General features: G+C 41.9%; 50 protein-coding genes and 5 pseudogenes (2 of these 55 cut by a window edge). 29 read left to right on the top strand and 26 right to left on the bottom strand.

From position 1 onward, the window contains the following. Both ANSO36C_RS24630 and ANSO36C_RS24625 read left to right on the top strand, forming a co-directional pair. A protein-coding gene (locus tag ANSO36C_RS24630) for a hypothetical protein (protein ID WP_251956656.1) crosses the window boundary here: on the top strand, positions 1-634 show its 3' portion. 230 nt of this gene lie to the left of the window's left edge; the window shows 634 of its 864 coding nt (coding positions 231-864); its start codon lies beyond the left edge, outside the window; its stop codon occupies positions 632-634. A 4-nt stretch (positions 635-638) separates the two neighbouring features. Then, positions 639-812 carry a hypothetical protein gene (locus tag ANSO36C_RS24625; protein WP_251956655.1) on the top strand — a complete coding sequence of 58 codons (174 nt, stop codon included), beginning with the start codon at positions 639-641 and terminating at the stop codon, positions 810-812. A gap of 43 nt (positions 813-855) precedes the next feature. Here ANSO36C_RS24625 and ANSO36C_RS24620 read toward each other — a convergent pair. Then, positions 856-1,656 (bottom strand): annotated as a pseudogene (locus ANSO36C_RS24620) (sulfite exporter TauE/SafE family protein). A 111-nt stretch (positions 1,657-1,767) separates the two neighbouring features. Between ANSO36C_RS24620 and ANSO36C_RS33965 the strand changes: the two are divergent. The 4 genes from ANSO36C_RS33965 to ANSO36C_RS24605 all read left to right on the top strand — a co-directional run bounded on the left by ANSO36C_RS33965 (position 1,768) and on the right by ANSO36C_RS24605 (position 3,795). Continuing rightward, positions 1,768-1,896, top strand: coding sequence for a hypothetical protein (locus ANSO36C_RS33965; RefSeq protein ID WP_267145333.1), 129 nt, complete (start codon positions 1,768-1,770; stop codon positions 1,894-1,896). Between the two features lie 358 nt (positions 1,897-2,254). Beyond that, the gene (locus ANSO36C_RS24615; protein ID WP_251956654.1) at positions 2,255-2,842 is read left to right on the top strand and encodes a TetR/AcrR family transcriptional regulator; all 588 of its coding nucleotides are present in this window, start codon (positions 2,255-2,257) and stop codon (positions 2,840-2,842) included. Positions 2,843-2,846: 4 nt separating this feature from the next. Further along, complete coding sequence (locus tag ANSO36C_RS24610; protein WP_251956653.1) at positions 2,847-3,236, top strand: tautomerase family protein; 390 nt, start codon at positions 2,847-2,849, stop codon at positions 3,234-3,236. A 115-nt stretch (positions 3,237-3,351) separates the two neighbouring features. Further along, positions 3,352-3,795, top strand: a complete 444-nt coding sequence (locus ANSO36C_RS24605) for an acyl-CoA thioesterase (protein ID WP_251956652.1) — start codon at positions 3,352-3,354, stop codon at positions 3,793-3,795. Positions 3,796-3,884: 89 nt separating this feature from the next. On the opposite strand, the pseudogene ANSO36C_RS24600 reads toward ANSO36C_RS24605, so the two are convergent. Then, a pseudogene (locus tag ANSO36C_RS24600) lies at positions 3,885-4,653 on the bottom strand (DsbA family protein). 70 nt (positions 4,654-4,723) lie between these two features. Then, a pseudogene (locus ANSO36C_RS24595) lies at positions 4,724-5,586 on the bottom strand (4-hydroxybenzoate solanesyltransferase). 399 nt (positions 5,587-5,985) lie between these two features. On the opposite strand from ANSO36C_RS24595, the gene ANSO36C_RS24590 reads away from it, so the two are divergent. From ANSO36C_RS24590 to ANSO36C_RS24575, 4 genes are all read left to right on the top strand, one after another. After that, positions 5,986-7,641: a Ppx/GppA phosphatase family protein gene (locus tag ANSO36C_RS24590; RefSeq protein WP_251956651.1), complete on the top strand. Its 1,656-nt coding sequence runs from the start codon at positions 5,986-5,988 to the stop codon at positions 7,639-7,641. Positions 7,642-8,521: 880 nt separating this feature from the next. Beyond that, on the top strand, positions 8,522-9,589 hold the full coding sequence (locus ANSO36C_RS24585; RefSeq protein ID WP_251956650.1) for a DMT family transporter: 1,068 nt from the start codon (positions 8,522-8,524) through the stop codon (positions 9,587-9,589). Between the two features lie 635 nt (positions 9,590-10,224). After that, positions 10,225-11,451 (top strand): RNA-guided endonuclease InsQ/TnpB family protein, encoded by a 1,227-nt coding sequence (locus ANSO36C_RS24580; protein WP_251956649.1) that lies wholly within the window; start codon positions 10,225-10,227, stop codon positions 11,449-11,451. 62 nt (positions 11,452-11,513) lie between these two features. Then, positions 11,514-12,656, top strand: a complete 1,143-nt coding sequence (locus tag ANSO36C_RS24575) for a peptidoglycan-binding protein (protein WP_251956648.1) — start codon at positions 11,514-11,516, stop codon at positions 12,654-12,656. A gap of 116 nt (positions 12,657-12,772) precedes the next feature. Here ANSO36C_RS24575 and ANSO36C_RS24570 read toward each other — a convergent pair whose 3' ends face one another. The 3 genes from ANSO36C_RS24570 to ANSO36C_RS24560 form a co-directional block, all read right to left on the bottom strand. Further along, complete coding sequence (locus ANSO36C_RS24570) at positions 12,773-13,228, bottom strand: DUF2141 domain-containing protein (protein WP_251956647.1); 456 nt, start codon at positions 13,226-13,228, stop codon at positions 12,773-12,775. A gap of 380 nt (positions 13,229-13,608) precedes the next feature. Further along, positions 13,609-15,162, bottom strand: coding sequence for an ammonium transporter (locus ANSO36C_RS24565; RefSeq protein ID WP_251956646.1), 1,554 nt, complete (start codon positions 15,160-15,162; stop codon positions 13,609-13,611). Positions 15,163-15,545: 383 nt separating this feature from the next. Beyond that, positions 15,546-17,027 carry an ammonium transporter gene (locus tag ANSO36C_RS24560; protein WP_251956645.1) on the bottom strand — a complete coding sequence of 494 codons (1,482 nt, stop codon included), beginning with the start codon at positions 17,025-17,027 and terminating at the stop codon, positions 15,546-15,548. An 889-nt stretch (positions 17,028-17,916) separates the two neighbouring features. Between ANSO36C_RS24560 and ANSO36C_RS24555 the strand changes: the two genes are divergently transcribed. The 8 genes and pseudogenes from ANSO36C_RS24555 to ANSO36C_RS24520 all read left to right on the top strand — a co-directional run bounded on the left by ANSO36C_RS24555 (position 17,917) and on the right by ANSO36C_RS24520 (position 25,733). Further along, complete coding sequence (locus tag ANSO36C_RS24555) at positions 17,917-18,402, top strand: glutathione peroxidase (RefSeq protein WP_251956644.1); 486 nt, start codon at positions 17,917-17,919, stop codon at positions 18,400-18,402. 132 nt (positions 18,403-18,534) lie between these two features. Beyond that, a complete protein-coding gene (locus tag ANSO36C_RS24550; RefSeq protein ID WP_251956643.1) occupies positions 18,535-19,359 on the top strand; it encodes an SDR family oxidoreductase in 825 nt (274 codons plus the stop codon). A 22-nt stretch (positions 19,360-19,381) separates the two neighbouring features. After that, positions 19,382-20,311, top strand: a pseudogene (locus ANSO36C_RS24545) (alpha/beta fold hydrolase). A gap of 78 nt (positions 20,312-20,389) precedes the next feature. Beyond that, positions 20,390-21,124, top strand: coding sequence for a glutathione peroxidase (locus ANSO36C_RS24540; RefSeq protein WP_251956642.1), 735 nt, complete (start codon positions 20,390-20,392; stop codon positions 21,122-21,124). Between the two features lie 344 nt (positions 21,125-21,468). Continuing rightward, positions 21,469-22,710 (top strand): hypothetical protein, encoded by a 1,242-nt coding sequence (locus tag ANSO36C_RS24535; RefSeq protein WP_251956641.1) that lies wholly within the window; start codon positions 21,469-21,471, stop codon positions 22,708-22,710. Between the two features lie 37 nt (positions 22,711-22,747). Beyond that, on the top strand, positions 22,748-23,515 hold the full coding sequence (locus ANSO36C_RS24530; protein ID WP_251956640.1) for a phosphatase PAP2 family protein: 768 nt from the start codon (positions 22,748-22,750) through the stop codon (positions 23,513-23,515). A gap of 825 nt (positions 23,516-24,340) precedes the next feature. After that, entirely contained in the window at positions 24,341-25,177 is an 837-nt protein-coding gene (locus tag ANSO36C_RS24525) for a sulfite exporter TauE/SafE family protein (protein WP_251956639.1), read from the top strand. 1 nt (position 25,178) lies between these two features. Then, entirely contained in the window at positions 25,179-25,733 is a 555-nt protein-coding gene (locus ANSO36C_RS24520; RefSeq protein WP_251956638.1) for a DUF1634 domain-containing protein, read from the top strand. 540 nt (positions 25,734-26,273) lie between these two features. On the opposite strand, the gene ANSO36C_RS24515 is transcribed toward ANSO36C_RS24520, so the two are convergent. The 4 genes from ANSO36C_RS24515 to ANSO36C_RS24500 form a co-directional block, all read right to left on the bottom strand. Then, entirely contained in the window at positions 26,274-27,884 is a 1,611-nt protein-coding gene (locus ANSO36C_RS24515; RefSeq protein ID WP_251956637.1) for a vanadium-dependent haloperoxidase, read from the bottom strand. 119 nt (positions 27,885-28,003) lie between these two features. After that, positions 28,004-29,077, bottom strand: coding sequence for a WD40 repeat domain-containing protein (locus tag ANSO36C_RS24510; RefSeq protein ID WP_251956636.1), 1,074 nt, complete (start codon positions 29,075-29,077; stop codon positions 28,004-28,006). Between the two features lie 126 nt (positions 29,078-29,203). Next, positions 29,204-29,398 carry a hypothetical protein gene (locus ANSO36C_RS24505; protein ID WP_251956635.1) on the bottom strand — a complete coding sequence of 65 codons (195 nt, stop codon included), beginning with the start codon at positions 29,396-29,398 and terminating at the stop codon, positions 29,204-29,206. Between the two features lie 104 nt (positions 29,399-29,502). Then, positions 29,503-29,769, bottom strand: a complete 267-nt coding sequence (locus ANSO36C_RS24500; protein ID WP_251956634.1) for a hypothetical protein — start codon at positions 29,767-29,769, stop codon at positions 29,503-29,505. Between the two features lie 687 nt (positions 29,770-30,456). Between ANSO36C_RS24500 and ANSO36C_RS24495 the strand changes: the two genes are divergently transcribed. Beyond that, positions 30,457-31,179 (top strand): TerC family protein, encoded by a 723-nt coding sequence (locus ANSO36C_RS24495; protein ID WP_251956633.1) that lies wholly within the window; start codon positions 30,457-30,459, stop codon positions 31,177-31,179. Between the two features lie 154 nt (positions 31,180-31,333). Here ANSO36C_RS24495 and ndk read toward each other — a convergent pair whose 3' ends face one another. Continuing rightward, positions 31,334-31,783, bottom strand: a complete 450-nt coding sequence (gene ndk / locus ANSO36C_RS24490; RefSeq protein WP_190939602.1) for a nucleoside-diphosphate kinase — start codon at positions 31,781-31,783, stop codon at positions 31,334-31,336. A 248-nt stretch (positions 31,784-32,031) separates the two neighbouring features. Between ndk and speA the strand changes: the two genes are divergently transcribed. Further along, complete coding sequence (speA, locus tag ANSO36C_RS24485) at positions 32,032-34,044, top strand: biosynthetic arginine decarboxylase (RefSeq protein ID WP_251956632.1); 2,013 nt, start codon at positions 32,032-32,034, stop codon at positions 34,042-34,044. 119 nt (positions 34,045-34,163) lie between these two features. On the opposite strand, the gene ANSO36C_RS24480 is transcribed toward speA, so the two are convergent. The 3 genes from ANSO36C_RS24480 to ANSO36C_RS24470 all read right to left on the bottom strand — a co-directional run bounded on the left by ANSO36C_RS24480 (position 34,164) and on the right by ANSO36C_RS24470 (position 37,763). Next, complete coding sequence (locus ANSO36C_RS24480) at positions 34,164-35,333, bottom strand: sugar phosphate nucleotidyltransferase (protein WP_251956631.1); 1,170 nt, start codon at positions 35,331-35,333, stop codon at positions 34,164-34,166. A 231-nt stretch (positions 35,334-35,564) separates the two neighbouring features. Beyond that, entirely contained in the window at positions 35,565-36,392 is an 828-nt protein-coding gene (locus ANSO36C_RS24475; protein ID WP_251956630.1) for a segregation/condensation protein A, read from the bottom strand. Between the two features lie 285 nt (positions 36,393-36,677). Beyond that, a complete protein-coding gene (locus ANSO36C_RS24470; protein ID WP_251956629.1) occupies positions 36,678-37,763 on the bottom strand; it encodes an AI-2E family transporter in 1,086 nt (361 codons plus the stop codon). Between the two features lie 139 nt (positions 37,764-37,902). Between ANSO36C_RS24470 and pdxH the strand changes: the two genes are divergently transcribed. After that, positions 37,903-38,547 carry a pyridoxamine 5'-phosphate oxidase gene (pdxH, locus tag ANSO36C_RS24465; RefSeq protein ID WP_251956628.1) on the top strand — a complete coding sequence of 215 codons (645 nt, stop codon included), beginning with the start codon at positions 37,903-37,905 and terminating at the stop codon, positions 38,545-38,547. A gap of 129 nt (positions 38,548-38,676) precedes the next feature. Here pdxH and ANSO36C_RS24460 read toward each other — a convergent pair whose 3' ends face one another. The 3 genes from ANSO36C_RS24460 to ANSO36C_RS24450 form a co-directional block, all read right to left on the bottom strand. Continuing rightward, positions 38,677-39,297 carry an FMN-dependent NADH-azoreductase gene (locus ANSO36C_RS24460; RefSeq protein WP_251956627.1) on the bottom strand — a complete coding sequence of 207 codons (621 nt, stop codon included), beginning with the start codon at positions 39,295-39,297 and terminating at the stop codon, positions 38,677-38,679. A gap of 472 nt (positions 39,298-39,769) precedes the next feature. Continuing rightward, positions 39,770-40,678, bottom strand: coding sequence for a DUF3153 domain-containing protein (locus ANSO36C_RS24455; RefSeq protein ID WP_251956626.1), 909 nt, complete (start codon positions 40,676-40,678; stop codon positions 39,770-39,772). 359 nt (positions 40,679-41,037) lie between these two features. Then, complete coding sequence (locus ANSO36C_RS24450; RefSeq protein WP_251956625.1) at positions 41,038-41,580, bottom strand: tetratricopeptide repeat protein; 543 nt, start codon at positions 41,578-41,580, stop codon at positions 41,038-41,040. A gap of 286 nt (positions 41,581-41,866) precedes the next feature. Here ANSO36C_RS24450 and ANSO36C_RS24445 point away from each other — a divergent pair, with 286 nt between their 5' ends. Further along, positions 41,867-42,280: a hypothetical protein gene (locus ANSO36C_RS24445; RefSeq protein ID WP_251956624.1), complete on the top strand. Its 414-nt coding sequence runs from the start codon at positions 41,867-41,869 to the stop codon at positions 42,278-42,280. 49 nt (positions 42,281-42,329) lie between these two features. Here ANSO36C_RS24445 and argB read toward each other — a convergent pair whose 3' ends face one another. Then, positions 42,330-43,223, bottom strand: a complete 894-nt coding sequence (gene argB, locus ANSO36C_RS24440; RefSeq protein WP_251956623.1) for an acetylglutamate kinase — start codon at positions 43,221-43,223, stop codon at positions 42,330-42,332. 247 nt (positions 43,224-43,470) lie between these two features. Between argB and ANSO36C_RS35040 the strand changes: the two are divergent. Both ANSO36C_RS35040 and ANSO36C_RS24425 read left to right on the top strand, forming a co-directional pair. Further along, positions 43,471-44,684, top strand: a pseudogene (locus ANSO36C_RS35040) (ISAzo13 family transposase). Between the two features lie 96 nt (positions 44,685-44,780). Continuing rightward, positions 44,781-45,383: a Uma2 family endonuclease gene (locus ANSO36C_RS24425; protein ID WP_251956622.1), complete on the top strand. Its 603-nt coding sequence runs from the start codon at positions 44,781-44,783 to the stop codon at positions 45,381-45,383. Positions 45,384-45,394: 11 nt separating this feature from the next. Here ANSO36C_RS24425 and ANSO36C_RS24420 read toward each other — a convergent pair whose 3' ends face one another. Continuing rightward, positions 45,395-45,940: a shikimate kinase gene (locus ANSO36C_RS24420; protein WP_251956621.1), complete on the bottom strand. Its 546-nt coding sequence runs from the start codon at positions 45,938-45,940 to the stop codon at positions 45,395-45,397. 66 nt (positions 45,941-46,006) lie between these two features. Here ANSO36C_RS24420 and ANSO36C_RS24415 point away from each other — a divergent pair, with 66 nt between their 5' ends. After that, entirely contained in the window at positions 46,007-46,156 is a 150-nt protein-coding gene (locus ANSO36C_RS24415; RefSeq protein WP_251956620.1) for a hypothetical protein, read from the top strand. Positions 46,157-46,538: 382 nt separating this feature from the next. Here ANSO36C_RS24415 and ANSO36C_RS24410 read toward each other — a convergent pair whose 3' ends face one another. Beyond that, the gene (locus tag ANSO36C_RS24410) at positions 46,539-46,691 is read right to left on the bottom strand and encodes a hypothetical protein (protein ID WP_251956619.1); all 153 of its coding nucleotides are present in this window, start codon (positions 46,689-46,691) and stop codon (positions 46,539-46,541) included. Here ANSO36C_RS24410 and ANSO36C_RS24405 point away from each other — a divergent pair. Continuing rightward, entirely contained in the window at positions 46,690-46,884 is a 195-nt protein-coding gene (locus ANSO36C_RS24405; RefSeq protein WP_190939620.1) for a hypothetical protein, read from the top strand. The genes ANSO36C_RS24410 and ANSO36C_RS24405 overlap by 2 nt on opposite strands. Positions 46,885-46,903: 19 nt before the next feature. On the opposite strand, the gene ANSO36C_RS24400 is transcribed toward ANSO36C_RS24405, so the two are convergent. From ANSO36C_RS24400 to ANSO36C_RS24390, 3 genes are all read right to left on the bottom strand, one after another. After that, complete coding sequence (locus ANSO36C_RS24400; protein WP_251956618.1) at positions 46,904-47,608, bottom strand: LapA family protein; 705 nt, start codon at positions 47,606-47,608, stop codon at positions 46,904-46,906. Between the two features lie 268 nt (positions 47,609-47,876). Further along, the gene (locus ANSO36C_RS24395) at positions 47,877-48,497 is read right to left on the bottom strand and encodes a flavin prenyltransferase UbiX (protein WP_251956617.1); all 621 of its coding nucleotides are present in this window, start codon (positions 48,495-48,497) and stop codon (positions 47,877-47,879) included. Between the two features lie 17 nt (positions 48,498-48,514). Further along, complete coding sequence (locus ANSO36C_RS24390) at positions 48,515-50,869, bottom strand: ribonuclease R family protein (protein WP_251956616.1); 2,355 nt, start codon at positions 50,867-50,869, stop codon at positions 48,515-48,517. Positions 50,870-51,944: 1,075 nt separating this feature from the next. On the opposite strand from ANSO36C_RS24390, the gene ANSO36C_RS24385 reads away from it, so the two are divergent. Further along, entirely contained in the window at positions 51,945-52,832 is an 888-nt protein-coding gene (locus ANSO36C_RS24385; protein ID WP_251956615.1) for a hypothetical protein, read from the top strand. A 60-nt stretch (positions 52,833-52,892) separates the two neighbouring features. Here the strand turns inward: ANSO36C_RS24385 and ANSO36C_RS24380 are convergent, their stop codons facing one another. Together ANSO36C_RS24380 and clpP are read right to left on the bottom strand one after the other, a co-directional pair. After that, positions 52,893-53,390, bottom strand: coding sequence for a hypothetical protein (locus tag ANSO36C_RS24380; RefSeq protein WP_251956614.1), 498 nt, complete (start codon positions 53,388-53,390; stop codon positions 52,893-52,895). Between the two features lie 87 nt (positions 53,391-53,477). Further along, the gene (gene clpP / locus ANSO36C_RS24375) at positions 53,478-54,089 is read right to left on the bottom strand and encodes an ATP-dependent Clp endopeptidase proteolytic subunit ClpP (protein ID WP_104908489.1); all 612 of its coding nucleotides are present in this window, start codon (positions 54,087-54,089) and stop codon (positions 53,478-53,480) included. A gap of 742 nt (positions 54,090-54,831) precedes the next feature. Here clpP and ANSO36C_RS24370 point away from each other — a divergent pair. Together ANSO36C_RS24370 and ANSO36C_RS24365 are read left to right on the top strand one after the other, a co-directional pair. After that, positions 54,832-54,987 (top strand): hypothetical protein, encoded by a 156-nt coding sequence (locus tag ANSO36C_RS24370; protein ID WP_251956613.1) that lies wholly within the window; start codon positions 54,832-54,834, stop codon positions 54,985-54,987. A 294-nt stretch (positions 54,988-55,281) separates the two neighbouring features. Next, a complete protein-coding gene (locus ANSO36C_RS24365) occupies positions 55,282-57,339 on the top strand; it encodes a thioredoxin domain-containing protein (protein ID WP_251956612.1) in 2,058 nt (685 codons plus the stop codon). A 53-nt stretch (positions 57,340-57,392) separates the two neighbouring features. On the opposite strand, the gene ANSO36C_RS24360 is transcribed toward ANSO36C_RS24365, so the two are convergent. Continuing rightward, on the bottom strand, positions 57,393-57,671 hold the 3' portion of the coding sequence (locus tag ANSO36C_RS24360; RefSeq protein WP_251956611.1) for a type II toxin-antitoxin system VapC family toxin. It continues 144 nt past the right edge of the window; 279 of the gene's 423 nt are visible here — the last part of the coding sequence; the start codon falls outside the window, past its right edge; the stop codon is at positions 57,393-57,395.

Raw genomic sequence — 57,671 nt, 5'->3', positions numbered from 1 at the left:
TACTCTCAATTTCGGGGGGCAAATTCAATCAATTACAGGATTGACAACCACAGGAGGAAGCACAACATTTAGATCCATCCCTGCTTTTGTGCAGATTCGTCGTAACCCCTCCACAGATGACAGAAAGCTAGCTTACTACCAGGGCAGTTTTGATTCTTCCTCTAATACTTTTAACTTTCTTAGTTTGGGCCCACTTCCAGAGAAAACGTTATTTAGTATCAACAATATATTAGCAGGCCCAGATAACGTTTTTACTAACACAGGTGCAAATTTAGGCGGCACACCTTACAACGGTAACGCTAGCATCGAGCGGCTTGACTTTGTGCTTGTTAAACCTGTGAAGGCAAGTAATAAAATTCGCTTTACAGTCTTTGAGCGTGGATTACCTACTGGACACGATGGTTTCGGTATTGCGGCGATTACAAGTGTGGATAAACACGGAAATCCCACTTCTTATGGCCCCATTTACGTGATAGCAGCTTCCACCTGGGGTAAAACACCGTTACAAGACCCCATTCCCCAATATTATTTCCTGAATAATGCTGCTAAAAATAATTCTGGAATTCCCATAAACCCTGCCACTAACTATTCCACCCAACCAAGTTTTAGGAGGTATTCTGATTCGCACCGATGAACTCGTGTCACAGGGAAAAAAGGTTTATGGTTACTCTCTATTTGCCCCTGATGTTACTTGCACTCCAAAAACATTGCTGAATGTCACTAACTCTTGTTTTCCTACAAACACTGGAACGAACGGAGGGATAGATTTAGCCGCACCTAATCTGGGTGCTGTCTTTTTGGAGAGTGAGTAAGCAGCGAAAAACTTTTACAACCAAACTCTGTTACTTAGTTATTTCAAACCTGATGAACTAATTTCCAACTTACCCATCATCAAGATGGCGTAAATAATAAACCTTAGTGGCCGTTGGGGAGCGACTTGGCAGATTTTAGCACCTAGTAACACCCCAGGTACAGAACCTAACCATATAGGCAATACTAAACTCCAATCAACTGTTCCCAGGCTGAGATGACCAAGGGCTGTAAACAGTAGTAAAATTGCCTGCGTGTGAAATGTCTGTACCCACTAACTTCCGGGCAGCAAGGCGGAAAAACCCAATCAGCATTAGGGCAAATATTGAACCTGAAGAGACGCTAGTTAAACCAACGAAGCAGCCTAAAACTGCTCCTAAAGTGATTGTTAGCAAACGGCCAAAGTTAGTTTGTAAGTCTAACTTTGGCAATTCAGGTAAATTAAATTTTGGGAAAAAAGTCAATAACAACAATTGCACTAGTGCTAACACTGTCACTAGCAAAATCATCCCACCAAGCAAACGGAGCAAGATGTTATCTAGGTTATACTCACCTGTACGTTTAATGAAGTGCAAAATCCCCACGCCGAACAGTGAGCCGGGAACACTCCCAAATGCTAACCATTTAACAACTTCTGTATCAAAGTGTTTTCTGTTCCCAATGTTTGACGCTACCAACAATTTTCATTAATGTGGCAGCCACAACATCAGAACTCACAGCAATAGAAGGCGGAACCTGAAAAATAAAAATCAACATTGGTGTAATCAGAGAAGCTCCGCCAATTCCGGTTAAACCAACGATGATGCCAACAAAAAAGCTTAAGAACGGTAGTAATAAATAATGCATACTCCCAAGGGTTTCAAGTACAATCAGATTGAACTGAAAGTCAGCTAAAGCTTCACTACTAAATAGCAGCAACTCAGCCGAACCATAGCCCAGTAATAAACAGAGCTAGTCATGGCAAGTTATTGTGTTTCACAAGGAATGAGTTACACAAAAGTTATCCAGTTAAAATTAGGGCAAAGAATTCCTGGAGAACTCAAAACCTATCTAGAAGTTTTTGGAAGCATCACGACTGGTATTTAGCTAAAACAGGCTTTTATAGCTGTTTATAGGTCAGTTGCTTTGTTCAACTCAACTTATAACTGATTTTTTGCGGTTTTATATATAAAACCCGGTAATGCGATGCACTTACCGTATTTTAATAGTAAACATGATTAAACGTCCAGCGTATTAGTGCTGTATCTCGCTCGAATGTCTGGATGATACACTTGGGGGCTGGGGATTAGGGATTAGGGAAGTTTTTCTGATGCCCCATACTCGATTCATTACTCAATGCTAAAAACACTTGACTTTTAAGCAATTATCGTGAATTAATTAAATCAGACTAATCGGTCGGTAAATTTTATTAAATACACCAATCCCTACTTTAAAAATCGCTGTAATGTCCAAAGGCGAAGAAACAAAAAGCAGAATTCTTTACCAAGCAGCCGAACTGTTTAACCAACAGGGTTATGCAGGTTCGTCTATGTCAGATATTATGCGTGTCACTGGATTGCAGAAAGGAGGAATTTACAATCACTTCCAAAGTAAAGATGATCTTGCACTACAGGCTTTTGATTTTGCGATCGCTCACATTAAGCAGCATACTAGATTAGCATTGCGAAGCAAACGCCACGCAGTAGAACGCTTGCAAGCAATCATTGGGGTATTTAGTAGCTTTGCAGAAAATCCACCTTTCAAGGGGGGTTGTCCACTGCTAAATACTGCTGTAGAGAGTGATGATGCTCATCCGGCGTTGCGAGAACGCGCTCAACAGGCAATGAACTCTTGGCTGCATCTGATTCGCCGGATTATTGAAACAGGAATTGAAAAGGGGGAAATTCGTTCTGAAGTGAGTGCTGATGAAATCGCTACCATCATAATTGCAACGCTGGAAGGAGCGATTATGATGAGCAAGCTTTATGGAGATTCAGTTCACATGCATAGGGTAATTAATTATCTGAATCAATATTTAGAAACTAACCTTTAAGTGTATGGTACAAATCAAAGTATATGCTTTAGCAGACAAATTAAATCCTATTAAAATGGAGCTATCTAATATAATCCATACCTCACTTATAGAAGTTTTACAGCTTACTCCTGAAAAAAGATTTCATCGTTTTTTCCCACTGGATAAATCAGATTTTTACTATCCATCTGATAGAACAGATAATTATCTGATTATCGAGATTAGTATGTTTGATGGGCGCTCAATCGAAACGATAAAAGAGTTGATTCGCCTCTTAATTAAGAATATTAATAGAAAGTTTAATATTCCTGCGGATGATATTGAAATCACAATTTTTGAAACCCCTAAATCCAACTGGGGTATTAGAGGTTTACCTGGCGACGAGTTAATCTTAAACTACAAAGTAGAAGTTTGAAGTTTTGTGGATAATGGATTATTAGGCAATTAATAATTATCCATACTTGCTTGAAAAAAGTAAAATTTTTTATAATTTTACAGACCGATTGGTTTTAAAATTACAAAGAGGAATAATGTTAATAAACAACAACTCACACAGAGCCTTAGAAGTAGTATTGACAATTCCTGTAAGAACATACGACATTGATTTTATGGGAATTGTGAGTAATATTGTCTATATCAGATGGCTAGAGGATTTACGTTTAAAGTTTTTAGATGAACATTGGCAACTCAATCAACAAATTGAGCAAGGATATACACCAATTCTCGCTGGAACAGAAATTGAATATAAACGCCCAATAAAGATTATCGATCAAGTAATTGGACGTCTATGGCTGAGTAATTTAGGACGCTTGAAGTGGACTATACAAGCGGAAATTTTATCTAATAATGAGTTAGCAGCAGTAGCTACCCAGAAGGGGGGTTTTGTCAGTTTGCAAAATAATCGCCTTATCCCCATTCCAGAGGAATTACAGAAGAAATATTTACAGCATCAACAAGGAATCCAGGAAAACTAGCAAGTCCGCGTAATCCTGTGGAGAATCAAGCTACGTGCAGCTTCTTGGAAAGAGCATCTTGATTCGGAATTCTGTCTTCTGGCTCTTTCTCATTTAGCATCAGCCAATATGCTTTTGATGTCTGCTAGCTGAACCACTCCTGAAAAAGTTGGACTATTAATTACAAAGAAAGGTGTGCCAGCAACAGCTAATTTTTCAGCTAGTTGAATATCTTTTGTAATTGCGGGAGTAGCAAGAGTAAGATCGCCTTTAAATTTACCCAAATCCAAATTCAGCTTTTTAGCAATATCTGAATATAACGCTTCACCTAGTTGTTTTTGATTAGTAAATAGGGCATCATGATATTGCCAAAATTTTCCCTGTTGATGTGCAGCCCAAGCCGCTTTTGCAGATGGCAATGCTTCAACATGAATTGAACTCAGGGGTAAATTCTTATAAACCAATCTTAGTTTATCCAGGATAATTCGCTAACAGTTCTTTCAAGGTTTTATGCGCCTCAGCACAATAGGGACATTGAAAATCTGAAAATTCTATTAGGACAGTTTTCGATGAGTTGAACCTGTAGTAGGAGACTCACCAATGACTATTTGAGGATTCGTTTTTAAATCCTGTAAAAATGCTTGCCGTGCTTGCTTTACTTGCTGTTGTTGTTGCTGTTGATAGGCTTGAACAGATTCAATAATTGCCTCTGGGTGTTCTCGGATAATTTGTAATACTTGCTGTTCTAACTGCGGATCAATAGTGCTGGTAGCTTGTGCCGGAAATGACCAGGTGATAACCAAAAATAGCAGACCTATTGCTACCCAAGATACGCAGATGTTGAAGTAATGGATTAAACCAATCAGAGAATCTAACCATACAAAAAACTCACAAATATTTATTTCTTCAAGGGGATTCTATAGATTACTTGTTAAAAAGAATCCAGCAATCATCCAGCAAGTAAAATAAAACCAATCCACACGTTTTGCCGGAACATTTGACCATATACAGGGTTAGGTAAATCTTGCTTTCTTAATCCTAGAGACTGCCAAATCCAGCCGATAGTAGCAACTGCAAGACTAATCCAGAAGGCTAAGTGCAGATGTATGACTACGCCTAACCAAGCTAATAACAAAATTGTGCCAGCAAAGAAAATTCCTATAGCTACAGGGGCATAATCACCAAAAATAGAGCGCTAGAGTTAACACCAATGCGGCGATCGTCTTCCTTGTCACTCATGGCGTAAACTGTATCAAATCCTAACGTCCACAATACAGTTGCGCCCCAAAGTAACCAAGTGGGTTGGGAGATGTTTTGTGTAACTGCACTCCAGCTAATTAATACCCCAAAGCCCCAAGCGATGGAAAGCACCAGTTGCGGTACAGGAAAAACTCGCTTTGCACCTGGATACAACAGAATTACAGGCACTGCTGCTACGCATAACCAGAAACTCAGGGGGTTAAGATAAAAAGCAAGAACAGCTGCACATAGTAGCGAAACGATCGCAACTACAATACCAACTTTCACAGATAAGGCGCGAGAAGCGAGGGGGCGATCGCGTGTTCTCTCCACTTGTGGATCAATATCTCGATCCCACAAATCATTCACAACACATCCAACGGCACTCGTGGCTAGAGTACCTAATATAATCACACCAACCAGAGGTAAAGGTGGTTTCCCAGAAGCTGCTAAAAACACAGCCCAAAGGGCAGGAATCATTAAAATTAACCGTCCTTCTGGTTTATGCCAGCGCAAAAGCCGGATAATTACAAACAAAACTGGTTCTTGGGGATGTTTTGGCGTTGTTAACATAGGATTGGGCATGGGGCATTGGGCATGGGGCATTGGGAATTAGTTATTTTTCCGCTTTTTTGCTCCTATGCCCTATTCTTTAGTTCACACATCTTTACATCTATAGAATAACGTTATTTGTTATTTGTAAAAAACATAACCCAAAATGGCAACTTTAAAATACCTTTAAATAGTCACTAGGTTAGAAGCAGTAGAGTGAATATACTTAGCTCAGTTGCCCTCGGCTAAACTGAGTTTTAAATATTGAGTATTTTAATTAATTTGATACTCAATACGGGCTAAACGTCCCGCTACCGCTAACAGCGCTCAATCTGAGCAAGTGTGTTGCAATAAATAGCAGTGCCAGCTACCCCGACATACCACCGTTTGCCATCATTTCTTATAAAGAGAGAAAACTAGATGCTGAATTCAGTAGCTTCGGCTAGCTGGGAGAGTGTTCCAACTCAACCACCTAAGCAACATCGGATTATTGCTGCCATTGACTTGGGAACCAATTCTCTACACATGGTAGTAGTGAAGATTGATCCCACACTACCAGCTTTCAGCATTATTGCTAGGGAAAAAGAAACTGTCAGACTTGGCGATCGCAATCTGACTACAGGGGAACTCAAACCAGAGATCATTAAAAAAGCGATCGCAGCTTTAGGACGCTTCCAAGAAGTTGCCAAAACTATCAATGCTGAAACAATCATTGCCGTCGCAACTAGTGCTGTGCGGGAAGCCCCCAATGGTAAAGATTTTTTGCACAAAATAGAAACGGAGTTGGGTTTAAGCGTTGACTTGATTTCTGGTCAAGAAGAAGCGCGACGAATCTATCTTGGCGTGCTATCAGGCATGGAGTTTAATAACCAGCCCCATACTATTATTGATATTGGCGGTGGTTCCACAGAATTGGTTTTGGGTGATAGTCACCAAGCACGTGTTCTCACCAGTACCAAAGTTGGTGCAGTGAGACTGACTAGTGAGTTAATCACTACTGATCCCATCAGCAATACTGAGTTTGAAAAGTTGCAAGCTTATGCAGGCGGGATGTTAGAACGTTCTGTAGAAGAATTGTTAGCAAACCTAGAGGTTGGCGAGTCTCCGCGTTTAGTGGGTACATCTGGCACAATTGAAACCCTGGCAATGATTCATGCACGAGAAAAATCGGGTATGATTCCTTCCACTCTCAATGGCTACCAGCTTAATCTGAAAGACTTAGGAGAGTTGGTAAATCGCTTGCGGAAATTGAGTAATTCAGAAAGGGCTGCCATACCTGGGATGCCAGAGAAGCGCCCTGAAGTTATACTTGCCGGCGCAGTAATATTACAGGAAGCAATGACGCTTTTGGGTAGTGAATCGGTAACAGTTTGTGAGCGTTCTCTGCGGGAAGGCGTAATCGTAGACTGGATGCTAACCCACGGTTTAATTGAAGATAAGCTACGCTACCAAAGTTCAGTTCGGGAGCGGAATGTTCTCAAACTCGCTAATAAATACCATGTCAATTTAGAATATAGCGATCGCATCGCCAAATTTGCTGAGAGTTTATTTGATCAAACTCAAGGTACATTACACCACTGGGGGTCTGACGAGCGGCAGCTACTGTGGGCCGCTGCAATACTACACAATTGCGGTCATTATGTCAGCCACTCATCTCACCACAAACACTCATACTATTTAATTCGCAATGGAGAATTACTCGGTTATACAGAAACCGAGATTGAAATCATTGCTAATTTAGCGCGTTATCATCGCAAATCGCCGCCTAAGAAAAAACATGAAAATTCCCAAATGTTGCTGACTAAGCACCAGCGACAAATGATCAGTCAATTGAGTGCAATTTTAAGATTGGCAGTGGCATTAGATAGACGACAAATTGGTGCGATCGCTCATGTGCAATGTGAGTATTATCCCCAATTTCGGCAGGTAAACCTGCTTATTTTTCCATCTCAGACTAATGATGATTGTGCTTTAGAACTTTGGAGTTTGGATTATAAAAAAGGAGTATTTGAGGAAGAATTTGGAGTAAAATTAGTAGCGACTTTAGAGAAGTCTAGCGCTGCTAAATTATCTTAGAAGGTAGGGTGTGTGAACGTAGGGGACTTCCAGTAAAAAACATCCCATCTTAGGGGGTACAAGCTCTTGCGCCCCCTAAAGAGTTAGACTCAATATAAAAAATTGAGGTAAAAACTACATGAGTTTGTTTAGTCGCTGTTAAATAAAGTATATTTACTTAATAACAAAATTCCCTATTACAAAACAAGGTTTTTTATCTTATATACTTTGTAAATTAGATTAAACCTTTGATCTAATTTTGGCATCCTACTTAAGTACCAATTTATAAGCTGCCTCAAGAAGCATTTAAAAAGAAAAACTAGTAATTAGAATAGAGTTATCAATCTATTTAATATAGGTTATGTTGCTATTGGATATCTAAGCCGGGAAAACTTAGATATCCTTATATAATATTATTTCAATAAAATAGGCTCAGTGTCGCTTTGCTCCAATTAGAAATTAAAAACTATTAATTAAAAATTGCAAGACGCTCTCTACAAGATGCGTTGCGTAGATTGCCTCTCCGTTCGCGCAGCCTCTCTTAGAGAAGGCTCTACGCTACACTATCCACTTTTCCGGTCAGAATATCCGAGTAGTCAGGGCGAAGAGTCACGGAAAGAATTTAATATCACCGCCTTTAAAATCGCTTGCTCTAAACCTCCCTTATACATCCAGTCGCACAGAATCAATTCTGGATTCGGCTTCTGAGTTCTGAATTACTCTTCAGTAACTTTAGCTACATCTAAGTATTAATTCTTTGTCTCCAAGAGACTATGCGGTGGTGCAAAGCACCTGCCAGAGGTGATGACTACGACGGGCTATGCGATCGCAAAACTACATAATTCGGTAAAATTGGGTAAAGCAATTTTTGCGCTTGTTAAACAAAGGCATCAGCAAACCCATGCAACTGAAACTCAGTGCATCTCAACTTCCCTTCGCCCCTCTTTTATTAATTGCCCCCTTTTTCTTATGGGGGACGGCAATGGTAGCCATGAAAGGAGTAATACCTCACACCACACCGCTATTCATGGCGGGGGTGCGTCTGATACCAGCAGGGATGTTAATTCTGATTGCAGCAGCATTCATGGATAAACCCCAACCGAAGGGTTGGGCTGCGTGGCTGTGGATTGCTTTATTTGGCCTAGTAGATGGGACACTATTTCAAGGCTTTTTGGCAGAGGGATTAGTCAGAACCAGTGCGGGGTTAGGGTCTGTGATGATTGACTCGCAACCCTTAGCTGTTGCCTTGTTGTCGTTGTGGCTATTTCAAGAACACATTGGTTTTTGGGGATGGCTGGGGCTAGGCTTGGGAGTCACAGGCATTAGTTTAATTGGCTTACCTGATGAGTGGATTTTACATTTTCTCGACTCAGGCGCAAATATGACAATTGGCAACTGGCAAGATTTGTTTGCTAGCGGCGAGTGGTTGATGCTCTTAGCAGCGCTATCAATGGCAGTGGGAACGGTGTTGATTCGATTTGTGTGTAGGTATGCTGACCCCGTAACTGCTACGGGATGGCACATGATTTTAGGTGGATTGCCACTATGGGGAATTTCATCAGTTGTTGAATCCCAGCAGTGGGAGAATCTGGGAGGCTCTGATTTAATAGCTTTGGGCTATGCTACCGTATTTGGTAGTGCGATCGCTTATGGGTTATTCTTCTACTTTGCTTCTAGTGGCAGTCTCACGAGTCTTAGTTCTCTCACCTTCCTCACACCTGTATTTGCCCTAATATTCGGCAATCTTTTCCTCTCAGAAGTCCTGAGTCCGTTGCAGTGGGTAGGTGTTTTTCTAACTTTAATTAGCATCTATCTCATTAACCAACGTGATACTTTAGCAGGACAAAACGACACAATGACAGTCGGCGAAATAGCTAATATACAGCAACCAGTTTTAGAAGCTTCTGCTAAAAAATTAAACCCCATAACCTTAGCAGTTAGAGAATCTGAACCAGAAATTTTACCCTAACTAGAGGAAGATGAGGGGGACAAAGGGACAACGAGAATAACCATGCTTAATGCCCAACGCTAATAAAAAATCACCAAACACCTCTCGCCGTGGAAGCCCCTGTTTTCAAACATGGGGGCAAGGCGTAGGCGATTTTAAGACGCTCGCGGACTCGCCTTGCGCGTCGCTAACGCTGTCCAAAAATACTTGTGTTGCATGAGATAATAAGAGTATGTTGAAATGGGCGCTTACACTGTGTAAACCCGCAGAAACGGCTTCGCCAGTAGACATAGAGGCTGTCGCGTAGCCTTGATAGGGTAGAAACACACTGCTTGCTAAGTGGCAAACCAATGTGTTTTTGGGGCGTGGGGATGAGTCCATCCTCTGTTTAATCGTAACCGCGCCTAGAGGTTCAGGGGATAGTGTTTCGGAACCTGTGCGCGTTCTAAGCCGCTATTTCTCAGGGCTACTAAAAGCCTCCGGATTCGTCCGTGGGGAATGCGTTACAGTTAACATTTGGTCATATAGAAGTTATGAGTCGTGATGCGTAAAACCCCCGTCATTCATGCGGGGGATATAAGCGAAGGAAGCAAATTTATTTGGTGGTGTTTATGTAAATCATGGTAACATAATATAGTGGTTAATTGGTCGATTCCATGATTGTTTACGAGTTCAAAGTTAAGGGAAAAGATAAGCAGTATAGGGCTATTGATGAAGCTATCCGAACAAGTCAATTCATTCAAAATAAGTGCTTGCGCTATTGGATGGATAATAAAAATGTTGGCAGATACGACCTCAATAAATATTGCGCTGTACTAGCGGACGTTTTTCCCTTTGCGGATGAACTCAACTCAATGGCTAGGCAGTCTGCGGCGGAACGTGCATGGTCTGCGATAGCGCGATTCTACGATAATTGCAAGAAGAAAGTTAAAGGTAAAAAGGGGTTCCCTAAGTTTAAAAAGCATTGCCGCTCAGTTGAATATAAAACTACTGGGTTTAAACTTTCCACCAATCGTAAAGCGATTACTTTCTCTGACAAGAAAGGTATTGGAACTTTGAAACTGAAGGGAACCTACGACCTTAATTTCTACGACATCAAACAAATTAAGCGCGTTCGGTTAGTACGTCGTGCTGATGGGTATTACGCTCAGTTTGCCATTGATGTCGAGATTAAAGTTGAAACTCAACCTACCCTACAGGTAGTCGGTATTGACTTAGGGCTAAAGTATTTCATTGCCGATAGCAAAGGCAATGTTGAACCATCTCCCCAGTTCTACCGTTCGTCCCAGAAGCAGTTAAACCGAGCGAATCGCAAGAAGTCCAAGAAGTTCAGTCCCGCGAAGAAGAAAGCCAAAATTAGACAATCATCCAACTACCATAAAGCTAGAAACAGATATCAAAGGAAGCATCTAAGAGTAAGTAGGCAGCGAAAAGAGTATTGCAAGCGTGTTGCATACTCCGTCATCCAATCTAATGATTTGGTAGCCTATGAAGACTTAAGTGTGAAGAACATGGTAAAAAATCGACATCTAGCTAAATCAATATCTGATGCTGGCTGGTCAACTTTCCGTCAATGGTTAGAATATTTTGGACATAAATATGGGAAAGTGACGGTTGCCGTACCTCCTCATAACACAAGTCAGAATTGTTCTAATTGTGGTGAAAAGGTGAAGAAGTCTCTGTCTACAAGAACCCATGTCTGCCCTCATTGTGGCTATGTGGAAGATAGGGATGTGAATGCCAGCATCAATATTTTGAAATTAGGACTAACTACGGTGGGGCACACCGGAAGCTACGCTTGGGGAGATTTGCCCTCTTGGGCAGTTGGTGCAAGCCTGCTGTCTAACGGCGAGTCACGGAACCAAGAATCCCCGTCACTTTAGTGCGGGGAGTGTCAATGTGGTATCGAATACTTTAAAAGCACGTTTAGGCTGAAACTTTTAATATGAGGCTATGCCGCTCCTCAATTTTAATATTTACCTGTTTTTCTTGCCTGGGTTTTGTCCCAAATCGCGCAAGCACAGCGACACCTAACCTAGCACCGAAAATTTTAGAACTTGCACAAGCTAGTTCGACAGTTACTGCTAGTCCAGCTACTTTGAGATATGGTAGCCGAAACTCAGATGTGAAGAGGCTACAAATCCAATTAAAGCAGTTGGGATATTACAGTGGCGCGGTAAATGGAGAGTACAATGCTACTACAGAAATCGCTGTATCTAAATTCCAGAAAGCAAAAGGTTTAAAAGTAGATGGTATTACCGGTCAGGAGACTAGGGGGAGATTGCAAACAGCTTTGGCTGCTAAAAGTCAGATAGTCACCGCTCCAAAAGTTCCATTTCCTGTCTTTACTTCCATACCAACTGCAAAACCCCAGCCAGCCGAGAGAAGTTTTGTTTGGTGGTTAATATTTGGCATTGGAGTTTTAGGAAGCATCGGCGCGCTTTCTTACGCGCTGAGGTCGTTTCGTCAGGTCAAACGAGTTGAAAAGTCCGAAATGTTAGAGAATAAAATTTTGAGTGAAGCTAACACAGAGCCAATTAAACTACCCTTATCAGAGATAACAACTAATCCACAAACAGATGCACCATCGCTGTCTACACAGTTATTGCTACCAGAAAAAACTTCCCGTCTTGTTAAACTCAATATTGTTGATGAATTAATTCAAGACTTACGTAGTTCTGACCCAACGAAGCGGCGCAAGGCTATTTGGGATTTGGGCCAGCAGGGAGATTCGCGGGCAATTCAGCATCTGGTTGACCTGATGATTGATGCTGACTCTCAAGAAAGTAGTTTAATTTTGGCGGCTTTGGCAGAAATTGGCACCCGCACACTCAAACCGATGAACCGTGCTTTAGCAATTTCAATCCAAGATGAAAGTCCAGAGGTGCGGCAAAATGCTATCCGTGACCTGACGCGTGTTTATGACATGATGGGTCAAATGAGCCAGATGTTGCGTCATGCGCTAGAAGACCCAGATGCCGAAGTGCAAGCAACAGCACGATATGCTTTAACTCAGATGAATCGAATGCGTGGTTTGCCCGAACAAGATAATTTAGCGGAAGATTCGCACAACGATTCAGAGCAATAGATTATAAGTAGTTATTCGATTTTAGATTTTTCCTTCAATTCAAAATTGGCAGAGTCACGAGTAAAATAGGCTTTATATCTAACTTTTAAACCTAGTTTGCGTACTGTAACGCCATTCTAAAAATATTTTAGCTGGATTTGGATATTGGTATCTGGGCCAGCGACCAAGAATGCTGCTTCGCTAAATTTGGGCGCTCTTGCGAGAATTTCTGGGTTGCTGGAAAATCCAAAGCCTTCGCTTGGTACACCAAAAAGATTGCTATTGAGAGTGCTGTCATTATTTTGATCGTGGAAGACAGCAACGGCATAACTGCCTGCTTTCAAGTTCTTAAAGGTAATGGGTAAGGGGGTATCAGTAATTTTGGTACACTGCTTTTGTAAGCCGCGATTGCGATCGCTAGGAAATCCTTCACTGCTAGCAAATATGCTCGCACAGACTTGTCCTTGTTTATTCTTCAAGCCATCAATTTCTACGGTGAGTTTGCCGTTAAAATTCGCCTTGGCACTCAATGACCATGCCAGATTTCCCATAGCTACCAATAGCAGCATACCAACTCTCCATCCTTTAACCATAAATTTTTCACAAGGTAAAATAAGTATTAACTTTGATTCAGATCAGGCAGACTCATGGTGGCATTATTCAGTTAATACTCGCAAGGACATTGATATGTTTAATTTTATACCTTTCTAAGTAAGTCGGCGTTAACGAAGAGACAAGGGGTTAATAATTCAAAATTAAAGACATTTCAGAAGGGGACTTTTACCCCGACTGTAGCAAGCTCCCGCAGGGTAACTGATGCTATATGTAAAGATTTGAAAAAGTAGGGGGTTTTATACCTCCTACTTTTCCCCGCTTCGATAAAGAATTTTGCGGAATCAGTTCAATCTACTAATGGTGTCTTGGTAGCTCATATTAGGAATATGCCAGAGAGTAAACCAAAGAAATATTTACTCTAATATCTGCCAATTGAGCTTTCTTCTCCAGAAAACCCAGTTGCATCACCTTCTTTGAGAAATCCACTGTAGGCTTCCATACCGTGTTCACCGATATCTAAACCTTCTAGTTCCTCTTCTTTAGATACTCTGATACCTAAAGTGGCTTTCAGGGCTAGCCAAAAAATACTACTGAGTAAAACAGTGAAGCCACCTACTGTGGCAACGCCCAGAAACTGAACACCAAACTGCCCAAGACCACCACCTGCAAATAAACCTTTTTCTGGGCCAAGTGCATACCAGGAATAAACACCAGGGCCAACAGACCATAGACCCACTGCTAGAGTCCCCCAGATGCCACAAACTAGGTGAACTGAGGTAGCTCCCACTGGGTCATCAATGCCAAGTTTGTCAAAAAATGTTACAGAGAAAACTACCAGTACCCCAGCAATCAAGCCAATGACTAAAGAAGCAGGAATACCTACGTAAGCACAAGGCGCTGTAATACCAACCAAGCCAGCCAGGATACCGTTGATAATCATTGACAGGTCTGGTTTACCTAAGTACAACCAAGCTGTAATAGTAGCGCCAATTCCACCAGCAGCAGCAGCCATGTTAGTGGTTACAGCAATGTGACTGATTGCACCAGGATCGGCAGCCATTACAGAACCGGGATTGAAACCAAACCAGCCCAACCAGAGGATCAAACAGCCCAATGTAGCAATACTCATGTTGTGGCCGGGCATAGCAACGACTTGCTTATCTTGATATTTACCAAGACGAGGCCCAAGAAATGCTGCTCCCATCAAAGCTGCCCAGCCACCTACAGAGTGAACCACTGTAGAACCGGCAAAATCCCAAAAGCCTCTGTCTGCTAGCCAACCACCACCCCAAATCCAGTGTCCGGTAATGGGATAGGCAATACCTACAAGTAAGAGGCTGAAAATTAGGAAGTCAGCAAACTTAATTCGTTCGGCTACTGCGCCAGAAACGATTGTTGCTGCTGTTCCAGCAAACACTAGCTGGAATAAAAACTTGGCTGCTAAAGGTACACCAGCCCAATTCATAGCACCGAAGATACCTTTATAAGCGTCTCCTGTGGCGGGACTGTTATCTGCTCCCCCTAAGAAAAACCCATTTAATCCAATGAAGTCGTTGCCATCACCGAACATTAAGGCAAAACCGATAGACCAAAAGGCAATGGTAGACAGAGCAAATACAATCAGGTTTTTGGAAAGAACATTGACAGCGTTTTTCTGGCGACAGAAGCCTGTTTCTAACATACAAAAACCAGCGTTCATGAAGAACACTAAAAAAGCTGCGATCGCAACCCATAAGGTGTCAAGAGCAACTTTTAGTTCTGCTGTCGTTGGCCCTGCGGCTGGAGTTTGGGCAACTGCGGCATAACCCCAACCCAACACAATCAGACAAGCTATAGGTAAACAAGCTTGCCAACTGGGAGAGAGCCGCCTAATCAGATTAAATAGCTTGACTTTGGAGTTGAATTGTGAGTTTATCGGAGAATTTTTTGCAGAAAGATGCCTCTTTTTTGTTTTCAATTTTTGTTTGTACATAAATTTCAGTGTCATCCTCCAAACTATCCTTGAACGAGGGAAAAGTAGCGTCAAAAGTTATAACCTGTCGTTTTTGATATTTTTCCTTTAGACCACTTGTTTAAAAACCATAAATTCAAATAACCTTAGTAGGAGTTTAAGAAACTATTGCACATCTGTAAATGTTTTTTGTAGCTCTTCGTAAGAAATTTATGATCTAATTTATAAAATAGTCAAGTCTTCTTCACTTAATCTTTAATCTTTCAAAAATAATTTTCCAAAGGAAAATTTCCCAAAATGAAATGTCAATAAAAAATCCGGTAGTAAGAGGCAAAGAATCAGTGAAATATGTATTATGGCTACCGTAAAATGGCTTTTTTCAGCTAAAAGCGTCATTGTTGGCTCTATTCGCTATCAAGGGTGTCAGTTCCAGAAGTTTTAGGGCGGTTTTTGTCTTCTTCTTGCATAAATTGATCAAATTGATTAATCGAATAAACATCAGGCCATACTGACGCACCGTGTTCGTAAACATCAATACCTATGCAATCACCTTGAGGATCGACACGTAGGTGTCCTAGTGCTTTTAGACCACCGAACATCAAAAAGCTAAAGGCGACAGTGAAAACTGCGATCGCGACTATACCCAAAAGTTGTATACCTAATAAATCAAAGCCCCCACCTAAAAATAATCCTGCTTTTTTGTTAAGGGTCAGCTCTGCTTGACCTAAAAAGCCAACGGATAAAGTACCCATCATGCCATTGATACCGTGTACAGCAAATGCTCCCACCGGGTCATCAATGTGGAGTGACTCAATCAAATCCACTCCCAGAGTAACCAAAATACCACCCGTTAACCCAATGAAAACCGCAGCCCAAGGTACAACGTAGGCGCAAGGAGCTGTAATTGCCACTAACCCTGCGAGTGAACCATTGAGAGAATAAACTAAATCCCACTTACCTCTACGAATATATTGAAAAATTAGCGCCGAAAGTGCCCCGGCTCCGGCAGCCAGTGTGGTGTTAACTGTCACCAAACCAATCAATCCTGTATTACCAGTGCTGAGGGTTGAACCAGGGTTGAACCCGTACCAACCAAACCACAAAATCATTGTTCCCAGAGTTGCTAGCCCTAGATTGTGTGCTGGCGGTAGTGTTCCCCAAGGCGGGCGAGCGGGACGAGGCCCAAGCAAATAGGCACCTACCAGCGCTGTCCAGCCACCAACGGTGTGGACAACAGAACTACCGGCAAAGTCGTGATAGCTCAATTTGGATAACCAGCCGCTGGAGTTCCAAACCCAGTGGACGATGATTGGGTAGCTGATGGCCCCCATAATGGCGCTGTAAATTAAGTCACCAATAAAGTCAGTTCTTCCAGCCATTGAACCAGTAGCAATCGTAGTAGCGGTAGCAGTAAAGGCAAACTGGAAGAAGAACAAGGTATAGGTATTGATGGCAGCTGTAGAACCTGGCGCACCCAATGTATAGCTACCATCAGCACCAGGTAGTTGACTAAGGAAAAAGGTATCTATGCCAACTAACCCACCTACACTTGTACCAAAGGCAATCCCAAAGCCGATTCCCCACCACACTAAGATGGTAACAGCAGCGTTAATAAAGTTTTCTAGTAAAGCGTTAACTACATCTCTTTGGCGGTTCAAACCTGCTTCTAACATAGCAAAGCCGGTTTGCATGAAGAATACTAAAAATCCAGTGATTAGTACCCAGATAGTATCAACGGAAATTTGCAGTTTCGTTGTAGTTTCAGATAAAGATTGAACAGTGGGAGGGTCTGCCGCCTGTACAATTGTGGGGGCAAAAACTGCAAATATCATTGAAGCGATCGCTAGCGCCAGTAAGCGGTGCCAGGGTCTAATATGCTGATTCATTGCTAATTTTTACTGCTCAAAAATTGGTAATTGATGTTGCTGATTCTATTTTTAACATCAATTAATTTAATTAGGCTGACTAAAATAAGTTTTTAGGCAAAATTTTTAGGAAATAAATTTTTAGGAAATAATTATCTCATTCTCTATATCTGTTATTTATTTTCCTGGAAACACACTTTTTTTAACATCAAAAAATCTGATGGTAGAAAAATATAAACACTCCTTCAGAGAAACTATTAGACTACTTCCTGTTTTACTTTTGGTAAATTTATGCCTCAACGAATAAATTTGATTGATTGTCTATTTACTTAAACCAAAAAACTGTATCGCTGAATACAATTTTTGACTTTTGTTATGAAATATAGCTCCTGAGCCAATAGTTCAAGCAACTACATCCTTTATAGCTAAGTATTTTCCGATGCCAGGATAGGATAATTTTGGATATTATTAATTTTTGATATAAAAAGTTAATTGTTTGTTACTTTAGAAATATGTTAATTGATCTCTGCACCAAAATTTGTATCAAAAGCAACGCAGATTTGCAATACTTATCCTGAAACAGCGGATTTATCGGACTATTTATCCAAGATACAGCACTTCCGGCAGCTATAAGGTACATCCTCAAAACTGAAAGCTATGACAGGAGAGGGACAAGGATAAAAACTGTATTGCATAATAGCTGGAAGTGCTGTAAGTGTAGACTCATAGCCTAATTCCTCAAATGCGCCAGTTACAAAGGCAAAGACGCTCCGCCTACTAGCTTGTGGTTACAGATAGCCTAGCCGATTCAACGCCAATCATTAACAAAGCTAATTTCCTGAAAGAAACCGGCTTTAGAGTACCTGTAATATGGGAAACTTGGCAATATTCCCTATAAACTAGATTTAAAATGAGTAACACAATTTCGGATATTGCAGTCAAGACAATCAACGGTGAAGATAAGCAATTAAATGACTACACAGGAAAGGTGCTTTTAATTGTAAATGTGGCTTCCTACTGTGGGTATACTTCTCAATACGAGGGGCTAGAAAAATTGAACCAGAAGTATGGACAAACAGGGTTACGTATTTTAGGGTTCCCTTGTAACGATTTTGGAGCGCAGGAACCAGGAAGCAATGAAGAAATTGTGCAATTCTGCACGAGCAAATATGGTGTTACCTTTGAATTATTTGATAAGATTCATGCTAAAGGCTCACAGCAGCATCCACTTTATGAGCGACTTACCAAAGCTGTTGAGCCAACGGGAACTGTTGCTTGGAACTTTGAAAAATTTTTAGTTAATAAGCAAGGTGAAGTGGTAGCTCGATTTAATAGTAGTGTCCAGCCAACTTCACCAGAGATAATTGCCATAATTGAGAAAGAATTAGCAAAATAGTCATTGGGTAAAATTCTTTGTAATATTAACTATTGACTGTTAGCTCTGGACTGTTAAATTTATTTACGTCCAGTCTCTTAACTGAGAATATTCTCTTAATAAGTAGTTTAATTTATTAGTGTCTAATTTGTCATGAATGTTGCAATCATTGGTTGTGGTTATGTTGGTTATAAGGTCGCTCAATATTGGCAGCAAAAGATGAATTTTGTTGTCAGTGTAACCACAACTTCCCCTGAGCGTGTTCCTGCACTACAATCAGTATCTCAAAGAGTTGTAGTTACCTGTGGTAATGACCTAGATAGTCTAAAATCAGTTTTGCAAAATCAAGATGTTGTACTTTTGAGTGTTGGTGCAAAAGATAGGGAAAGTTATGAAGAAACTTATCTACAAACTGCCCAAAGTTTAGTTTCAACCTTGCAGCAGATTAAGAGTGTTAAGCAATTAATATACACAGGTAGTTATGCCGTGTATGGTGACAGAAATGGTGTATGGGTAGATGAAGAAACACCGCTTGCACCCGCTAATTTAAATGCACAAATTCTCCGAAAAACAGAGGATGTGTTGCTATCAGCATCTAGCGAAAATCTTCGGGTTTGTATCTTTCGCTTAGGAGGAATTTATGGGACTGGCAGGGAACTGTTGAAAATATTTAGTAGATATTCTGGTGCAACCAATCCGGGTAATGGCGAGGATATCACAAATTGGATTCATCTAGATGATATTGTTGGTGCGATAGAATTTGCCCGTGAACATCGTTTGCAAGGGATTTACAATCTAGTCGATGATGCACATCTCACTAGCCGAGACTTGTTAGATAGCTTATTTGAAAAACATAATTTACCCAAAGTTAAATGGGATACTACTGTCAAGAGTACCCGCCCATATAATGCTTGGGTATCGAATGAAAAGCTCAAAGAAGCTGGATATCAATTGATTCATCCACAGATAATTTTTTAGCAAGTACTAACAACTAGGAATTATGCAACCATCTGCTGTAGCTAACACAACCAATTTGACAGCATCTCCTAGCCAGTTTTATAGTTGGCAGAATTATCGTTGCGCTTACGAAGTTCATCAACCAATTAATACAACGTATGAAGACGTTCCCTTGCTGTTAATTCATCCGATTGGCGTGGGATTATCGCGGCAATTTTGGCAACGATTTTGTCGCCAATGGTATGATGCAGGTCAGCGTAATCCAATTTACAACCCTGATTTATTGGGATGTGGTGAAAGTGATATGCCTCATGTCGCTTACACTCCTGATAATTGGGCAGAACAATTACAGTACTTTTTACAAACTGTAGTCCGAAAGCCTGTGATTGTAGTTGTACAAGGTGCTTTATTGCCAGTTGCTATTCAACTAGTTCAAAAGGAATCAAATTTAATTGCCGGACTTGTACTTTCTGGGCCTCCAGCGTGGGGTTTGATGACAAATAAATCACCAGAATGGCGGCAAAAAGTCCTTTGGAATCTGTTTGATTCGCCTTTTGGCAGTGCTTTTTATCGCTATGCACGCACTCCAAAATTTTTACGTTCTTTCTCGACTCGTCAACTTTTTGCTTCTGAGAATGCTGTGGATGCAGAGTAGTTAAATACATTGGTTGCAGGTGCAGCAAATCCTGCTAGCCGCCATGCAGTGTTTTCTTTTTTAGCAGGGTTTTGGCGACAGGATTATACTAGTTATATAGCCTCTATTGGGCAACCAACATTAGCCGTTATGGGAGAAACTGCATCGAGTATTAGCCAAGACAATAGAAAAGAAACACCAGATGAACGCTTGGCTCACTATCTTGCTTGTTTGCCTCAAGGTCAAGGTATAAAAATAAATGGGCGTAATGTTTTACCCTATGAATCAACTGCTGAGTTTGTTGCAGCGATCGCAACCTTTATAAATGAACTTTCTTAGCCAATTGTATAGTTACACTATATCAGTTCTCCCATGATAGGTTATGACTGGAGTTGATTACTAAAGGCAAGCAAAATTATGTTCCCCAATCGCAAAGGACAAAGAGTTCCTAATGTCACTTTTCATACTCGCCTGAACAACCAGTGGGTGGATGTGACAACCGATGAGCTATTTGCTAATAAGACAGTGGTTGTCTTCTCTTTACCAGGTGCTTATACTCCGACTTGTTCATCAACTCATCTCCCTGGCTACAACGAATTAGCCGGGGTTTTCAAACAAAATGGTGTCGATGACATTATCTGTATTTCTGTGAATGATGCCTTTGTGATGAACGAATGGGCAAAGGATCAAGAGGCAGAAAATATCACGTTAATTCCCGATGGTAATGGTGAATTTACTGAAGGTATGGGTATGCTGGTAGATAAATCAGACTTGGGATTTGGGAAGCGATCGTGGCGTTATTCTATGCTGGTAAGAGATGGCGTGATTAACCAGATGTTTATTGAACCAGACGAGCCAGGAGATCCCTTTAAGGTGTCTGATGCTGAGACAATGCTCAGATATATTAACCCCCAAGCAGTGAAGCCTGAACTTGTTTCTCTGTTTGCAAAAGTTGGTTGTCCCTTCTGTGCCCGTGCTAAGACGATGCTCAACGAACATGGCATTAATTACGAAGAAATTACCTTGGGCAAGGATATTACCACACGCTCTTTACGAGCAGTTACAGGTGCGACAACAGTTCCCCAAGTATTTATCGATGGTAAATTAATTGGTGGTTCTGAGGCATTAGAAGCCTACTTCGCTGCTAAATAGGGTTTAGTTGTAGGGGCACACAGCTAGATAACTGTGCGCCCCTACAACGTATTCAAAGATCATTATTGCAGGGATCAAGGGTCAATCACCGCCACTTTTGTGTTTAAAGTTTTAGTAAGGCGATCGCATTCCAAATTATAAATCACTTTCTCTAAATACCATTTATCCGATTAGACTTGGCGCGTTTGCCGCTACTGTGTCAATCTTTTAATTATTTGCTTATATTATATTTAAAGTCAGCAGTTAACAAATCTTCAGATGGGTAGATGTATTTTTGCCCAGTTATTCACTACTGATCAGATAAAATTGATTCGGATTGAATTCCCATTTATTTAAAAGACAATATGTTTGCCAGAATTCGCCGAATTTTAAGTCAATTTTTTAGTAGATCAAGAACAATAAACAACGAACCACTGAACAAAGTGAGTTTGATTGTCATTATTTTAATTGATATTTTTATCTTAATTAATGTTTTTACGGGACTCGATGATATTAGCAGATGGCATCTCAGTCCAACTGAGGCTTATCCATGTTATTCAGAATGGCAAAATTACCGGACAAAAAAAACTAAAGATAAAGACTATGAAATTCTTAGACTTTCATTGTCATCATACACCAGCAATCAACTCAGCTTTCAGCGAAACTACCAGCAAGCCGAAACAGGACATCTGGGTAAGGTTTCTAAAACGTGCTTACAATATGCAGATTACAAAGATAAGATTAACAATCCTGAAAAGCAGCAAATCATTAAAACTATTGAGCAGAAACAAGCAAAAATTAGTAGACTTGAACAATCTAATAACACTATTAAATCACAGTATGACTCAACGCTTTTAGAAAAAATTGCAGGTCAGAGTCGTGGGCAATCAATTAATCAAGTTAGCGCTGAAAAAGCTAAACAAGCATTAGAAGAAAATAATCGCCAAATCTCTACTCTTAAACAAGAAAATTCTACTCTTAAAAATGAACTGCTTGCCAAAGCGGAAAGCGTTAACTTTATCACCTTTCTTAAAGATGAAAATCAATTCAAAGAAGTTGACAAAGGCTATCAACAGGCATCATTTTGGTATCCAAGTATCCAGCTTGCTTTTCAATCTCTCTTTCTTCTACCGCTAATTATCCTTACCTTATCAGTTAATAAATTTGCCCAAGGAAGAGGATATGGACTCATCTCCCTAATTAGCTGGCATTTGCTAGTCATCTTTTTTATCCCACTAATCGTTAAAATATTTGAATTTCTGCAAATAGGCGTAATATTTCAATTTCTCTTTGAGATTATTAAGTCCCTTTTTGGCGGTTTACTTTTCCTGATAAATTATGTTTATATCTTGCTGATTCCAATTGTTGGTTTTGGAATTATCCAGTTTTTTCAGAAAGTTGTCTTTAATGTTAAAGTCCAGGCAGCTAACAGAGTCCAAAAATCACGCTGTGTAAATTGCGCCAAGAAAATTCGACACCTTGATACTTACTGCCCCCACTGTGGTTATTATCAAGATATTGAATGTCAAAACTGTCATAATCTTACTTATAAACATTTGCCGTATTGTAAACATTGTGGAACTTTTCAAGATTCCAGTAATTTGTAATCAGTGAAGTCGTTGATCATTCTTTTTAAGTTTAGATATGGAAGAAGTAAAAACAGTCAATAAAGAAAGTCAGTCACCGCTTTCTTTTCTCAAAAACCTGTTGATTGCTCGTTGGCGATCGCTATTATTCCTCTTAATAGGAGTATATTTACCTTTACAGGTCTTTGAAATCCTGACAGTGAAGTTATGGGAAAATCAAGCTGGCTTACCGTGGGATGTACCTATTCTGTTAGCAATCCATTCTACAGCCAACCCACAATTAGATGTTTTAGCTGTCACCCTAGCTATAGTTGGGTTGCCTTGGACAGCGATACCGATTCTAGGTGCGATCGCACTAATATTATTACTACAAAAACGCTGGCGATCGCTAGCTTATTTACTCACTGCCTCAGTGGGAAGTGTTATCATCAACCGTACAGCCAAGGAATTAATGCATCGAGTGCGTCCACAATTGTGGCAGTCTATTGTACCTGAGTATAGTTTTGCATTTCCCAGTGGTCATGCTATGACGAGTATAACTCTGGTAGCAATTTTGCTATTCTTAACTTGGGCTAGCTCTTGGCGCTGGTTGGTTCTTATGTTCGGCAGCTTATACATAATAGCTATTGCCTGGTGTCGTCTCTATCTGGGAGTTCATTTTCCCAGTGACATTCTCGCAGGTTGGATGGTTGCATTAGGTTGGACAGTTGGTGTCAGTCTAATTATCAAACCATACATAACTCAAGTCAAAACCGTAGATGATGAACGCCCTGAAGATGAAACTACTTTACTCCCTGAAGAAAGAAAGTTGATAGCTGAGGAGTAACATTATGTGTGTAGTAGTTTGTCAAGCTAGTTTTGAGTGTTTGTAAGTTAGAAAACATCTAATTTGCATAATCGAAGAATTAAATATAACTTTTGTGGGGTGGGCATCTTACCCACCCAGCTTATGCAATTTAAGCTTAGTAAGCATTTTAGCCCTTAACACGAGCTTGCTTACTCATCAATTTAAACTTGACAAACCACTATAAATATCCAGAAATTAAATATGCGTTATTCAGAATCCTTGTAGAGACGTAGCACTGCTACGTCTCTACATTATTTTTCACTCCTATGTAAACTAGATTGTCTTTCTCAGAAGTACTGGCGCAATCTTTTGCGGTAATTGCACCTAGCTACTTACCAGCGTCTAATATTGATTTATCTAAACAGAATTCAGGAGTCAGGAGTCAGAATTCAGTATGAATTCTGTACGAGTGGCGGATAGCGCCGGCGGCAAGCGAGTACTCGATAGCGTAGCGTTAGCGAGTATTTTCGAGTCGCGTCTGAATAAACGGGTTTAAAACCCCCATCAAATTGAAAATTTGGTGGTCTTAAAGACGCTCCTGCGTCGCTAACGCTGTGCTATCGAGCGTCTTTATTCTGACTCCTGAATTCTGACTCCTGAATTCTTCTTCAATTGTTCCAATTTCATGAAATTTAATCAAACTTTTAAGTGAGAAGTTAGAATTCCTCCCGGCTTCTTGCTCTTGAATACCCAAGTAAGAAAAGCTATATCTGTAGATAGTAATAAATTTTACAATTAAGTTCTAGAAAATACAAAAAAATTTTTGGCATTTTGATATACATCTAAAAAAAAGAGGAATTAAATTTGACTATTTTAGAATTTTCATTATTAATTTGGATTGGTTCATTTAGCGCTGGCTTGTTAGGGGCGCTGACTGGGCTAGGAGGCGGGGTAGTAATTGTGCCCTTATTAACTTCAATATTTGGCGTTGATATTCGATACGCCGTTGGTGCTTCACTAGTATCTGTAATTGCTACCTCTTTGGGTGCAGCATCTACCTATATAAAAAAAGGCTATACCAATTTGCGATTGGGAATGTTTTTAGAAGTAGCGACAACTATTGGTGCGATCGCAGGAGCAATGATTGCTACTTTTATCTCTGTGAAAGCTCTAACTATCGTACTAGCGATCGTCCTGATTTATTCAGCATACCTTTCACAACGACCTAGAATAGAACATCTTGAAAATGAAGCAGCAAATCCCATCGCAAATTATCTCAAACTGAATAGCAGTTATCCAACTCCAGAGGGGGTGATGTCTTATCAAGTTCATTCAGTACCAATGGGATTTGGTGTGATGTTAATAGCTGGGGTGCTTTCTGGATTACTTGGCATCGGTTCCGGGGGATTTAAGGTATTGGCAATGGATCAAGCCATGCGTCTACCCTTCAAAGTTGCTACCACCACTAGCAATTTCATGATCGGCGTGACAGCAGCAGCATCAGCCGGAGTTTATCTAGCACGAGGCTACATCGATCCAGGACTATCCATGCCAGTAATGCTGGGGGTATTACCTGGTGCTTTCTTGGGCGCACGAATCCTGATAGGCGCTAAAACGCAGGTTTTGAGAATTCTCTTCAGTTTTGTGCTGGTGGTAATGGCTTTGAAAATGGTCTACAACAGTTTAATCGGGGGGCTGTAAAATGTATAAATTTAATAGTAGCTTTCGCTGGGCATTACTGGCACAACCAGATACTGAAGTGGCTACACTAACTTTACCACCGAAAGATCCAGACTCTAATATCGAACAATTAAAACAGCCCACTAGCACAGTCGCACAATTGCCCGATAACTGTGAGATTGATGTTAACAAAAATGTCACCAAAACATCAAATGAACAGCAATTGGAATATTTGCTCAGTAACCTCATGAAATATGGCGTTCTGATAGCTAGTGCTGTCGTTTTGCTAGGGGGTATACTCTACTTAATTCATCACGGTACTGAACCTGCGGAATATCACTTTTTTCGGGCAGAACCATTAGAATTTCGCTCACCAGTTGGTGTCGTGAAAGCAGTTTTATCAGGTAGCAATCGCGGCATTATTCAACTTGGACTGTTATTATTAATTGCTACTCCCATTGTTCGCGTTTTTATTTCCCTATTGGCTTTCCTGCTACAGCGAGAATTTATCTATGTAATTGTTACTTTATTAGTAATGGCAAGTCTGATTTACAGCCTTGTCGGAGCATATTATTAGAAGTATTCTCAAAAATCAAGGGGAAAAGGTTAATTTTCCCCTTAACGTAAAAGTATAGGACTTAGGCATTGACACAAAATACAAAATATGAATTTTTGAAAAACCAGATATGTCGTAGGGGGACAGGAGTGCTCATAGGTGTCAACTTACAGCGCTTCCGGCTTATTATGCAATATAGTTTTCTTCTTGCCCCTCTCCTATCATCGCTTTCAGCTTTTAGGATGTACCTCATAGCTGCCGGAAGTGCTGTAACGTAAAAACCAGTCTAGAAAAAGCTTTTAGGATTGCCTCGTTCCCCTGCTCCGACTGGGAATGCCTATCGTTGAGGCGGAGCCTCAACGATAGGCAGAGCCGCTATGATGAGCATTTCCAGCCAGAGGCTGGAAACGAGATTTGAAAGGAGTTCTACCTTAAGTTGACACCAATGGCATCCTGCCCGCCCTGATAATGCAAGTTGTATACGTAACAGCTTAATTTCTGGATATGTCCAATATACAGTTTAAATGCGTCACAGCTTAAGAATCCTATAGTCACTAATTACTAATCGTCCTTTTCTTCCATAAGGTGTTTCACTTCATCACGAGAAATTTTGATTTTCTGACCATCAAACTTAGTCAGATTAAAGAAAAAGTCTTCGTTATAAGTAAGTGACTGCTCTTGCAGCAGGCCAATTGCTATCTGCTCACCCAGTTTCACAGACTCCGTGTAATCACTGCGCCAGTGAACACCAGCACCATTACGAGCGATGGAAATATTGGCAGCAACCTTATTCAACTCTCCACCAACCGTTATCTGTCCGACATCAGCGCCATTATATTTAACTAGTTCCGTACCTTCAGCATTAGCAACTACTGGTTCAGGAATCACCCAAGACTCATCAAACCAAGCTTTCAGAATAGTAACGCAAGCACCTGCAACAGTAGCGTGTCCAGCACCGTAGGCGGGGTGAGTGGGAGAACCTTCTGGGAACGCTATTGGTAACAAATAAGTACCGTAGCGGCTGTGAACTTTTTCAAGGGCGCTGGTGCGAAAAACTTCTTCATTAATTGGATATTTTGCACGGCCAGTCAGTTGATTGTGAATTAGTCCACCAAATGCTTCAGGACGTATGCGGCGATGTACATACCACTTTTGGAACCATACAGCTTTCAGCGCTCTGGTTGCTACCTCAGTCACCAAACTAAGAATATGGGGCCCACCAAAAGTCCCAAACCCGATTTGAGTTTTAGAATTTTTGTAAGGGTTTCCTTCATCTACAGGAGCTTCCAGTCCCAACAAAATCAAACAGGCGTTGAGGTAAGCTTCATAGAGAGCATCAACGTGGACATATTGACCGATATCTCGCACATTACGGATATGGCGGGGTGTGCTATCAAAGGCATCTGTTTTGGCGTTGCCACCATTTTGGATATTCAACCAACTTTCGTAATCAGTCAAATAATTGATATTTGACTGTACAGTTTTTTGTTTTTGAGAAATCGTTAGGGAACCGTAGGGAATATCCTTGAGCAAGAACTGGGAGATATAAGGGCCTACTAAATCACCAGCATGAATACCTCGGAAAATGGTAGCTGGTGTGACGCATCCACCAACTTTTGGCCCGCGAAAGTCAGACAATTTGGACAAATCTGCTGCGGCTTCTGCTACCAAAGGATTATTTGTGTAATCACTGAAGTTGATATCTCGCAACAGTGCCATCCAGTAAAGTTCCACCATTTCCCCGGAGTTTTCGGCTGAGTCGATACGAGGTGCTGGAGGAATAGCCAATGCATGTCCGTCGGGGCCTTCTAAATCAAAACCCAAACCTGCTTGAGGATTGGTCAATTTGTGGCCAAGACCTAGCTTAATAGCTTCAAAGTCTTCGGGTTTGCCGCTTTCAAGGGCTTTGAGTAGAAATTTGTAAGCTTCTGGCTTAACTTCTCCAAGTTCATTATGAGGCAAACCTTTAGAGAAATTGGCAATGTAATTAGGATTTCCATCTGCACCGCCATAGTCTTGTTGTTCACCATTGCAAACATGATCGACTGCACCCCGGTTAAAGGCAATTTGTGCTGCTTCACGACGAATTGATCGAGATGATTTCCGACGTTGTTTGTTGTTTTCAGGACCAAGTTCTTGGCATTCTTGGCGAGAAGGACGCTCTTTATTCATAATAGATTCCTTTTGTAAAATTAGTGAAATTGGGATGTGATGGTCACACATATATCTACTGATTACAGTTTGAAGATTACGGAAAATCTGCCACATTTTTCTAAACAGAAAAGCGGTTTTTACGTAGACGAGTTTTTCCTGAAGTCCAGCCTGGAAACTTTAGTGATATCGCTAGGTACAGACCAAAGTTTGATGGTTTCGTCACTACTGCCACTCACTAGGGTTTTCCCGTTAGGACTGAAGGCCACAGACCATACAGATTTGCTATGTCCTGCAAAGTTGGCAAAGAGTTTGCCATTAGGTAAATCCCAGAGCTTGATTGTTCTGTCATAACTACCACTGGCTAAGGTTTGTCCATTAGGGCTAAAGGCAACAGACCATACAGATTGAGAATGACCTGCTAGAGTGTGCAACAATTTGCCATTACCCAGTTGCCACAGTTTGATGGTTTTATCCATACTCCCACTGGCGAGGGTTTGCCCGTCAGGACTGAAGGCAACAGAAGATACTCCTTGGGAATGCCCTGTAAGAGTCTGTATTAGTGACGGACTGCCAGTGTTTAGCTGCCAAATTCTAATGGAGTTATCTCTGCCACCACTGGCTAACTTCTGGCTATCGGGGCTAAAAGCAACAGACTTTACCCAGCCCACATTTTGGAGTGTAAAGAGTTCTTTGCCTGTGTCTAAATTCCAGAGCTTAATGGTATTGTCAGCACTGCTACTAGCAAGTGATTTTCCGTTGGGACTTATAGCGATCGCTTCTACATCGTCTTTATGCCCTTCAAGGGTACGGATGAGAGTTCCTGTTTCCAGATTCCACAGTTTAATTCGATTATCCCAACTGCCACTAGCGAGTACACGGCGATCGCTGCTAATTGCCAAGGATACAACTGCATCAGCATGACCTTTAAAAGTGTAGAGTAACTTACCAGTGTGTAGATTCCAAATCTTGATCGTGCCATCATAGCTACCACTAGCCAAAGTATTACCATCTGGACTGATAGCGATCGCATAAATCCAGACTGAATGTCCTTTGAGGGTTTGATAAGGTTGAATCATTGGCAAGGGCATAGCCCCAGGCGTGGCCATCTGGAATGGTAATAGTAAACGATAAGAGCTAAACCCAGCCAAGGTTGCTGTAGACGTAATTGCCAGCACTAATGTAATTTTATTAACAATTGAATTTGACACCACAGAAGGACTCTCCATTTACACAATTTGAGCGACAAATAGTATCAGAAAACAGCAGGCAGAAGAAATTAAAGCCTGTTTTAGCTTCTTCAACTAATTAGTTACTTCTGCCATATTGTATTAATGGAGCTATTTGTTTTTTTGTTCTACTAAATCTGGCTGAGTTACTTTCTTGGCGTTTCTTTGTTGCTTATCTTGGTGTTCAATCCAAAGCCGGATGATAAACAAAACCGTGATTAGGATAGTAGCAATCAGGCTAATTGGTGTTAAATATGTCCAATGACCTGACATTTTATCCCAGATATGCCAAATCAAAATTATCATAGCTACATAAGTAAGCTTATGTAATTGCTTCCAGTTCTTTTTCAGCTTTTTTACACTCCAATTATTAGAAGTTATAGAAAGGAGTGTAAAAATAATGAAAGTGCTTACACCCTGGATATATATCCAAAATGTATTGATGTCAAAAAATCAAAGTTTCTCTTTTGAACCATTAGTAAACCATGACCTAAAGCTAAAAAGAAAGCTATAAGACCAATGTTACGGCGGCGTTTTAGTAGCCATTGGGGAATGCCAGTCTCTTTAGTTTGAGGAAAAACAATTCTAAAAATTGTGGGTATTAGTGTGCCTATATAACTAGCCAATGCGAGAAATCCTAGAATATTAGCCAGAGATGGTTCATCTATTAAAATCATAATTAATCACCTAAAAATTAAGATTGTTAGCAATAGAAACTACAGGTATAAATAGTGAAGCAAAACTTCTGCCTATCATAAGCTGATAGCAGATTAGCTAGGCATTTTAATCCGTAAAGTCAAGCCTATATATTTATCAGAGGCTAATTAAAAATTTATGCGATTGTCAAATAAAATTACACCTATTACTAAAATTAATTACGAGAGATATAGGACTCATATTTAATTCCTGAAAAAAATCAGTAAACCCCGAAAAGGTTTATTCCCCACTCCCCACTCCCTCTCTACACAAATAATTTCAAAAATCAAAGCGGACTGCTATAGACATTTGGTGAAAAGGAATATAAAGACGTAGCACTGCTAGTTCTCTACAAGAGTTATGGATTTAATTTCTGAAAATGTCTAATATTTGTAGCCTACCCTTCTTCTAACAAAGAGACTAGACGAGCCGGAAATGCTTTGCATAACATGGACTATTGCGATCGCACTCAGCTAGATGTTAAAACTTTGGATGTATTGACTTATACGCAAATTACCCCACTCGAATTACGATCGCACACATTCAACCCTCTTCAAAATGCATCACAAGCACGTTAAGCTGGATTAGAGTGGCAATTTATTGCGATTTTTAATATATAAATCTCTGTTCTTGTCAAATTTTAATTTTTTCTGTTTGAGAAACCCGGAATGCTAGACCGAATTTTTGATTACCTCGACTTTCATTTCAGCCTTGAAGCCCTTATAGTTTTGCTGATCCTGGTGCTTTTAGAGGCGCTGTTATCTGCCGACAATGCGATCGCTCTCGCTGCGATCGCGCGTGGGCTGAAAGACGAAGAACTTGAGCGTAGAGCTTTGAACTTTGGTTTAGTTGTTGCCTATGTGCTGCGAATCAGCCTGATTCTGACTGCCACTTGGGTGCAACAATTCTGGCAATTTGAATTATTGGGCGCTGCTTATCTGCTGTGGTTGGTATTTCAACACTTTACCTCGGAAGAATCTAAGGACGATCACCATCACGGGCCGCGTTTTAATTCATTGTTGCAAGCGATACCTGTGATTGCATTTACAGATTTGGCATTTTCTTTGGATAGTGTGACAACTGCGATCGCAGTTTCTCAAGAAAAATGGCTAGTGCTGACGGGTGCAACAATTGGTATTATTACGCTGCGATTCATGGCAGGATTGTTCATCCGTTGGTTAGACGAATATGAAAACCTAGAAGACGCAGGCTATGTAACTGTGGCCTTGGTGGGTTTACGCTTGTTGTTAAAAGTGGTAAACGATAGTTTTGTTCCACCAGAATGGATCATGATTGCTGCCATCTTCCTAATTTTAGGCTGGGGATTTTCCAAGCGTGTTGGTACTGAATTACCCCAAGTAGAACCAGAAAAGAGCGAACTTTCTAAGTAAAAGAGGGGAGAGGGAATAGGGAATAGGGTACAGGGTACAGGGTACAGATTATTCCCTATACCCTGTAACCTATCACCTGCAACCTGCAACCTGTCACCTGTAACCTGTAACCTGTCAACTGTCACCTATCACCTGTAACCTCTCCCCTAATATCTTACTCGTGCAACCAAGGTGTTAAATGTGGTTGCCAACTAACTAATTCTTCATCCTTAAACCATAGAGCTATTTCCTGTTGCGCGGTTTCTGGAGCATCAGAACCGTGAATTAAGTTGCGACCAATATTCAGCCCGAAATCGCCGCGAATCGTTCCTGGCTCTGCTGTTAAGGGGTTTGTTGCACCAATAATCTTTCTGGCTGATGCAATAACGCCATCACCTTCCCATACCATCGCCACCACTGGGCTAGAAGTGATAAATTCGACTAGACTACCAAAAAAGGGACGTTCTCGATGAACACCATAGTGTTGTTCAGCTAATTCCCGGCTGACTTTCAAAAACTTTAAACCAACTAGGGTAAAACCTTTAGTTTCAAAGCGACGGATAATTTCCCCCACTAATCCCCGTTGTACTCCATCTGGCTTAATTGCTAAGAATGTACGTTCCAAAGCTATCTCCAAAAACTTAATGAATTTTTTATTTTGTCAATTGTCATTTGTCCTTTGTCATCCTCTGTCTTGAGTCTAAGGGTTTTGCACTAATGACCAATGACCAATGACTAATGACCGATGACTAATGACATACGACTATTGACCAATCAGAGTTTATCTCAGAAATTATCCTTGGGTGCATATACGTTCCTAAATGAATGCGCTAAATTGTTAACTCGTGGGTGAAAAACAGAGGTTAGGAAGAAATGGGTGCTGATTCAACTGCTACATCTGACGAGGTGGTACTACCGTCTAATGGACACAAAGAAGTGAAAAATCATAAGCAAAAAAAGCTGTTACCACCTAGTACTACCACACAAGATTTACCTCGCTCTTGGAAAATTGAGGATAGTGAAGCCTTGTACCGGATTGAAGGATGGGGACAACCTTATTTTTCCATTAGCGCTGCTGGTCACGTTACCGTAGCACCCAAGGGCGATCGCGGGGGATCTCTTGACTTGTTTGAATTGGTCAACTCCATGAAACAGCGCAACTTGGGACTTCCCATGTTGATTCGCTTTTCTGATATTTTGGAAGACCGGATTGAGCGGTTGAACGCTTGTTTTGCTAAAGCGATCGCTCGCTATAATTACCCTGGTGTCTACCGTGGCGTGTTTCCCGTCAAATGCAACCAAGAACGGCATTTGATTGAGGATTTAGTGAAATTTGGCAAACCCCATCAATTTGGTTTAGAAGCCGGTTCCAAGCCAGAATTAATGATTGCTCTGGCTGTATTGGATACACCAGGAGCGTTGTTAGTTTGCAACGGCTACAAAGACCGAGAATATATCGAAACGGCAATGCTAGCCCAAAGACTAGGGCAAACACCAATCATCGTCATAGAACAGATTGAAGAGGTTGATTTGGTAATTGATGCCAATCGCCAGTTAGGTATCAAGCCAATATTAGGTGTTCGAGCTAAACTCAGTACCCAAGGCATGGGACGTTGGGGAACTTCCAGTGGCGATCGCGCTAAATTTGGTTTGACAATGCCCGAAGTAATTGAGGCTGTTGACAAGTTACGCGAAGCTGACCTGCTCGATTCTTTGCAATTGATGCATTTCCACATCGGCTCACAAATTTCTGCCATTAATGTGATTAAAGATGCCATCCAAGAAGCCAGCCGCATTTATGTGGAATTGTCGATGCTGGGGGCAGATATGAAATACCTTGATGTTGGTGGTGGCTTGGGCGTAGATTATGATGGCTCACAAACCAACTTCTATGCATCGAAAAATTACAATATGCAGAACTATGCCAACGACATCGTGGCAGAGTTAAAAGATACCTGTGCTGAACGGGAAATACCCGTACCAACACTGATTAGTGAAAGTGGACGAGCGATCGCATCCCATCAGTCGGTGCTGATTTTCGACGTTCTTAGCACTAGTGATGTCCCTCTCGATTCACCAGAACCTCCACAAGAGGGAGAATCCCCAATTATCAATTACTTGTGGGAAACTTACCAATCCATCAACCAAGAGAACTATCAAGAGTTCTACCACGACGCTGCACAATTCAAAGAAGAAGCCATCAGCCGCTTCAACTTAGGAATATTACGCCTCAGAGAACGAGCCAAAGCCGAACGCCTCTACTGGGCTTGTTGTCAGAAAATTCTTAACATTACTAGACAGCAAGAGTACGTACCCGATGAACTGGAAGACCTAGAAAAAATCATGGCTTCCATCTACTACGTGAATATGTCAGTGTTTCAATCAGCACCAGATTGCTGGGCGATCGATCAGCTATTCCCGATCATGCCAATTCACCGCTTGGATGAAGAACCAACGCGGCGGGGAATTTTGGCAGACCTCACCTGCGATAGTGATGGTAAAATTGACCGTTTTATTGACCTGCGCGATGTCAAATCGGTTTTAGAGTTGCACACTTACAAGCCCGGAGAACCTTATTATTTGGGGATGTTCTTAAATGGAGCTTACCAAGAAATCATGGGCAATTTGCACAACTTATTTGGCGATACTAACGCCGTTCATATCCAATTAACGCCCAAAGGCTACCAGATTGAACACGTTGTCAAAGGTGACACCATGAGCGAAGTAGTGAGTTACGTCCAGTATGACTCCGAAGATATGGTGGAAAACATTCGCCAGCGTTGTGAGAAAGCATTAGAAGAAAACCGTATTACTCTAGCAGAATCTCAGCGACTATTGCAAACCTACGAGCAGAGTCTTAGAAGATATACGTACTTGAATAGTTAGGGATTGGGGCATTGGGTATTGGGCATTGAAAAGAGGCAGAGGGGCGGGGTGCGGGGAGCAGAGGGGAGAACTCTTCTCCCTGCCCCCTGCTCCCTTGCTTCTTCCCCATGCCCAATTTCCTAATTTGTAGTTGTTCCCAACAATTCCTCTATCGCTTGTCGCTCAACAGGAGTATGTGATGGCACTGTTTGACGGGCATCAGTAATCAGCCAGTCTAAAGCTGCGGCTTGAACATCAATAGCAGCACCAGTTTTATCTACGCAATAACGTCCAAATACTAGCTTATCGACTAACCGAACTCCGGGGCCTAGGCGCGACCATTCAAAAATCACGCTGTTTTCTACTGTTGCACCACTACATATCCAACAATTGGGCCCAATCATCGCTGGGCCAACTATTTTAGCTCCGTCTTCGATTCTCGTCATACCGCCAATGTAAACGGGGCCTGTGATATCTACTTTGTCCCAATTTACGGCAACATTTAAGCCAGTATAGATGCCAGGGGCAACTTCATGACCGGGGATTTGCACATTTTTGATTTCACCTAGCAGCACACCGCGAATCGCCCGCCAATAGTCTGGGACTTTACCAATATCTACCCATTCAAAGTCCATAGGGATGGCATAGAAGGGAGCTTGGATTTCTACCAATTTGGGAAACAATTCGCTACCAATGTCATACTCGATATCAGAGGGGATATAGTTAAAAACCTCTGGCTCAAAGATGTAAATACCTGTGTTGATATTGGTGCTGAGGGCTTCTTCAGTTGAAGGTTTTTCTTGGAAAGCTTTGACACGCCCATCTTCGTCTGTCACCACCACACCATAGCTAGAAACTTCTTCCTTGGGGACAGATTTCGTAATAATAGTAGCGATTGAGCCTTTAGCTCTATGCCATTTAACCGCCGCAGTTAAATCCAGGTCAATTAAAGCATCACCACACAAAACTACAAAGGTATCATCAAAAAAGGGTGAGAAGTCTTGGATGCGCCGCATTCCTCCAGCAGAACCGATTGCTTCTCCCTCTAGTTTACCGTTGTCATCAATTTTGCCTTCAAATGAATAGGCAATCTGTACCCCAAACCGTTGACCGTCACGGAAATAATTTTCTATTTCCTCAGCCAAATGACTAACGTTGACCATAATTTGGTCAAATCCATGTTGGCGTAACAGTTCCAGCAAGAACTCCATCACTGGCTTTTGCAGGATGGGAATCATCGGTTTGGGAATTGTATAGGTAATCGGACGCACGCGAGTACCCTTGCCAGCCGCGAGAATCATCGCTTTCATAAAAATTTATTCCTCAACCACAACCCAGTTTACTTTCATCGAGTGATACTTAATCATCAGTTTTTATTTCTGCTCTAAGCCATCCCTCAAAAGAGGGATAACAGGATTTTAGTGGTTATTACAACCATAGATATACTTAGATGACAAGCGATCGCTTATCTTTTCAATTTACTCGGATTTTGGGGCTGAAGTACAAATCTGTAAATATCTGTAGGGCTGCTTTTGCTTTTCTTAGTTCATCGGTTGCTCAAAAGGTTGGCAGGAGTTGGCTGAATCTCTAAGTAAGCGAATTTTAATCTCATGGTAAAACTCCTCTTGAAATAGCTCTACTTTCGATTGAGCCGATAATAGTAGTAATGCCCAGAAAACGCTAACTAGTTGACTGCGCTTAGACTCATGTCCAGAGCCATTTTGGTTAACAAGCTTGGTCTGAGTCCACAACTCTACAAGTTGTTCTAAATTTAACCAATTTTGTTCTAGACTTAGCTCTTTTGCCGACAATTTCAACACCTGCTCCAGTTCGCCAGCTACTTCTGTCAGATTTTCCTGGTGAGCTAACTCCAGTGCCTCCCGCATACTTTGGACGCTAGGCAGGCGTCTGGGACGGATAGGTTTACTGGCTTTTTCTACCAGTTTCAATTGATTCGCCATGATCTGCAATTGCTTGATTAACTCTTGCAGAGTCACACGGCGCTTTGGTGGCGGCATTGCTGCTGGACGACGACGCAATTGCCGTTCTAGCGGTAGACGATGACCTTGATGTGAACCGTCTTCACCTAACAATAATGCATCATCTTCTACACCATCTAGCACATCTCCTACTGTTGACAATTGCATCAAAGTATTTGCCTTGAATAATACCAACATTGATGCTGACAAAAATGCCTGTCCAGATTGAGACAAGTCCGCTTCATAACCTCTTCCTATTGCCTCCGGTGCCATCAGTTCTAAGTAACGGTCAATCACCTCAATCACTTGGACATCCCAAGGATCAATTTCTCCCTGTTCGGCTTGGTAAATCAAAAGTGTGATTGTTTCTAATAGCTCGGAAGCTTCCATCAATGGGTTCTAAGTTAATTAATGAAAATTAAAAGACTGTAAATTCACAAAAATCTGATTGACTATTGGCAAAGCGTGTACTCTATACATTCACTTGCGTTTTTATTATTCAGGAATGGCCTGCTAGCAGCATCCTATGAAATTTGTAATCAATCACCATTGTGAATTGTGAGATCAGATTGTGCAACTTTTCATTTGGGAATTGGGAATTGGGCATTGGACATTAGTCAATAATCAATCGTTCATCTTCCCCTGCTCCCCCTGCCTCCCCTGCCCCCCACCCTCTTAATCTGGAGGTGGGTCATGAGCAATGGTAACAGTTGAGGCAAAATTACCAGGCTTGCCGCTTTTGATCGCATCGAAAGTGCCTTTAATAGTACCGGCAATGGGAACAGCAACAAGCGTTCCTAACAGCCCAGCAATCTCAAATCCCATCAAAATAGCTACAAAAATCCAGATGGGATTCAACCCAATAAAGTTGCCGAGTAATCTGGGAGCTAACAGGTTATCCTTAAGCTGCTGCATGAGAATCGCCGCGATCGCAACTTGAACTGCTAACCACCAATTTTGTAGCAGTACTAAAATTGTCACCAGACCAATGCCCAAAGATGCCCCGATAAAGGGAATCAGTTCTGAAATACCAATTAATATGGCAAACAACAGAGCAAAGGGAACCTTCATTACTAAGAAAATAGGTGTCAGGGTTAGCACCATGAATAGTCCTAGCAACAACTGGCTAAGAAAGAAGTTCTGGAAATTTAAGCGTAAGGATGCCGTAAGAGGATCTCCAATATTAGATGGCAACAGATTGATCAGACCATACCAGACGCGATCGCCATATAAAAGCATATAAAATGCAAGCACAATGACTAACACTAAGTTAAGTAATCCTGACAGCAGTGTTCCAGCAAATCCTACTGCACCAGAAGCTAGCTGTTGCACCACATTTTGAATGTTGGCATTGATTTGACTGCTCACAACCCTCAGATCAATCGGCAAACGTCGTTGCTTTGCAACTATCTCAAACTGCTCTAGATTTGTTTGACTGGCCGTTAACCAATCAGGGATCTTATTTAACAGTTGGATTGTTTGGTCAATGATCAAGGGCACTAGGGTAACGCCTAAAATCCCAAATAGAGTTAATGTTGCAAGTAAAACTACGATCACCGCCTGAGTGCGGGTGATCTGAGCGCGTTCAAAGAACTTAACCGGGTAATTGAGGAGAAAAGCCAAAATTGCCGCAATGCTCAAGACGGTAATGGGATGCTGGAAATAGCGAAAAAGCACGGACAGCAACCAAACATTGAGAGCGATAATCGGACCGCTCAGACCATAAATTAAGAAGCGTTGAAGGGAGGCCGAACGGCGCATTTTATGCAACCTATTTTAGATATATTCTTGAAAGAATTTGTAAAATTCTTGATGGCGCTGATCATTATCTGATCATCATCATAGATATTTTTAACAAAGATATGTATAAGCGTATCTGATAGCAAGGAAACAAATCACAATGGACAAAACTATAGCTGACCTTCGCAAAGACTACACCTTGGAAGGTTTAAGCGAACTCGAAGTAAACCTCAACCCTTTTATCCAATTTAAAAAATGGTTCGATCAGGCTTTAGCAGCCCAGCTCCCTGAACCTAATGCTATGACCATTGCCACCGCCACACCAGACGGTAAGCCCTCAGCCAGAATGGTATTACTCAAGGATTTTGATGAAAGGGGCTTTGTCTTATTCACCAATTACAACAGTCATAAAGGACAAGAACTAGCAGAAAATCCCCAGGCGAGCTTAGTTTTTTGGTGGGCAGAACTGGAGCGTCAAGTCCGAATTTCAGGATATGTGGAAAAAGTTACTGAAACTGAGTCAGACCAGTATTTTGAAAGTCGGCCTGCTAACAGTCGCTTGGGTGCATGGGTATCTAATCAAAGCGAGGTGATAGAAAGCCGAGAAGTCCTGGAGCGACGCTTGCAGGACTTCCAGAGCAAATATGAAAATCAGGAGATTCCTCGACCACCTCATTGGGGAGGCTTACGAGTGATCCCCACAGGAATTGAGTTTTGGCAAGGACGCTCTAGCCGTCTTCACGATCGCTTGCTCTATAGCCGTTTAGATAATGGCACTTGGAAAATTGAGCGATTGTCACCGTGAAGGGGAGGCAGGGGAGTAATCAATTCAAAATTCAAAATTTAAAATTCAAAATTAAAGAATTTCTGCCTCCTGCCTCCTCTTTTTTAATGCCCAATGCCCAATGCCCAATGCCCAATGCCCCACATCACATTACCACTTGGTGATCAAATTTTGAATTGCTGCCTGTGCTTCTGATAAAGATTGGGTACGGGCATCACCTTGATTCAGGCTATTAGCGTTAATAAATTGAATGTCTGTAATCCCAATAAAGCCAAAAATCGCCCGTAGGTAGGGTTCTTGGAAATCATAGACAGCAAAAGGAGATGTTGCACTAAAGTCACTACCGCGAGCTGTGATGATGACTGCCTTTTTACCCTCGACTAATCCTTTAAGATTGCCTTGAGCATCTATACTAAAAGTCCGGTTAGCCCGAACGATTTGGTCGATGTAAGCCTTGAAAGTGGAAGGTATATTAAAGTTATACATTGGCACTCCAAAGACGTAGCGATCGGCTGCCAAAAACTCATCAATCAACTCGTCAGAAATCCTAAGTGCCTCAGTTAATTCTGGGGTATGGGTTTCTGGTGGTGTAAAAGCTGCTGCAATCCAAGCTTCATCAACGTGAGGAACTGGGTAATGCCCTAAATCTCGATAAGCGATTGCATCTTCAGGATGCGCTTCTTTCCAACCACTGACGAATTCTTTAGATAGTTCTCTAGAGTGCGATCGTTCACTACGGGGGCTGGAATCAATGTGTAGAATGTTTACCACCAAATATCTCCTGATTAACTAAGATTTCTGCTTTTACTTTTTTGAGTTTCTATTTCAAAGCATTACATCTGCTGAACGCTGGTATTGTAGCGAACAATGGGAACATAGCAATACTAATGTTTAACCCTAAATTCCACAAGTCTCATCTCAAAGCTAAGTATTTTTAAGGTTGTTGTTCAAAATTCTTATAACTGTGGGCTTCAAGACAGTTCCATCCACACTGAAAATTCTTCCATGTCAAACACAGAGCAAGTTTTTGAATACCAGCTTTTTCGGGGCTGTTGTTTTGTGCGCTTCCGCGCCAGATTACGCAAATTACGAAATCCACGATCGCTCCCGCATTACGTAGCGCTTCGGTACTCGTTACAACCTGATCACCTGTTGTAATAACGTCTTCAATAATACAGAAAAGTGTAAAAAAGCCGATGGAAAATACATCGGCTTAACTGACAATATTCAACAGATAAATAGTCTACTGTTCCTGGATCGCTGCTGCTTTGGGAGGAAACTGAATTCTCGGATCTGGCATGAAATTGTATCTCAAGTACAATCCTCCCGAAACAAACAGGATAATTAACAACCCACCTATACCAAGAGGGCTAGGAAGCCAGAAAACTGCTTCTATGTGGTTTAGCTCACCAGGCTGGAGTTTCCACACTAATCGATTGCCATTTTTTTCTGGCTCTATTGCAGTTTCAGTTAGTCGAATATTTTTGGCTCCCCAAGGAGTCTTCAAGCTAAATTCTAAATCGAGAATTGAGCCAGCATTAGCTAGAACATTACCTTTGCTAGCAATTAGAGAGAGCGATCGCAAATCTAAATCATAAATCAACCGATTTCTGACTAAAAGTAAAAAATTGTTCTGCTCCAAGAGTACGTTTGATTCAATTTTCGGTAGTTCTGAGTCAGATTCGCTCTGCACAGACTTAGAGGGTTGATTAGTATGGGAGTTAAAAAATTCGTTGAACTTTTCTTGCAATTCCCTACCATTGCTAAAAGGAATTCTGACGATGATTTCTTCTTGGGAAACTCGTTGTGCTTTACCCTCAAGTTCACGGGCGCGGCGTTCTATGCTGTTTAACCATTCGTACACAGAATCGCCACTAAAACTGGTTAGCCGCTCTCCTAATTTAATATGTTGTACTAGTTCACCACTATTTGAGTTATCAAAATTAAGCCCTACATCGTACTTCACACAGCCAGACAGTAGTAGGGATGTTAACAGCACTACCCACAGGATAGGATTTCGGATGGGGAAGACGCGCTTGATTCGATTTCGACCATTTAGTGGTGAAGGAAATTTCATTTTTGCCAGCACAAAACTAAATGGTCTGATTAATCGCCAGAAAATCTTTCCGATAATTGAATAAGTTGAAATCATAATTTTCCCTAAAAGTCAAACTTTTTAACTAATCTTGACTTCTCCGTATTGTTTGAGATTTCTGGAACACCATTTTGGTCACTCCGGGACTGGAGTACTGGGCACTAGGAAAGAAAATATAAGTAAAATTTGCTTTGGCTCTGAATCCTCATGCAAATCTTCTCAGTACCCAGTCTTTAGCCCCCTTTTCAATCCAAAATCCAAAATTGATTAGAGGCAGGGGGCAGGGGAAAAGGTACAAACCTTGACCCTTGTGGGCAAAAGCCCCCTTGCTCCAATTCTGGCTTGGTTGAGAGCTACAACCCTTGTGGGTGGTTTTCTCCCCTACTCCCTGCTCCATGCTCCCCTGCTTTTTCACATCAGCCAGGGGTTCCTGAAAAACTCAACCAAACTAAGTACGAGATGGTTAAACCAATGGCAATTAGCGCCACCCAGATAAAGCGATTATCTCTGGTATTGACCTGACTCAGATCAACGAATTCTGGCTCTGTAGATTTAGGCTTCTGCTGCACAGAAGATTTAGTAGACTTAGCAGCTACAGAAATTTTGAGTTCATTATCGGGTAGAGTGCCCAAATCGGGGATTTCGGTCATCCATTCGCTTGGTCTTTTCAGCTTTGGTGCTTTTAAAATGTAAAGCATTTGCCGCGCTTGTTTGCTGGTTTCAAAATGGGGATGGCGTTTGAGTCTTTCGCAAAGAGCGATCGCATCATCGGTGCGTCCAGCTGCTTCATAAGCTGTCACCAGATTAATTTCTACTTCACCCCCAAGGCGAGAATTACGAGCTAACAGGGCACTGGCCTTTTCTAAATTTTCTACGGCTTCGCGGTATTGCCCATTTTCAAAGGCAAGTTTTCCAGCCTGGTAGCGGGTTTTAGCAATTTCTAAACTTTCTGCACTCACGTCTTATACAAAAATCAGCACTGCTTTAATTTTGCCAATGCCAGCACTTTTTTGGAATCTTTTCAAAAACTGGCAATCTAAAAGTGGTTGAAGAAAAATTCAGGAGTCAGAATCAAGACGCGACGCAGGAGCGTCTGACTCGCTATCCGCAATTTCTGTCAGAATTCATGCTGAATTCTGACTCCTGACTCCTGAATTCTGTTCGATAAACTTCTAAAATTTTAACTAGGTAGATGCGATTATTTTCTGATTAAAAATTCTGATATCAAATGCGGTGAGCAAAAATATGTTGAAAATCAAGCATTCGCAACTGAATTGGCTCCTAGCAGGTATGACTTTAGCTGTGATGGGTGTAGCCACTGCTCCAGCTTCTGCCCAGTCTGTGATCGTGATTGATGGTGGTTATGGAGTCAGGCAATCGCCTGCTGTCGGTTCCTTTATTTATGGTAGTCCGATTCCCACACCTATGCCTGTAGACCCAGCAACGGGACTGATGCCACAACGCAATCATTACCCCGATTATTACTATCCCCAGCTAAGGCGGAACGTGAGAAATTCCACGCTGATTAATCCAACTTTGATTAATCCGGCAATTCGAAACTCAACCATAATTAATCCGGTGATTATAGATAACTCATGGCATCGTAGACCATTTAGCGGCAGGCGCGAGCGATCGCGTGTTTTCATCTATCCTCAGTAGAGCAAAGAATAGGGAGTAGAGGAGGAAAACTCCTAACTCCTAACTCTTATTACATAAACTGCGAACCCAGAATCATCGTCCCAATCCCAACATCAGTAAAGATTTCGAGTAACAGGGCGTGAGGAATGCGACCATCGATAATGTGTGCTGCACGTACTCCTTGAGCAAGCGATCGCACACAACAACTCACTTTGGGAATCATCCCACCACTGACTATACCACTAGCAATCAACTCGCGGGCTTCGCGGATATCTACTTTTGGAATCAAAGTAGATTGGTCTTTGTAATCTTTTAAAATTCCACTGGTGTCTGTCAGTAAAATTAACTTTTCTGCTCCCAATGCAGCAGCGATTTCTCCAGCTACAGTATCGGCGTTAATGTTATAAGCTTGCCCCGTCTCGTCTGCGGCGACGCTGGACACCACCGGAATATAGCCATTGCTAGCGAGGGTGTCTAAAATCTTGATGTTAACATTGCTGACTTCCCCCACAAAACCGATGCCTTCTTGACCTTGGGGACGGGCTGTAAATAGATTCCCGTCTTTTCCGCAAAGTCCTACAGCCAATCCACCAGCTTGGTTAATTAGCGCGACAATTTCTTTGTTAACTCGACCAACTAAAACCATTTCTACCACATCCATTGTGGCAGCATCAGTGACTCGCAAACCATTCTTAAATTGTGGTTCGATGCCCAGTTTATCTAACCAACTGTTAATTTCTGGGCCACCGCCGTGGACTACAATCGGACGCAAGCCAACGCAGGATAAGAATACAATATCGCGGATAACTTTGTCTTTGAGTGTGCTATCTTTCATCGCTGCGCCACCATATTTGACAACAACAGTGCGACCGGCGAATTGTTGAATATAAGGTAGTGCTTCGCTTAGTACACGTACACGAGTGGCTTCAGTTTGTCTGATGTATTCAGAATCGTTGTCCGTCATGAGGAGCCGCCGTTAAGAGTTAAAACCTATTTCAGTAAGTGTAGAAGACTTTGTAACTCGTCACAATCTCTGATGCCATTGAGTATTTTTGTACTGATAAGCCATAGCTGTCTAGTTCGTCTCAGAAATCTAAATAAATCACTGTTGCCAGATTACCCGACATAAGGGACTTGCAAGAAAATAAAATACCAGCCATTCTAGAAGAGAAGAAGCGGTGAACTGTCCGCGCCTAGTTTAAATATCTAGAATGGGAATCCCTCAATTCATGCTCACCGACACCATCAAATCGACCTTTAAAGATGCAGCACAGAAACTGACTAGCAATCGCAAACGAGATTTCATGGCAAAAGTTACCGAAGATTACTTCGATAGTTCAGCACGCATTGCAGAAACCGTTATGGGATGGAATCGCCAGAGTGTGCAACTCGGCTTGCATGAAAGGCGGACGGGGATAGTCTGTGTAGAGAATTATCAGGCAAGGGGACGACACAATAGTATTGAGGTATTGCCCAACTTAGAAGCAGATATTCGTTCATTGGTGGATGCTCAAGCTCAAGCCGACCCTAAATTTCAATCGACCTTTCTGTATGCCCGCATTAGTGCCAGAGCAGTAAGAGAAGCATTAGTAAGTGTTCATGGCTATAACGAGAGCGAATTGCCATCTCGTCAAACTTGTGGAGAAATTCTCAATCGCTTAGGGTATCGCCTAAAAAAACACAAAAAACGAAACCCTTGAAAAAGATTCCGCAAACTGATGCCATTTTCGAGAATGTGTTCCGGGAGAATCAGGCATCAGATGAAAACCCCAAATCGTTGCGAGTGTCTATAGATACTAAAGCTAAGGTGAAGATTGGCAACCTTTCTAGAGGCGGTAAAGCTCGGACAATGGAGGCGAAAGCTGCTGATGACCACGATACACAGTGGTCATCAGTCTTAGTTCCCTTTGGCATTCTCAATACACATAATGACCAGCTATCGATTTACTTGGGTCAGTCGGCGGAAACCAGTGATTTTATCGTCGATTGTTTAACCGCTTGGTGGCATGAGAATCAACACAATTACCTGGAACTTGATGAGTGGGTGATTGATCTTGATGGCGGTGCCGCTACTCGCAGTAACCGCACACAATTTATCAAACGCATGGTTGAGTTGTCTTGTGCAATTAATTTAAAAATTCGACTGATTTATTATCCCCCTTACCATAGCAAGTACAATCCAATAGAGCGGTGTTGGGCTGCCTTGGAGAACTATTGGAATGGTGCGATTTTAGATTCTGTTGCCGCCGCAGCACAATGGGCCGCCAATATGACTTGGAAAGGAATTGCTCCCATTGTACATCTGGTTCAAACCACATATCACAAAGGAATCAAGGTTCTCTCGCAAGAGTTAGAACAATACCAACCCCAATGGCAGCGTTCTGAAACATTACCCAAATGGGATATTACTATTGTCCCTGTTTAGCTGGTACTTTATTTTCTTGCAAGTCCCTAACAAGCAAGCGATCGCTCCTTCAAACCTCTAAAATTGAAATCATTCGGCTGAAGCTAGGGAATGAAAATGACCACGCTGCTAATTCAAACTGAAAGCACACCCCTAACGGTAAATTTCCCTTCGCTGGTTCAGATGACAAATGAGCAGTTCTACGAATTTTGTCAAGCCAATGGAGATTTACGAATCGAGCGCACTGCTAATGGCGAAGTTATCATTATGCCACCAGCTTTTTCAGATACGGGCAACCGTAACTTTAACATTGCTGCACAGCTTGGGTATTGGACTGAACAAGATGGCACTGGCATAGGCTTTGACTCCAGTACAGGTTTTACGCTACCTAATGGAGCGATGCGTTCCCCTGATGCTTCTTGGATTGAACTGGAGCGCTGGAACGCCTTAACAGATGTACAAAAAGCCTCATTTGCACCAATTTGTCCTAGCTTTGTCATTGAGTTACGCTCATCCAGTGATCGCCTGATCAAATTACAAGACAAAATGCAGGAGTACATCAATAACGGTACATCACTAGGCTGGTTAATTGATCGGCAGAATCGAAAAGTCTACATTTACCGTCCTAATCGAGAAGTTGAGATTTTGGAAAATCCCGAAGCCGTTAGTGGTAATCCAGAATTATCAGGATTTATCCTACGGATGACCAAAATTTGGTAATTTGAGTCTTGTTAACGAGAAGCTTGGGGTTTGAGAACGCCAGGAATTGCCTCAAGTATTCGTTTGGCGATGTCTTCAGGTGTATCTCCCTCTCGCTCGGTGATGTGCAAATCGGCTTGAGAGTAAAGTGGTGTTCGTTGTTCGAGGAGCGATCGCAGCTTACCTTTAGGATCAGCATCTTGTAGCAGTGGTCTTGTGGTATCCTCAGCTAAACGGCTGTAAATTATCTCCACTGGCACATCTAGCCAGACTATCAAACCGTGGTGCAAGTAACCCCAATTTTCTCGCCGGAGTACAATGCCCCCACCAGTTGCGATAGTCAACTTTGTAAAAGCACAAACTTGTGAAAGTACGTCGCTTTCTAACTGGCGAAACCCTGCTTCACCTTCTTCTGCAAATATCTGATTGATAGATTTACCTGTTGCTTGAGCAATAACATCATCGGTATCCACAAACCTATAACCCAATTCTTTTGTCAGTAAGCGCCCTATTGTCGTCTTACCAACGCCCATCATCCCAATTAAGTAAAGGTTGACTCCTTGTAATAAGTTGCTCACCAGTTGCTTCGCTCCAATTCTGAGTGCTGAGTCACAATTTCCAATTATAAACTTAACGACTCATACGTGCGTATTCAAGAAATGCCAGAGTTAGACTGCGCCGATGCACTTTATCACCCACAGCACTGGAAAAGCGATCGCAAAGTAAACATCTTAGGAATTGATTTTAAACGAGCATCAAGGCTTTTTTCTTTGCAAGCCCAAATTTTTCTATAAATATTGTATTGTTTTTAATTTCTACAAATTTATCTTTTATTTGAGCTTAATTAACTGCTGTTATTACCGTTATTAATGTATTGAAAGTAACTTCTGCAATAGATTAAAGCTTTTTATGTAAAATTACTATGAGTAATAAATGAAGAATTTGTAAGGAATATAGTAATTGCCTTGAAGTAACTTTTTAATTGCTGCATGGCGATCGCTATGCTTAACAAAAAAATTAATATAGCTTGTTTGAAACTTTATCCAAACAATATCTGTCTATTTAAATAATCCGAATTTTCACTTTGGTGGATAATTTTAAGTATACTAAAATACTGTGTTTCTACTATTACAAGGTCATTCTTCTAAAAGTTCAGTTATAACAAGCTCCAATCAATTAAATGTTTCCTCTAAAGGTGTAAATAATGACTTCTTTCCTGCGATCGCTCAAAAAAAACTTACCAACTTGAAGTTTCGGCACAAAAACTACTGCATATTTCACCCCAATAAGTCTGATGAATAAATATAAGATGGATGAGGTGTCAACCATGACTCGAATTCGTGACGTTGTACAAAAAGCTTTAGCAACTGGCTATTTGACAGTGGAAGCTGAAAATCAACTACGACAATTGTTGACTACCCGATACGACTTGGAAGATTTTAATGCTTTCATGACTTTGCAAGAAGCTGCCATGACTGGTAAGGTCAAGCAGGAGTCTAGAGAGCGGTGTGGCATCAAGTAGAGACGTAGCCTGCTACATCTCACCGACGGGGGCGTTTACCATCATCTTCCAGATCATCATCATCATCAAAAAACTCCCAATCATCATCATCATTGGCTTGATTGGTAGTCGGCTGCTGATAAGGGGGGATGATCACCCGGTAATCAGCATCATAAACAGATTCACTTTTTCCCGCAGCCGTATTTTTTGGCTCGCGGTAGCTGTAAGAGTAAACTGAACCAGACCGAGAACTGCTTTTGGCTTCTGATTGACGTTCGTAATTTGTTGAATCTTTAGGCTGTTGAGCTTGAGGATTAGGAGTAGCTGCTGACTCTGACTTTTCATCAAAGTTCCAATCATCATCTCTAATACCATTTGTTTCCCAATCATCAACTACATCACTGCTAGACTCTTCATTTTTACTAGCTGCTGGTGGAGGATTGGCAGGACGAGATGTCGGTTCTTCTCTCCGAGTTGCTTTTGCACGAGTTGAAGCGGCGGTTGTTCTGTTGGAAGTTTGGCGTTGTCCTCCCCCAAAATAATTGGATAAGTTAAACAAGGTAGCAATCAATATAGATGTGAAAGCACCAGTGGCAGTACTGAACAAAATCCATATCGCTAGTGGTAATGGTTGAGTTTGCACGCCCAAAAATACTAACGATAGGGCAGGTGAGAAATTTTGGACTAACAACAGCGTTAGTCCTCCCAGTACTGCCACCAATAGAATTAAGCGAATTACAGCCATAGCAATTTTGTCAGGTGTCAATTATTAGTGGTGGGTAGTCAGTAGTCAGTTATCAGTCTCATTAGGGACTTCCAGTTAAAAAACATCCCATTGTAGAGGCACAAGGTCTTGCGCTCATACAAATCTACAAATAATTTAGGATAATTTATTTTTTGCAAGTTCCTTATTCTTCACTAATTACTGTTCACTGACTACTGACACTATCAGCCATCTCTATCATTACCTTTTTAGGACTATTGTGAAATTTCCAATAAATCCACAGAGGGCGTTAGTGACGACCTTGCCACCTCTGAATAGGGATGCAGTCAATATCTAGTTGATCTAAAGCACGAGCAACTACAAAATCAACTAAATCCTCAATAGTTTGGGGATTATGATACCAAGCGGGAATCGCGGGGACAATTCTCACTCCAACTTCTGCTAAAGAGGTTAAATTACGGAGGTGGATGAGGCTAAAAGGGGTTTCACGCGGGACGATGACCAGCTTTCGCCCTTCTTTGAGTTGGACATCTGCTGCCCGTTCTAATAAATCGGAACTCAAGCCAACTGCTAGCTTTGCCACTGTACTCATGCTGCATGGAATAATTATCATCCCCAGAGTGGCAAAAGAACCACTGGCAATTCCGGCTCCAACATCACCCCAAGGATGGCAGCGTAGTTTACCGGAAAGTGCAACTCCAGCTTGCTCTCGCCAAAATTGTTCTTGCCCGGTTGGTTCTGGTGGCATCCGAATTTCCTGTTCTGACTGCCAAACCATGTAAGTAGATTTAGAGGCAACCAATTCAATGCTATAGTCTGCTTCTAGCAAAAATTTGATCGCGCGAACAGCGTAAATCAGACCAGATGCGCCCGATACGCCTAAAATTAAAGGTTTAGTGTTATTTGACACGTAAGGTTTAGTTTATTTTACTCATCCTCAGAGTAAGGATCTAGGTCATCAGGCTCAATGTCATTTGGTAAGTAGAGGTCTGAAAGCTCCTCATTGGAATCATTGCCAGTTAAACCTTTAGCTACACCATCGCTGCCGACTGTTACCAAATCAATTTGCTGACGGTAGTAATCGACACTCTTAACTTGGACGGCGACGCGATCGCCTAATCGATAAGAAGCGCGATTTTTGCGACCAAACAGTGCTTGTTGTCTGGCGCGATATTCATACCAATCATCTTTGAGAGAACTGACGTGTACCAATCCTTCTACCCGCAGAGGCACACCAGGATTACTGCTGGACTCCACCTCGGCTGCTGGCACTTCAATTTCCACAAAGAAACCGTAGGATTGAACGCCGGTAATCACACCTTGAAACACCTGGCCGATGCGTTGCTTCATCAGTTGGGCTTTTTGCAGTCCGGCTAAATCGGCTTCGGCTTCTTGGACTTCTTTTTCTCGGTCGTTGATTTGGACAATTACCCTAGTTAAATCGCTTTGCAGTTCTTGCTGCAATTCTGGGGGTAAAACGTTCCAGTTGATTTCCTCGTGGCTGGAGGAGTGGCGCAGGTTAACGCGCTCTCTCACACGGGTATTGCGGCGATCGCGTCCGTTTTCGAGTAGCGCGTAATACACTCTCTGCATGAGCAAATCTGGGTAACGCCGCAAGGGAGCGCTAAAGTGGACATATTGCGCTAGTGCCAGACCAAAGTGAGATCCTTTGGTGGTGCTGTAGGCAGACGGCTTAAGCGTATCTTGTAATAAGTAAGTAAGAACTTGCTCAGAGGGAGATTCGCCAAAAGCTGTAGTCAAATGTTGATAATCTAAGGGTTGAATATCGACTTCTGGATCTAGTGTGAGGTCAACGCCTAAATTGACTGCTAATTTCAGCATTTCCTGGACATCTTCAACATCGGGAGTACCTTGGACTCGCCAGATAGCGGGAACACCAAGGGCATTTAAGTGAGTTGCCATTAGTTGATTAACTAGCAACACCAACTCCGTCAGTAGCGATCGCACTGGTAAATCATTCACCACCACAGCGCCGAGAATCCCCTCATCATAGTAGGCGTTTTGGCTAGGCGGCAGATTCAACTGGAGGCTACCACGATTCAACCGTACCTGTTTGACGGCTATTTGCAAGGCTTGGAGGTTTTGCAGGATTTGGGAAACCTGTGATGATTGATCTTGAGCTTCACCTGTGAGGATTGCTTGAGCTTGTTCTGTACTCAATGCAGTCTCTACGTTAATTACACTGGGTTGAATTTCCCACTCCAGCACTTCTCCCGATTGGGGATCAATAGTAATTAAAAAAGAGATGGTTAAGCGATCGCTCCCAGGTACTAAAGAACAGCGTTCTACCACCGTTGGCGGCAAGATTGGCAACACCAATTCTCCCAGATACACTGATTTTCCCCGTTTGAGTGCTTCTCTATCGAGTGCTTCGTCAGGTTGGACATAGTGAGAAACATCAGTGATATGAACGCCCAAAAGCCAATTTCCGGCTAAGTTTTTTTCTAAACTAAAAGCGTTTTCTATAACTTTGGTATCACCATTTACCCCTTCAATGGTAAGAGTAAACAAATTACGTAAATCCAGCCGATTTTTCAGGTCTGCTTTGAGGAGCTTTTTGGGCAACTTGGCGGCTGCTTCTAAGACATTATCTGGAAAAGTCCGGGAAAGGTCGTGTTTGCACGTAACTAAATCTATATCAGCAGCAGCTTCGGCATCACTGCCGAGGATTTGCACCACTCGACCAAGGGGAGGATATTGTGCTAATGGGTAACGCAAGACTTCAACGTGAACCAGGTGATCGATCGCTTCTTCTAACTTTGCCCCATTGGGTTGAATCTTGAGTTCAAACAGCAATCGATCATCTAAAGGCACAGCTCGGAAACCCGTTTCTACCTGCTTAATTCGTGCCAGTAAAGTGTGGTTAGAACGTTCGAGAATCAGCTTCACCTCCCCTTCGGGAGAGCGACGGCGACTGCCTTCTTTGAGAACTCTCACCAAAACGCGATCGCCATTCCAAGCATTGCTCAGATGACTTTCGCGGATGTAAATATCCTCAGCGCCTTCCACATCTTGAATAGCGAAGCAAAACCCTTTACTAGAACAACGGAGTTTTGCCTCGATTATTCCCTCTTCTGAGACACGACGGTACTTGCCCCGTTCTTTGACTAAAATACCGATTTTTTCCAGAACATCTAAAGCAATGTGAAGTTTTTGTAAGCTTTTTTCATCTTCACAGCCAAGTTTCTTTTCTAAAACTTTCCGAGCTACCAATTTATCATCGGTGAAATTGGCAAGGAGTGTAGCGATTGAAAATTCCATGCAGTGAACCGACCTTTGGTCAAAACATCATTTGTTGTTTAACAAAACAGAATTCAGGAGTCAGAAGCCAGAATACCCTTTTAGGGAAGCAAGCTACAGAATTTAATTCTGTCTGACTGGCGGATAGCGCAGCCGTAGCGAGTCCGCAAGCGTCTGAATCAAGGTGTTTAAGTCCCCCACAAAAATTTTCTTGTTTTGTGGTCAACTTTCGTAATAGCAGGGAATTCAGACCCGCTATCTTGATTCTGAATTCTTCTTTAATCTGGTTCTTTTCTGTATATCCTCACGGCTTACAGAAACAAGCTGGAAACTAATTGTCCTGAAGCAAGGCATCCTAAGTTCTAAGGAAAGGAAGCCCGACCCAGCAAAAGCGGGAAACTACTCCCGCAGTTCCTTTGCAAGGAAGCCGACCCACAGACAATGGGCGTTTACGAACTTCTCACTGCACGATGCTCTCAGAATTCGCCTGCGTTCAATTCTCTTCACCTAATCAAACTTAAGATTGCACGCCTGATTACCATTTAGCCCCGCTAGGTAGTTACGCGACGGGTTTTTGAGAAGCTGGGTTTAGAGAATCCATACTGCTCAAAAGCGCTATGCAGGGGAGCAAGTGGCGTGGAAACTACAGGTGTTTGATTGTCTAGAGTGAAGGTAATTTTACGCCATTAGACTCTGATTTTTAACTAGGAGGAACTGCCGGTGAACCCAATTTTCCCACACGTAGAATCGGTAACAATTAGGTAAGCAGTTTAATAAGCAGTGACAGCGAACCTTATCTTTATTATTGTAGATTTAGAGCGCACTTCTAGAAAATAGTTCTAGATATTGGTTGGGTAATTAGTATAGCATTGCAGGCAATACTACCCAGACAAGCTAGCACTCGCTAAAAATTTCGTCAAAAAAGAGCTACTGCTACAATTGGGACACAAGGCAAAGCAAAAATATTACTTTAAAAGGGACTGGGGACTAGGGATTAGGATTAAAATAATTCTTTCCCAGTATCCAGTCCCCAGTGTTCACTGAGCTTTGTCGAAGTGTCCCCAGTCCTCAACAGATTTAGATTGGTAGCAGTATTATGTTGGCTCAATTCCAGAGCTTGTATCCCAAGGGCAGTTTGATTTCTGAATTAGTGCAAATTTTTCAAGGAAAATATATAGTCCGGGCAAGCGTGCAAATTGAAGGCGTAACCCGTGCTACGGGTATGGCAGCAGCAGAAACAGTAGAAGCAGCAGAAGACCAAGCCAGAACTAGAGCGCTAATAGTTTTGGGTATTACAAATGCGCCACCAGAATCAGTGGCATTTACCTCAAATCCAATTTCCCCAGCGCAGCTAAATCCTTCTTTAAATACCAAAGGTGGATTAAGTGAGCCTGCTGCCTATTCCTCTGGAAAAAATGAGGAGTTTGTGGATAATCAGTGGTCAGGGGTCAGCGATAAAGAAATATCTATACCGCCTTCTAAAGGACGGAACATCAAACCAGAGGTAGTAACAAGCACTAACGAACAGTATGGCTACAGCAATGCTGCACCCGTAGTAAGCGATACCTATAGCCCGGATTTAGGTCAAAACTTTCCTGTTCCCGTCAATCGGGAGCTAGAATTTGATCCCCCGGTTGAGAACTTGGAAATAACCTTTGATAACCAAGTGGAAAATCAAAGCTTTCCAGGGATCTCTGCTAATAATGTCACACCATTTACACCTCGGAATTACAGCCCGCAAGAGAATGTCACCACGCCGTCGGGGACAGGAAAGAGAAAGAAGAAAGCTGAACCCGTGGATTTATCGGATGTAATTGCGAAAACAGATGTTGAACTTCAGCGTTTAGGGTGGACACCAGAACAGGGACGGGAGCATCTGATTGAAACCTACGGTAAGCGTGGGCGTACTTTGCTGACTGAAGAAGAATTACACGGATTCCTCAAATACCTGCAATCTCAGCCAGACCCAATAGCGGGATTTTGATTCGTCATTAGTCATTGGTCATTAGTCATTTGTAAGGACTAATAGACCTCTTGCAAAAGTCTATCCCCTTTCCACATCCCGTGAAAAGTCAGGTTGAGTGACAGCATTTACTTGTTTAGCGACAACATTTGCTTGTTGAGCGATCGCATTTACTTGTTGAGCGATCGCATTTACTTGTTGAGCGATCGCATTTGCTTGTTGAGCGATCGCATTTACTTGTTGAGCGATCGCATTTGCTTGTTGAGTGATCGCATTTACTTGTTGAGCGACAGCATTTACTTGTTGAGCGATCGCATTTGCTTGTTTAGAGATCGCATTTACTTGTTGAGCGACAGCATTTACTTGTTGAGCGACAGCATTTGCTTGTTGAGCGACAGCATTTACTCGTTGAGCGACAGCATTTGCTTGTTGAGCGATCGCATTTGCTTGTTGAGCGACAGCATTTGCTTGTTGAGCGATCGCATTTGCTTGTTTAGCGATCGCATTTGCTTGTTGAGTGACAGCATTTGCTTGTTGAGCGATCGCGATTTCCACTTCTAAATCGACTTTTAAAATCAAATAACCCCTCTTCAGTTATGAAAAGGGGTTATTTTTAGGGTTTAAAGAAATTAAAAGCGGTAAATCACCATTTACCAATCGCGATTATTAATTAAGAACAGCAACTGCTGGACGGCTACCGGCGGCGTGACGGTCAATCACTTGGTCAATCAAACCGTATTCCCTGGCTTCCTCTGGTGACATGAAGAAGTCACGTTCAGTATCTTCAGCAATGCGCTCAATTGGTTGACCTGTATGTTCAGCTAAATAATCGTTTAGCCGCCGCTTGTGGTAAAGAATTTCCCGCGCCTGAATTTCAATATCAGTCGCCTGTCCTTGAGCGCCACCTAGAGGTTGATGAATCATAATCCGAGAATGGGGTAGACTCATCCGCTTACCCTTAGCACCAGCGCTGAGGAGAAAAGCGCCCATACTCGCCGCCAATCCGGTACATATTGTACAGACATCAGGGCGAATATGTTTCATAGTGTCAAAAATGCCCATCCCAGCCGTCACCGAACCACCGGGAGAATTGATGTACATATAAATGTCTTTCTCCGGGTCTTCAGCATCCAAATACAGCAGTTGGGCAACAATCAAGTTAGCAATGTTGTTATCAACTTGTTGTCCCAAAAAGATGATGCGCTCACGTAACAGCCGTGAGTAGATGTCAAAGGCGCGTTCACCTCGACCCGATTGTTCAATAACGATAGGAATCATGGAAGCGTGTTTGTGGCTACTTTAAATACATTTTATCGGTGACAGCACGAAACTGGGGTTTATCTCTACTATTTCCAGCGAAATAGAAATGAGAAGCAGTCAAAAGACGGAATTCAGAATACCCTAGCAGTCAAGTTACGGCAAAGAGCCACGGAGGAAAGATTTTTTTTCTTCTCTCAAGGGGAGACGCTAAGAGCGAACACGCGCGTTTAAAATCGTTTGCTCTAAACCTCTATTCTCCATCCAGTCGCACAAAATCTATTCTGGCTCCTGAATTCTTCTTCGGAGTATAGGTCTGAGTCTCCTACACCATTTCCGTGATTCTCGTACCCTACGTGAAGCTAACGCAATCGGCGGGATCAATCTATATTCCTGTTCTATCCCCCTTGCTGCCTGCTCTCTTGCCTTTTTTCCAACCTCTAAGGGCACTTTTTAGCAACAAAAGCTGTCTAAGAGAATATCCCGATTTAGGGAAGAACAAATCAAAAAACTCTAACTATCGCCAATCTTATGTTTCGGCTTTTGCTGCACAAGCTTGGCAATGTAGTGATTAGACCGATAACCGAAATCCGACTTGCTTAGGGAGTAATGTTAATTTTAAGTAACATTTTAAACATTTTTTTAGGATTTCCCTCAGCAATTATCAAGTCATTTTTGTTAGATTCGGTAAGTCTATAGTACGAAGTGTATTTACAATAACTAGTCCTAATTGAAATGCTATCCACCTCGAGAGAGACGTGCCATGCTGGAAAAACTTATACAAGCCGCCATCATCACCTTCTTGCTCCATTTGATAGTAGGACTTAGCCCAAATACTTTAATTAAGACAAAGACAGCATCACCTGTGCGAGAAACACCACCAAATATTGTGAGCTTGCTATTGCGATCTTTTCAGTAAAATGTTTTCTTAAGTTGCACTAGTGTAAGTAAGTCCGCGCAAATAAAACCAATTATATCAAATGATTAAAGATGATTGCCTTGTAGTCAGCGCTAAAGCGTTTTAACGCTGACTACAAATATGCAATTTTTTACACTAACTTACTTAGGCGATCGCCAAAACATCCAGTAGTATCTCTTGCTCAAGGAGTAATTAACTCGTAGGGTTTCTTGGTTAATCTCCATATTTGGTCTAGGATAACATTCCTGGGAACACGATAGACTGAGCAAAGAAGGCAACTACTAGCGTTTAATCATGACTAATCGCCTTGCTGAAGCTAAGAGCCTGTATCTCCGCAAACACGCCGAAAACCCAATTGATTGGTGGCCTTGGTGTGACGAAGCGCTTGCAACTGCAAAGGCGCAAAATAAACCAATTTTCCTTTCCATTGGCTACTCTAGTTGCCATTGGTGTACTGTCATGGAAGGCGAAGCTTTTTCTGATATTGCGATCGCTGACTACATGAATACTAATTATCTTCCCATCAAAGTAGATAGGGAAGAAAGACCTGACCTCGATAGCATCTATATGCAAGCTTTGCAGATGATGAGCGGTCAAGGCGGTTGGCCTTTAAATATTTTTCTTTCTCCAGAAGATTTAGTGCCGTTTTACGCTGGTACTTATTTTCCTGTAGACCCGCGCTATGGTCGTCCAGGATTTTTGCAGGTGTTGCAAGCGCTTCGCCGTTATTACGATACAGAAAAAGCAGAATTACAACAACGCAAAGCCTTAATTATTGAGTCTCTGCTGACATCTGCGGTATTACAAGACGGTACAACATCCGAGCTTGAAGACCATGAATTACTCCAGCAAGGTTGGGAAACCAGTACAGGTATAATTACCCCTAATCAATCTGGCAATAGCTTTCCGATGATTCCCTACACAGAATTGGCATTGCGGGGAACTCGATTTAATTTTGAATCTCGCTATGATGGCAAGCAAGTTTGTACCCAGCGAGGACTAGACTTAGCGCTAGGAGGGATTTATGACCATGTAGCTGGTGGCTTTCATCGCTATACTGTTGACCCAACTTGGACAGTACCGCACTTTGAAAAGATGCTCTATGACAATGGACAAATTGTGGAGTATCTAGCAAATTTATGGAGTACAGGAGTCCAAGAACCAGCTTTTGAAAGGGCAGTTGCTGGTACTGTACAATGGCTAAAGCGGGAAATGACCGCACCGGAAGGTTACTTTTATGCTTCTCAAGATGCCGATAGCTTCACTGAATCCACGGCTGTAGAACCAGAAGAAGGAGCTTTTTATGTTTGGAGTTACAGCGAAGTCCAACAACTGTTAACGCCTGAAGAATTAACGGAATTACAAGAAGAATTTACTGTTACCCCTAACGGCAACTTTGAAGGACATAATGTTTTACAAAGAAGGAATTCAGGCAAACTGAGTGCTACGCTAGAAACCGCACTGAGTAAGCTGTTTATTGTTCGCTATGGCGTTAGTTCTGAGTCATTAGAAACTTTTCCCCCGGCTCGTAACAACCAGGAAGCAAAAACCACTAATTGGCCGGGTCGCATTCCTTCGGTGACAGATACAAAGATGATTGTCGCCTGGAATAGCTTGATGATTTCCGGGCTGGCTAGGGCTGCTGGGGTTTTCCAAGAACCTTTATATCTGGAATTAGCAACACGAGCGGCGAATTTTATCTGGGAAAATCAGTTTGTTGATGGGCGTTTCCATCGGCTCAACTATCAAGGAGAACCAAGCGTTTTAGCTCAATCGGAAGATTACGCTTTGTTTGTTAAAGCTCTGCTAAATTTACAAGCTTCCAACCCTGAAGATAAGCGATGGTTAGAAAAAGCGATCGCTATTCAAGATGAATTCAACGAGTTTCTCTGGAACGTCGAGTTAGGCGGTTACTACAACACATCAAGCGATTCTAGTCAAGATTTAATTGTCAGGGAACGCAGTTATGTGGATAATGCTACACCATCAGCCAATGGAATTGCGATCGCTAATCTTGTTCGTCTTGCTTTACTCACCGATAATCTAGATTATTTGGATTTAGCTGAACTTGGGTTAAAAACTTTTAGAAGTGTAATGCATCGCGCTCCTCAAGCTTGCCCCAGTTTATTTACAGCGTTGGATTGGTATCGTAATTCTACCTTGATTCGTAGCACCACTGAGCAAATAAACTCTCTGATCCCCAAGTTTCTACCAACGGCTGTGTTTAACGTGACATCTGATTTGCCAGAAGGAAGCGTTGGGTTAGTTTGCCAAGGTTTGAAGTGTCTTGCACCAGCAGCAAATGTAGAGCATTTATTGCAGCAAGTCCAGAAAAGTCAGGTGAGGGCGTGAAATAGTTTTATTTTTCCTAACTAGGATGTTACTGACCCATTATAGTGATGAGCCTAAACAGACCAAGGATTAACCATCACAACCCCTGTCCCAGCAAAATCTTTTTCGTTACGGGTGACAAGTGATAAAGAGTTATGAATTGCGATCGCTGCAATAAGAGAATCCATGAGAGGTAGAGGTCGCCCATTCTGTTCTAGTTGCCCGACTAAATTTCCCCACAACAACATTGTTGAGACATCTATATTTAAGATTCTTTGTTGAAAGCGATTGGGCAGGGTTTCATTCAGCCAAGTTGTTAGAGATTCTTTCCGCTTAGATGCAGTAATTTTGCT

It is taken from the genome of Nostoc cf. commune SO-36 (genome assembly GCF_023734775.1).
Classification (GTDB): domain Bacteria; phylum Cyanobacteriota; class Cyanobacteriia; order Cyanobacteriales; family Nostocaceae; genus Nostoc; species Nostoc commune_A.
Note: the sequence above shows the minus strand (reverse complement) of the source record. Positions and strands in the feature narration are given on the sequence as shown.

Excerpts from the sequence above, each read along its gene's own strand:
- ANSO36C_RS33965 (WP_267145333.1), top strand. The coding sequence starts at position 1,768 with ATGGCAAGTTATTGTGTTTCACAAGGAATGAGTTACACAAAAGTTATC.
- ANSO36C_RS24615 (WP_251956654.1), top strand. The coding sequence starts at position 2,255 with ATGTCCAAAGGCGAAGAAACAAAAAGCAGAATTCTTTACCAAGCAGCC.
- ANSO36C_RS24610 (WP_251956653.1), top strand. The coding sequence starts at position 2,847 with ATGGTACAAATCAAAGTATATGCTTTAGCAGACAAATTAAATCCTATT.
- ANSO36C_RS24605 (WP_251956652.1), top strand. The coding sequence starts at position 3,352 with ATGTTAATAAACAACAACTCACACAGAGCCTTAGAAGTAGTATTGACA.
- ANSO36C_RS24590 (WP_251956651.1), top strand. The coding sequence starts at position 5,986 with ATGCTGAATTCAGTAGCTTCGGCTAGCTGGGAGAGTGTTCCAACTCAA.
- ANSO36C_RS24585 (WP_251956650.1), top strand. The coding sequence starts at position 8,522 with ATGCAACTGAAACTCAGTGCATCTCAACTTCCCTTCGCCCCTCTTTTA.
- ANSO36C_RS24580 (WP_251956649.1), top strand. The coding sequence starts at position 10,225 with ATGATTGTTTACGAGTTCAAAGTTAAGGGAAAAGATAAGCAGTATAGG.
- ANSO36C_RS24575 (WP_251956648.1), top strand. The coding sequence starts at position 11,514 with ATGAGGCTATGCCGCTCCTCAATTTTAATATTTACCTGTTTTTCTTGC.
- ANSO36C_RS24570 (WP_251956647.1), bottom strand. The coding sequence starts at position 13,228 with ATGGTTAAAGGATGGAGAGTTGGTATGCTGCTATTGGTAGCTATGGGA.
- ANSO36C_RS24565 (WP_251956646.1), bottom strand. The coding sequence starts at position 15,162 with ATGTACAAACAAAAATTGAAAACAAAAAAGAGGCATCTTTCTGCAAAA.
- ANSO36C_RS24560 (WP_251956645.1), bottom strand. The coding sequence starts at position 17,027 with ATGAATCAGCATATTAGACCCTGGCACCGCTTACTGGCGCTAGCGATC.
- ANSO36C_RS24555 (WP_251956644.1), top strand. The coding sequence starts at position 17,917 with ATGAGTAACACAATTTCGGATATTGCAGTCAAGACAATCAACGGTGAA.
- ANSO36C_RS24550 (WP_251956643.1), top strand. The coding sequence starts at position 18,535 with ATGAATGTTGCAATCATTGGTTGTGGTTATGTTGGTTATAAGGTCGCT.
- ANSO36C_RS24540 (WP_251956642.1), top strand. The coding sequence starts at position 20,390 with ATGTTCCCCAATCGCAAAGGACAAAGAGTTCCTAATGTCACTTTTCAT.
- ANSO36C_RS24535 (WP_251956641.1), top strand. The coding sequence starts at position 21,469 with ATGTTTGCCAGAATTCGCCGAATTTTAAGTCAATTTTTTAGTAGATCA.
- ANSO36C_RS24530 (WP_251956640.1), top strand. The coding sequence starts at position 22,748 with ATGGAAGAAGTAAAAACAGTCAATAAAGAAAGTCAGTCACCGCTTTCT.
- ANSO36C_RS24520 (WP_251956638.1), top strand. The coding sequence starts at position 25,179 with ATGTATAAATTTAATAGTAGCTTTCGCTGGGCATTACTGGCACAACCA.
- ANSO36C_RS24515 (WP_251956637.1), bottom strand. The coding sequence starts at position 27,884 with ATGAATAAAGAGCGTCCTTCTCGCCAAGAATGCCAAGAACTTGGTCCT.
- ANSO36C_RS24505 (WP_251956635.1), bottom strand. The coding sequence starts at position 29,398 with ATGATAATTTTGATTTGGCATATCTGGGATAAAATGTCAGGTCATTGG.
- ANSO36C_RS24500 (WP_251956634.1), bottom strand. The coding sequence starts at position 29,769 with ATGATTTTAATAGATGAACCATCTCTGGCTAATATTCTAGGATTTCTC.
- ANSO36C_RS24495 (WP_251956633.1), top strand. The coding sequence starts at position 30,457 with ATGCTAGACCGAATTTTTGATTACCTCGACTTTCATTTCAGCCTTGAA.
- speA (WP_251956632.1), top strand. The coding sequence starts at position 32,032 with ATGGGTGCTGATTCAACTGCTACATCTGACGAGGTGGTACTACCGTCT.
- ANSO36C_RS24480 (WP_251956631.1), bottom strand. The coding sequence starts at position 35,333 with ATGAAAGCGATGATTCTCGCGGCTGGCAAGGGTACTCGCGTGCGTCCG.
- ANSO36C_RS24475 (WP_251956630.1), bottom strand. The coding sequence starts at position 36,392 with ATGGAAGCTTCCGAGCTATTAGAAACAATCACACTTTTGATTTACCAA.
- ANSO36C_RS24470 (WP_251956629.1), bottom strand. The coding sequence starts at position 37,763 with ATGCGCCGTTCGGCCTCCCTTCAACGCTTCTTAATTTATGGTCTGAGC.
- pdxH (WP_251956628.1), top strand. The coding sequence starts at position 37,903 with ATGGACAAAACTATAGCTGACCTTCGCAAAGACTACACCTTGGAAGGT.
- ANSO36C_RS24455 (WP_251956626.1), bottom strand. The coding sequence starts at position 40,678 with ATGATTTCAACTTATTCAATTATCGGAAAGATTTTCTGGCGATTAATC.
- ANSO36C_RS24445 (WP_251956624.1), top strand. The coding sequence starts at position 41,867 with ATGTTGAAAATCAAGCATTCGCAACTGAATTGGCTCCTAGCAGGTATG.
- argB (WP_251956623.1), bottom strand. The coding sequence starts at position 43,223 with ATGACGGACAACGATTCTGAATACATCAGACAAACTGAAGCCACTCGT.
- ANSO36C_RS24425 (WP_251956622.1), top strand. The coding sequence starts at position 44,781 with ATGACCACGCTGCTAATTCAAACTGAAAGCACACCCCTAACGGTAAAT.
- ANSO36C_RS24405 (WP_190939620.1), top strand. The coding sequence starts at position 46,690 with ATGACTCGAATTCGTGACGTTGTACAAAAAGCTTTAGCAACTGGCTAT.
- ANSO36C_RS24410 (WP_251956619.1), bottom strand. The coding sequence starts at position 46,691 with ATGGTTGACACCTCATCCATCTTATATTTATTCATCAGACTTATTGGG.
- ANSO36C_RS24400 (WP_251956618.1), bottom strand. The coding sequence starts at position 47,608 with ATGGCTGTAATTCGCTTAATTCTATTGGTGGCAGTACTGGGAGGACTA.
- ANSO36C_RS24390 (WP_251956616.1), bottom strand. The coding sequence starts at position 50,869 with ATGGAATTTTCAATCGCTACACTCCTTGCCAATTTCACCGATGATAAA.
- ANSO36C_RS24385 (WP_251956615.1), top strand. The coding sequence starts at position 51,945 with ATGTTGGCTCAATTCCAGAGCTTGTATCCCAAGGGCAGTTTGATTTCT.
- clpP (WP_104908489.1), bottom strand. The coding sequence starts at position 54,089 with ATGATTCCTATCGTTATTGAACAATCGGGTCGAGGTGAACGCGCCTTT.
- ANSO36C_RS24370 (WP_251956613.1), top strand. The coding sequence starts at position 54,832 with ATGCTGGAAAAACTTATACAAGCCGCCATCATCACCTTCTTGCTCCAT.
- ANSO36C_RS24365 (WP_251956612.1), top strand. The coding sequence starts at position 55,282 with ATGACTAATCGCCTTGCTGAAGCTAAGAGCCTGTATCTCCGCAAACAC.